Source organism: Poseidonibacter ostreae (assembly GCF_009208075.1).
Classification (GTDB): Bacteria; Campylobacterota; Campylobacteria; order Campylobacterales; family Arcobacteraceae; genus Poseidonibacter; species Poseidonibacter ostreae.
This window is the reverse complement of the sequence record NZ_WFKJ01000003.1, coordinates 1-57,671: the sequence shown is the minus strand read 5'-3', so window position 1 is coordinate 57,671 and position 57,671 is coordinate 1. Positions and strand designations below refer to the sequence as shown.

The window sequence follows — 57,671 nt, the reverse complement described above, 5'->3', positions numbered from 1 at the left end:
AAAAAAACTGTTAAACAAAAACTTATAAACAGTAGTTTTTGTAACTCTTCTTTATTTGTTTTAGATAAGTTTTCTTTTTTCTTTTCTATTTCAGTATAGAAATCATCCATATAAAAGCCTGTTCCAATAACCCACTTCCAATCTTTTATCCCATCAATATAAGTGATTTTTTCAATGCTTCCTATTTTTTCTGGTTTATTCAAGTGTTTATATTGTATGAAATCTGCTTTACTTTTTACTATACTTATCATATTTTCTCTAACTTTATCAACATCTTCACTTATTGGAAAATCTTTTAAATTCATTCCTATATAGTTTTTATCATAATAAGCAAGAAAGTTTCCATCATAATCTAAGGTAAAAATATATCCATTTTTTTTATATCTATATTCACTAATTCTATTAGCTAATTTTTCTTTTAACTCTGCCTCAAAATCTTTTAGATATTCTCCTGTTCCTATAAACCAATTAAAAGGTTCAAACAGCTTGAAATATCCAAGCTTTTCTAACTCTTCATTATCTCCTTTTGGTTTTGTCCAATACCATGTATAATATGTTGAGTTAGTTTTTTTTAATATTTCATTCATCTCTTGAATTAAGTAAGTACCTTTTTTATCTTGATACTTCCATAAATCATTATCTTCTAAATTAGGCTCAATAGGATGTAATATATTTTTTCCATTCCTAGAAAATATGAATAAATAACCTCTATCATCATTAAAACGTATCTGTCTTAAAGCATCTTTTATAAGTTTTTTTATTTCTTCTTTACTTTTATCCAAATTATTTTCATAAATAGAAAAAGCAATTTTATAGCCATTTTCTACTTGTTCTTTTAACTTCTCTTTTAATTTAATATTTTGATTGTTTTTTTCATTTATAATATTTTCTTTTGTTCTTTCAATTTGAAATTTTATTAATTCTTTATTGATATTTATATATTTGTTCTCTAAGTTTTTTGACTCTTTTTCAAATTTATTTATATTCTCAAAATATAAATAAAACGTCAGAATTCCTGAGATTAGGAGAGTAAGTAATACTGGTAAATATTTAATTATATTAAGTATTTCTTTTTCATTTGTTTTCATATTTACTCTTTAATTAAAGCATAGGGTTAAACTTAATTATATCATTTTAAATATATTTATTCCTTAATCCTAGCTTTAATAATTATGACAAGTTAACTATTACCTCATCATTTATTACATCAAATTCTACTTTTGACCCCTCACTTATTTTATCTTCTAAAATCAAGTCAGCAAGTCTATCTTCAACTATTTCATAAATTGCTCGTTTAAGTGGTCTTGCACCATATACTGGGTCAAAACCAGCTTTTGCTATATAAGCTTTTGCATTTTGTGTTAATGAAATACTTATATCTTTTTGCTCTACTTTTACTTTAATAGTATTAAACATAATATCAACAATATTTGTAATAGCATCAAGTCTTAATTGTTCAAAAATAATGATATCATCAAGTCTATTTAAAAACTCAGGTTTAAAGTATGCTTTTAAATCATTTAACACTTCTTTTCTTCTATTTTCTTTATCATCTATTTCAATAATCTTAGCACTACCTATATTTGAAGTTAAGATAATAATAGTATTTTTAAAATCAACTGTAACACCTTTATTATCAGTTAATCTTCCATCATCTAAAACTTGAAGTAATATATTAAATACATCAGGATGTGCTTTTTCTATTTCATCAAAGAGTATTACAGAATAAGGTTTTCTTCTAACTGCTTCAGTTAACTGTCCACCCTCATCATATCCCACATATCCTGGAGCTGCACCAATTAGTCTAGAAACTGCATGTTTCTCCATATACTCACTCATATCAAATCTAATTAGTGATTTTGCATCATCAAACAAAAATTTTGCTAATGTTTTTGCAGCTTCTGTTTTACCAACACCAGTAGGTCCTAAAAACATAAAAGAGCCAATAGGACGAGAGTCTTCACTTAATCCTGCTTTATTTCTTTTAATTGCTCTAGATATTGCTTTTAGTGCTTCATCTTGCCCTATTACATCTTCTTTCAATACAGATTCAACTTTTAAGACTTTTTGTTTTTCAGAATCCATCATCTTATTAACTGGAATTCCTGTCCATCTAGAAACAATATTTGCAATAGCATCTTCATCAACAGAGTTTCTTAAAAGTGTTCCTTGCTCTTGCATTCTATTCCATTTAGCTTCATTCTCTTTGATTTTTTCTTCTAAGCTTGGTATTTCACCATACTCAATAGAAGCTGCTTCTTCAAATTTTGATTCTCTTTTAGCTCTCTCTGCTTTTGTTTTAAGTTCATCAATTTTCGTTTTTAATGTACTTGTAGCATTAAAAGTCTCTTTTTCATTTTGAAATCTTGTTTCTAAGTTTTGTTTCTCTTCACTAAAATTTGCAAGCTCTTTTTCTATCTCTTCTAATCTTTGATCATTTTTCTTTGATTTTTCCATTTTAAGAGCTTCTTTCTCTACATTAATAGTTTGAATCTCTCTTTTTAATGTTGAAAGAACTGTTGGCTCTGACTCTATTTGCATTTTAAGTTCAGCTGCTGCTTCATCAATTAAATCAATTGCTTTATCAGGTAAAAATCTATCTGTTATATATCTATGTGATAATTTTGCAGCTGATATTAGTGCTGAGTCATTAATAGTTACATTATGATGAGTTTCAAGTTTCTCTTTTATACCTCTTAATATTTGTAAAGCTTCATTTACACTTGGTTCATCTACATTTACAGGTTGAAATCTTCTTTGCATTGCTGTATCTTTTTCAAAATACTTTCTATACTCTTTTAATGTCGTTGCACCAATAGTATGAAGTTCACCTCGAGCTAAACTTGGTTTTAAAATATTTGCTGCATCCATAGACCCCTCAGATGCACCTGCACCTATAATTGTATGAATTTCATCAATAAATAGAATTATATTTCCTGCTTTTTTTACTTCATCAATTACAGATTTTAATCTATCTTCAAATTCACCTCTATATTTTGCACCAGCTATTAATGCACTCATATCAAGAGTAATTACTTTTTTATTTAATAAAGAAGTAGGAACATCTTTGTTTACTATTCTTTGTGCTAAACCTTCTGCAATTGCAGTTTTACCAGTTCCAGGCTCCCCTAATAGTATTGGATTATTTTTTGTTTTTCTAATAAGAATTTGCATCATTCTATTAATTTGCTCATCTCTTCCAATTACTGGATCAAGTTCTCCATCAATAGCCATTTTATTTAAATCAATTCCATATTTACCTAAAGCTTCTAAGTTTTCATCAGCACTTGCAGAATCAATTGTACTTCCAGCTCTCATGGCTTCAAGCTCTTTTGCTGCTTCTCTTAAATCTATATACTTTCCTAATACTTCTTTTAACTCTATTGAGTCAAAATTTGCAATAAGCCAAGAATCAATTGCAATAAACTTATCTCCTAGTTTTGCTGCAACACCTTCTGCTTTTTCTAAACTTTGAGCTAAGTTTCTTGATAATTTTATATTCTCTTTTGTTACAGATGATACTGCTGGAAGTTTTTGAGCATATGACTTTGCTTCTAAAACTATAGCTGCTTTATCTATATTCATTTTATTTAATAGTTGGTTTAATACTGAATTTGTATTTGTTAATAAAGCCCATAAAAGATGTATAACTTCTACTTCTTGATTTTTATTATGTAATGATAATGCAACAGACGAATCTATTGTCTCACTTAGTTGATTTGTTAATTTTTCAAAAATTTTATTCATTTAGCACTCCTTATATTTAACTGCTAATAAAATTATAGCACCTTGAGTGGATGTTTGTCAAGTACTTTTTATATAAATTCAAATGTTATAATAAAAAAAATCAAAAGGCATTGTATGTTATGTGGTATAGATGAAGCTGGAAGAGGTCCAATTGCAGGTCCTTTAGTAGTTGCTGGAGTTGTAATTAAAAATGAAATTAAAGGCTTGAATGACTCAAAAGTTTTAAGTGAAAAGAAAAGAGAAGCTTTATTTCCAGAAATTATTGAGAATTCTTCTTATCACATAGTCTTTACAGATGCAAAAACTATAGATGAAAAAGGATTAAGTACTTGTTTGAAAGATTCAATTAATGAAATTATGTCCAAACTTAAAAAAGAAGCAGACGAATTTTTAATGGATGGAAACACTTCTTTTGGAATACAAACACTAAATCATAAAATAAAAGCAGATGCAACCGTTCAAGAAGTAAGTGCTGCTTCAATACTTGCAAAAGTTAGCCGAGATAAATATATGTGTGAAATAGCAGCAAACTATCCTTTATACAATTTTCATAAACATAAAGGATATGGAACAAAAGCTCATGTTGAACTTATAAAAGAGCATGGAAGATGTGATGAACATAGACACACTTTTAGATTAAAAGCTTTAGGTGAAGATATTGAAGTTATAAAAAAAGGTACTCAAAAAAGTTTATTTTAAATCTAAACTTTTAAGGAATACTCTTTGGTAAAACAAGCTTAAAGCATGCACCTTTTGAGATTTCTCCTAAATACTTAAACTTTACATTACGTACTTCAATTTGTCCAAGTAGATGTTTTGTAATGATTTCATGACTCATATATAAACCAATACCCGTACCTTGAGCTTTATGCTTAGTAGTAAAATAAGGCTCAAATATTTTTAATAAGTTTTCTTCTTTTATTCCTAAAGCATTATCTTTAATAGAAATTATACACTTATCATTTTCTTCATACACATCTATTATTATGCATTTCTTCCTATTATCAAAAGTACTTAAAGCATCTACACTATTGCTTACTATATTAAGTAAACATTGTAGAAGTTCATTTTCATAACTATCAATATTACAATTATCAATATTTAATACTAAGTTTATATCTTCTTTTTTTATTTGTGCTTGATAAAAATAAATTGCATTTTCAAGTACTTTTTTAATATTTACCTTTGCTCTGACTTTATCTTTTGATAAAAAGCCACTAAAGTCATCAATTGTTTGAGATAAATACATCCCACTTTTTATAATATTGTCCATTGCATAATCTATATCTTCATCTTTAATAGGCACAATATTTTTTGAAACTTTTAAACCACTTGCAACTGTTGTTATAATAGATAAAGGCTGTCGCCATTGATGTGCAATATTTTCTAACATTTCACCCATTGCAGCTTGTCTTGATTGTTGAATAAATAAATCTTTTTGTTTTAAAACTTCTAGCTCTAGTAATTTACGCTCATTTATATCTTGATGAATTCCAACTATCAAAGATGGATTTCCCTCTTTATCTCTTGATACAATAGCTCCATTACTATAAATCCATTTATAAGTGCCATCTTTAGTGAGCATTCTAAATTCAGTCTCATATCTAATACTTTCATCTTTATTATGTTTTTGTAATGCTTCATTTATTAAGATGATATCTTCTTCATGTATTAATGTAAAAATATCTGATATTTGGTTTATTTCTTCTTTTGTATATCCAATTATTGAAGCCCAAACATCATTTATACTATTTTTATTAGTTTTAGGATTCCAACTCCAAACTCCTACATTTGCACTTGAAATAGTAAGATTTAAAAGATTTTCAGCCTCTTTTCTTCTTTTTATCTCCATGCTTAGTTTCTTGTTTATTAAAAGTATTATCAAAATAACTAATATTGAAACTGTCAAAACACCTATTAAAGAATCAAAATAGCTTTTTTCATATTTTATTGAAAGCCATTTATTTAAAATAGTTTGCTTTCTATCTTTTGGAATTGAGAGTATTGCTTTATTAAAAATAGACTTTAATAAAGGTTCATCATTTCTACTTGCAATTCCAAGTTGCCACTTTTCATCAAATTTTCCTGCAATTTTAAGTTTCCCTGCAAAATCTCTTTGTATTTGATAATCCATAATATATAAAGTACCTATAAAACCAAAATACTTACCATCTTCTAAATTTTTAAGTCCATTTACTATATTGTCTTCATGAAAAAGATTTATTTTTGGATACTTTTTTTTAATTATTTCAGCATAAGCATAATCTTTTACAATACCAATCTTTTTACCATTAAGAAAGTTAATATCTTCAATAAATAATTCTTGAATTTGTGTAGTTAAGACTAAAGGAATATCAAAATAAGGTTTTGTAAAATCTAAATATTCAAGTCTTGAGGCTGTTGGCATTATTAAAGAGAAAATATCACATTTTCTTTGTTTTCCAAACTCTAAAGATTCACTCCAAGAATCAGTTTTAACCAATTTTATTTCTGTTTTTATATACTCTTCTAAAAGTTTGATATAGTCAGCTGTCATTCCTATATGCTTTCCATCTTCAATTTTTTCATAAGGCATCCAAGAAGGGTCAATACAAAGATTTAATGATTTTTTATTTATTAAATACTCTTTTTCTACTTGTGTTAATGAAATATTATCTGAAAATAAAAAAGCAGGAAAAATAAAAAGCAGCAAAAAGAAAGTTTTAATCATTATTCTCCAAAATCATATTATTAGTTTTATTCTTATTTTATCAATAGTTATATAAAAAAGTGTATATATTATATTCTATACATTCAACTATTTCTTAAAAAAAATTTGATAAAATCAATTATCAATAAAAAAGGAAAAAAAATGCAAATTAATGTATCACCTGAAGTAATATTATCTCAACTTGGTTATTCAAAAAGTGATTCTTCATTACAACAAGCAGAAAAAATGATTTCATCTACAAACAATTTTGATAAATTTTCAAAACACATTTTTTCACTAAATGATCATTTAAAAAAAATGAACGCATATGTAGGATTATCAAATAAAACAGACTATTTAAAAATTAAATGTGATGAAAATGATGCTGATGAAGTATTAGAAGGATTTCATGATGAAGTATCACACTGGGCTGATAAGTACAATGTAAAACTTCAACAATTAGATAAAAAACCTATTTACTATATTTTAGGAACTGTTTAAAATATTTTTTTATAACTATGACAATAAGGCACCTTTTGGTGTCTTTCATAGTAATCTTGATGGTAATCTTCGGCTTCATAAAAAGGAACCATCTCATATAGAGATGTAGCTACTTTATATCCTTTAGTTTTTAACTCTTCAACAATTTTTTCACACTCTTGTTTTTCACTATTATTTCCATAAAAAACTGCAGATAAATATTGACTTCCAATATCTGGACCTTGACCATTTACTTGTGTAAAATCATGTATTTCAAAGAAAAGTTTTAAAAGTGTTTCATAAGAAACAATTGACTCATCATACTCGATTTTTACTACTTCTAAATGACCTGTTTGTCCTGTACATATTTGCTCGTAACTAGGATTTAAAGTCTCACCTCCCATATAACCAGAAATTGCTGAAATAACACCTTTTAATTTCTCAAAGTGGTATTCCACACCCCAAAAACATCCTGCTGCAAAATATGCTTGTTTAATTGCCATAAATTCGACCTTTATTAACTTTCTAATTTGGAAAAGATTGTTTTTATTAAAAAATATAAACCCCTTAATATAGGAATTTAAAAAATTTAAAACTAGTGTTGTGACCCAATCTGTGACCCATTTTATTCTTGAAATCATTATAGGATATATACACTTAACATTCTAATACATAATATTTCTTAACAGTTTTTCTATTTAGATTACAAACTCTACTTATAGATGCAATTGTAACTTTCACATTTCGGTTTTTCAATTCAATAATTGTATCTAACACTTTTCTTTGATTATCTTCTTGAATTTTAATTTGATAGATTTTTTTTGCTTCTAATAATTGATTCTTGTTTTTTTCTTTATCCCTATTTTCTACTGTTCTAAAAGCTGATTGTCTTTGTCTTAATTTAGTTTCATTATCATAATTTTCTTTTGACAAATTTTTCATCTTTGGAAAATTCATAATACCCTCATCAATATCTTTTTTGTTAATCTTTGTACCAAATCTAATTTTCCCACTTTGCCAGTATTTAAATACAGACTTTGATATTTGATTAATCTCACTATTTTCTAATCCGACTTCATGTGTTTGATTTATATCATTTAAATATCTAACAATGTCAATTTGTGTTAATGCTTTCTGACCTTTAGCAAATCTCATTCCATATTCAAATAGTTTAAAATTTCTTTGCCCTTGAATTAGGTCTTCTTCTTTTACTTTAACAGTAGTTCTAGAAACTTTATTTCTATACTCAATTTTTGGAATAAGCTCCTTAAAATCTGATAACTCATAGTTTATTTGTTTTGAATAATAGTAAGGATGTAAAAGTGGATTTCTCCAAACACCATGAAGTCTATGTGATGCTATTTCATCGCACTTTAAAAGCTTAGTTATAGCTCTTTTTATATCAAGTAGATATTTTAAAGCTTTTGCTTGATGTGTGTATATATGATTCTTTAAATGATATCCAAAATGAAAACCTTTTTGAGTTTCCAAAATATAGGTTGGTTCTAATCCTATCTTTTCTGATATAAATTCAAAGAAGCCATCAATATTTTTAAAATATTCCTTTGCAGTTTTATCTTTCATATTATCGATATCGAAAATCATTAATGAGATTCTTTCGCTTGTATTAAAATTAATAAACTTACATTTATCAAGTGCTATAACTGTTTGATACTCAAAAACATTTGATAAATGCTTTTCATTACCACCTTTTATTTTTGGAGGTAAGTTCTTAATTAAAAGCTCTTTTAGCTCTTCTCGTTCAGTTTTATGTTGTTGTAGTGTTGTCATTTTGGTTACTCCTTGTGACTTTGGAGTAACCCTTGAAGGATTAGAAAAGATTTATTTCATATATTGTTTATATGTAATAAGAACAAGATTTCAAAAAAGTTTAATTATGAAAAAGAATTTTGAAATTTGTCCATTGTAGATGGTCTAACTGTATTACTTCCTCCTAACCTTTTAATATTGAAGAAAATATTAGTAATACATGAGATATTTATAGATATAAATAGAAATTGTGAATTTTGGATATAAAATCCAAAAAAAGGAATATTGAATTGATAAATCAATAATTAAAAATTCTTCTTAACTTTTTAAATTTATATTTCATAACAGAAGAAAAACTTTTATATCTTTCTCTTTTCAAGTTACCTTTCTCATTAGTTCAGCTTTTTTTCTCACTTCATTTTATTAGATTGATTTCCTGACACAAAAATAAAATATTCATACTTCTCATTTCTATTTTTTTCTAAGTAAAAACCTAAACATTACAATCTATAAAAAGCCCGATGAACTAACGAGAGTGAAAAATTTTTGAAAAGAAAAAGAGATAAGTTTTTTAACTTCTTCAAATTAAAAAAAGAAGAAAAAAGACAAACCCTCAAAATCTTCAAAAATGAAATTATTTTTTAAAGGATACAAGATGACAAGAGAAGAGATTTTAAATGAGTTTAAAAATGTAGAGGGGATTAATGAAGCTAAAAAGATTTATAAATCATTAGCTAAAAGATTACACCCTGATATGGTTGGAGGAGATACAGAGAGTTTTAAAATATTAAATTCTGTTTATACAGATTTAATTGAACATAAAATTTATTTTTCTAGTGATATTAAAATTGATATAGAGCTTGAAAAGATTATAAGTTTAATATTACATTTTGAAAATATTGTTATTGAGCTTGTGGGGTCTTGGATATGGGTTTCAGGAGATACTAAAGAAATAAAAGAAAAATTAAAAGAGCTTGGTTTCAAATGGGCTTCTAAAAAAAAGATGTGGTACTTTGGAGAAATGAAAGGTAGAAATCATAAAGAAAAAAGTTTAGATGAAATTAAGTCTAAGTACGGCTGTGAAACTTTGAAGAAAAATCAAAAAAGAAATATAGCTAGTTAATTACTAGCTATTTAATAAAGGGGATAAAATGGAATTAGTAATTGTATTTATAGTAGTATTTTTTTTAATAGCATTTATGCTAAGTTTTTTGATAAGTATAAATAGTTCTGATGACGATTTATACTTTTGGTTGGTTTGGTTATTATTTTTTGATGATGACGATGACAAGTAGCTAATTATTGCTACTTGAAAAAACATCTTTATTTAAAATATAGAAAAAGTCATTTCTTTTAGTAAGTAGTTTTTTACTATTTTGAAGAGATAAAATAGATTTAGTTAAACCATTCCTACTTATATCTAAATTTTCAGCAATGACTTCTCTTTCATTATTGTTAAAGAAAATATTATTCTCTTGGTCACTTATTTTTAATAGTTCTAATAATACATTTAGTTCATTTTTTGTTAAATTTTTTAGTTTATCTAAGTCTTTAATTTGTGTCATAATTTACTCCTTTTTTGTTGATTTAAATTATTATACTTATATATAAAAATTAATCTACTGCTTTTTTAATAATCTTGAATTCTTTTTTAATTTGTACGACTTAAATAATAATCAGTTATCGATTCTCTTTTGTGATTTAGTTCTGAACTAACTTGAAGTTTTGCTTCTTTTTCTGATATACCGTTTCTAATTTTTTCTTCAAACTTGTCACGAGCCGAAGTAAAACGGAAGTCATGTGAACTAATACTATATTTCTGTAAATCTTTATAATAGGTACTTTTATCAATTAAATTTTCACTATTATTTAAAATTTTTTGTTCAAGCTCAAAACTTATATGCTTAGCTTCATATATATGATTACCTTTTCCAACTAAATTACTAACAATTCCATCATCTATATATGAAGATGGATTTTTAAGTAATTCATAGGCTTCTGCTTGACGAATACTAAGTTCATATTGGGTTTGTGCAAGTAGTCCTGATATTTGTCTATCTTCATATAAATTTGATATTACAGAATCTACATTATCTATATATCTATTTTCAATTATAATTTCTACTTGGTCTTTGATAATAGATACTCTATTATCAAAGTAGTTTTTATCTTCTAGATTTAAAGGAATATGTATATTTTTTTGCTCTAAGCCTTTTAACATACTTGAAAAACCACGAAGATAATTCTCTTGTGTTTTTATAGCTAAGTCTTCAAGTCTGTTTTCAAAGAACTTATCTAAATTATCTTTTGTGAATAAATTATTTAATTTTCCATCAAGATTTTCAGATTCAAAATAATTGCTTACATCTTTTAAATACATTTCTCTTTTCTCAGCAAGCTTATCACTATGGGTAAGGTTATCATTTTTACCAATTCTTCCAACACCAAATGCTTCCAATCTATGAAAGCCATCTTTACATTGTTTGGCAAAATTTCCACCCTTTAAATTAGCCATCATTTAAGTCCATTTTGTTTATAAAATTTTTCAATTGTTCCTCTTGAAACTTTTACTCTATGATTTGTATAGAGATAATTAACAATTGATAAACTTCCTGAACCATTTTTTTTTAATTCTAAAATAGTATTAGCATACTTTTTGATATGTTGGTTTTTGATATTTTCAAAATTGATAAGACTTTTATTTTTTAGTGATTCTTTTTGTATCTCTACTAAAATAAAAAATCCATTCATAATTTGATTTTTTGACAATGTTTGATTTTCTAAATATTTCAAATATCTTTTTGCAAAGTTTTCAAAATCATCTATATTTTTAAATCCTAATATTTTTGAATAATAAGCTTTTTTCTTTTGACTAAACATTTTATAACTCCTGTACTGGTTTAAATATGAAACCCTTAAAGAGTATGTGTTTTTTATTTTATTTCTTAACTGAGGTTTAGACCTGTAATTTATTTAAGAGACAATATTACGAAATGTCGAAAAGCAATGACGAGTGTCATAAGGCAAGTAATGAGTAGAAATAAGTGAACTTGATATTAACTGTAGCAGTAAGTTTGGCAAGTAGTTAAATTTTCAAGTGTTGTCAGTTTTTAGAGTGTTTTTATACAAAATTTATCAAAAATAGACACCGCTAAGTGCCTATTCATTGATATATCTTTTCATATATGCGATTTCCGCATCGCTTCCTATCTCTATTGTCAAAAATAGACAATAGAGATAAGGAAGCTCCCTCTCGTGTTAATCATAAAAACAAAAAATATAGTGCCACCTATATTTCTTTTAATAATGTGTTAGCTTAACATTAGTAAAAAGCTTTTTGTATTTATGATTGCAGTAGTAATCGAATCTACTATCACAATAATTGTAAGTATGATTGATTTTTTATCCATTGTAGCTCCTAGTAAAAATAATTATAGCCCTTAAGGCTTATACTATTGTTATAGGATTACACATCATTAGCTATAAGTTTTCTTAGCTAAGATGCTTTAATTAATGACATATTTTAATATTTCATAATAATTTAACTTAATTCTTATTGTAATTACTTTTTAGTTCTAATAAATGAATTATTGATTCTATTTTTGGCAGGATCAATTCCATTTATGGAATTGTTAGTGCAAAAAATAGTTAATCAAGTATTTTATTGTCGATACATATCAATTTGTTTCATTGAGCCATCTAAGTTACATCTATATTTACTCAAGTATTTTATTTTTACTCCAAAATCATTTTCAACAGAAAAACTAATTTGTTCAACTATTGTATTATCATCAATCATAATAGTTTTATTATCTCCAAAACTATTAAAACTATAAGAACTTTTATTTAAAGCATACTCCCTATTTATTAATGTACCTTTATCAAAACATTCTGATGAAAGCTTTTCTAAATCATTATACTTTTTATAATTTTCTTTATATTCAATATTTTCTTTATAATATTTTGATAAAGCTTTATAAGCTTTATAATTCTTATATATATCATTTTTAGGGATAGTCATAATCGATTCTTCAATTTCTAAAATTTTTTTATCTTCATTATTACTTGTTAAAAGTAAAAGTATGAATACTAGGACAACTGATAATATTGAAGATATAACTATTGTTCTCTTAAAAGTCATTCCAACTTTATTCTCATCTACTTCTAAATTTATCTGATTAATTTCTTGTTCTTTAATAACACCATCATTAATGATTTTATTGTTACCTAAACAATCATCACAGATTTGTTTGTCCTTAATTAAATGAGTTGTTTTAACTACATTACATTTACTACATAATCCCACATTTACTCCTTTATTTACAGATTTTGTAATTGAATTTATTACATTAATTAAAACAAGGTTTTAAAATCTGTTTGCAAATGACTATTCTTATCATTCAGATGGAATATATTATTATCTAACTACTAATATTTTCATCATCTTTTTTAATTATTACCTTAAATAAATTATGCCAATGAGTTGCTTGTCCCATCATATTTGAATACATAAAACTATCTTTTTTAATACCTTCACCACTTGTATTATTGAAAAAATCTATTTCAAATAAAGGATTAGTTGTATTATTAACAACTATTCGCAGTGATATTCTTTTCATATTTTCAAATTCACTCCTATCTGCAGTAAATCCTCCAATTACTGCTCCAACACCACCTAAAAGAAGGCCTCCTAATAATGCTCGACCTGCAACACTACTTTTTGACATTTTAGATATGCTTACACCATTTTCTATTATTTCTGACTCGAGAATATCTGAATATGTATATATATTTGTTAAATATTTCCCTTTAGTTAGAGAATCTTCATGTAGTAAACATATTTTGTGATTTTTTTCATCTAATGCAATATATTTCATTGTGTTATTATCTAGATATTCTTGTGTTATCTGAAAATCTTTATTTTTCAATACTTCTTCTCTTAATATTATTAAACTACCTGAGGCTGAAGAATCATTTGCATTCATTGAAACAATGAAGAAAAGAACACCTATCCCTATAAATATCGCTATTAATTCCATAAAATTCCTTTTTTCTTAAAATCTAAAAAATCTAATAATCTACATCTTCATTAACATACTTCTTAAATAATATTTATAATGATTAGATATAATATCTAGTTATTATTTAAACAATACTTTTATTATTTTAATATAAACTAATATTTCAGAAGGCAAAAGGAATTTTATGGAAATAGAAAATATTACTAATAAAAAAAAATGTAAAATATGTGGTAGGGAGAAGCCTTTTAAAGATTTTTATCCTATAAAAAGCGGAAAATATGGGATTGATTCAAAATGTAAAAAGTGTGATAATTTAAGAGGACAAGATAGAAGACAAAGTGTAGATGGCTTAATAAAAGAAATATATAAAAGTCAAAGAAACTATGCTGAAAAAAACAATACTGCATTATCTTATTCTCGAGAAGACTTTATTGAATGGATTGAAAAGCAAGAAGAGTTTGAATTTCTTTATAAAGATTGGCAAAATAATAACTATGAGAAAATGTTTACCCCCTCTTGTTATCGAATTGATTCAGAAATTAAAAATTCTTATTCCTTAGAAAATCTTGGTATAGCAATATGGAAAGACATTCAAATAAAAAGAGGTCAAGATATTAAAGAGGGTAGAGATAATCGTATCAATAAGTCAGTTCTTCAATATACAAAAGAGGGGAAATTTATAAAAAGGTATCATTCTTCGGCAGAAGCAGAACGGTATTTACAAGAGCAAAATAATGATTCAAAAAGATATAGTATAGGAATAATAAATTGTAAGAATGGTAAAGCAAAATCTGCATATGGTTTTAAATGGAGAGAAGACTCAATACCAACAAAAAAAATACTCTATGGAAAAAAAATTAAGTTAAAGCACTTAAATAATTATTTAATTAAAGATATTGAAAATATTTTAAGTAAAGAGATTCCTATATCTACAGAAAAAGAAGAAACAATTAAATGTAGAATAGGACAAGGTAAATTTAGAGATGAATTAATTAAATATTGGGGTGCTTGTGCGGTTTCCTTATTTGATAAAATTGAATTATTAATGGCTTCTCATATCAAACCGTGGAGAGATTCTACAAATAAAGAAAGATTAGATATTTATAACGGATTACTATTAACTCCTAATTTAGATAAAGTTTTTGATAAAGGACTTATTTCCTTTGATATTAAGGGAAATATACTTATTTCAGAAAGTTTTAAAAATTATAACTTATTTGGAATAAATGAAAATATGAAAATTAAAATAGAAGAAGAACACAAGAAATATTTAAAATATCATCAAAAAAATATTTTTAAATAGAATTCAGAGCACAATTTATTGCACTCTAGGATTCCATTTAAAGAATTATATTTATATCTAAATCTAGATTTGGCTCACCATATTTTTCTGTATACAATCTTTTAATTTCCTCAAAACCCTCTTCTATATGAAAATCAATTTCATTTATTCTTCTTTTTGCATTTAATAGTTCTAAATCTTCTTTAAAGTATGTATTAACCGTTATATCGTCTTTGAATTTTTTGGCTGTATGACCTATTAGTTTTTTTAGATAAATAAGTTCTTTCAATGATGCTTTTTCTTCCATTTCATCATCACTCTCTACTATAATAGATTTAATAAATTTTGCTATAAAATGGCTTCGTAATCCATGAAAACTGAATCTATAATTAGGCAAGTCTTTATAGTTTTCTTTTATATACTCTTTTATTTCATCATTAAAGGACCTTTGAAAATCTTTCCGCTTAGAGTCTTTATTCCTATTTAAATCAAATAAATCATCGGTATTTATACTTTTTCTATTTTTTACATAAGTTAAAAATCCGAGTTCAATTAAATTATTATGAATTGGAGTTCGTCTTATTGATGATGAGTTTTTAATAGATTGGTTCTCATAGTCTGTAATACAGAAATCAATAAAATAAACTGATTCATCTTTTATAATCTTTTTTTGAATATCTTTTATTTGTAGTTGTGCAAGTTCTTCTGCTCTTGCTCCTGTATATATTCCAAGAAGAACAGACCAATAAATATGAGGACGAGAATTTGTATGTTTTGTAAAGTTTCTCGAAGCTGTACCAGTCCTAATTCCTTTTTTATCCTTGTATCTATTAAGTAAAAATCCATTTATATATTCAGACTGTAAAGGTATCAATACTTGTTTATCATTAAAAGATAAATCATCTGAATTTAAATTTGATTTTGTAATAGTTAATATTTTACTCCATCTCTCACAATTTAAATCTTTATATTTATCTTCTGAAATTTTTAAGAACTTTAAAAAATCTTTAATAACATCTGCTTTAGAATTTATGCCTGAAAGTAAATTTTTCTCTACTCCTAATTTTTTAGCTGTAAAAATAGTATAAATAACACCTTGAACTCTCCATTTTTTCATAAAAGGATAATCTTTAGTAAGTGTCATTTTTGGTAAATCAATAAGTAAAGCCTTAACAGCTTTAATATCACTTACGGATGCAGTTAATATTGTTTTTTCTGTTAGATAATGTTTTTTATCATTAATTTCTACATAAAAAGCTTTATCTCCTAACATCATCTGTTTAAATTGTATTAGAGCAATCTCTTTGCTTCTATATGTACTTGGATTATTAATATAGTCAGATAAAAAAGTTTCAATTAGATAATCCCAATTATCAGTTTTATCTTCATTTTGATGTTTTATATTATCAATTAAAGTTTTTAGTTGAGGATGATTACTTAATAAATCTAAGATATTATCTTCGGATTTAGAATTAGAAATTTTAGTATCTTCAAATTTGTTAAGATAATTTCTTTTATCTTGAAGTAGAATTTCTCTTTCTTTTTTTATTAGTGCTTCTTCAAAATCACTCTTCTCTTTTATATCAAGATAATCTATTTTTAATATTTCTTCTTTTGTAATAATATTTTGCCTATTCAATATCTCTCTTGCCTTTTGGGAAATTAAAGGTTTATTATTAGAATCATAAGCATCTTTTAAAATGTTAATCTCTCTATCTAATGCTTCAACAGTATGACCTGCCCATGTTCTACTATTTTCATCAACATAACTAAGAGCATTAAATCTCATATCTTCAACTTCTCTAATTCTTGTATTTAATTGATTTGAATAATCGTTAGATATATTATTAGCTTCATTTTCATATCTACTGATAAGTTCACTTGTAAATTGTATTAATTCTTTCAAAGTTAGATTTTCCTTGTTAAAACAATAAATTTCTAAATTGTTATTTATGTAGTTAGTAATAGTAAAAAGATTACTTTGTAGTATAGTATTATAGTAAACTTGTTTTCCAAGTAATTTTTTCAATGATATTTTAAAGTAAATATCCTTATTGTTCTTAGTGTATTGAGCATTTATCCTTTTTCTAAAGTACCAAGAGTTACCTCTTTTAAAACAATAACTTATTATATCTTGCATTTTTTATCCTAATTATAAATTAGAATAAAATGAGAAGTTGTAACCCAATCTGTGACCCAAAAAAGAATACCTTTTTCAAAAAGGTTGTTTTTATTTAATTAAAAAAAGCCTAAGTTATGGGCTTTAATGCTTTAAAGGTTGAAAGCACCCCAAAAACATCCTGCTGCAAAATATGCATTTTTTATATTATTTGTCATTTTCTTCCTTTAATAAAATATTATATATTTAATATTCTATTATAGGAGAATCTATTTAAATTTAACTTTTACCATCGAACTCTTTTGCGTTTACATTTGCAACAATAATATTCGAAATCTCTTTTGTTTTTTGTGCAATTCTATCCGCACTTGATGCATTTTGAGCATTTTGTTGAGTAATTTGATCTAGATTATTAATAGCATCATTAATTTGTACAATACCTGTAGTTTGCTCTTTACTTGAAGCGTTAACATCGTTAATTAACTCTAAAGTATATGTAATATTTTCATTTAGTTGTTTATATCCATCTATCATTTTATCAGCTATATTTTTTCCATCATTTGCTTTTTCTTGAGCATTTTCAACTAATTGTTTAATCTCTTTAGCAGCTTCAGCAGATCTTCTTGCAAGATTTCTTACTTCTTGTGCAACAACTGCGAAACCTTTTCCAGCTTCCCCTGCAGTTGCAGCTTCAACTGCTGCATTAAGTGATAAAATATTTGTTTGGAATGCTATTTGGTCTATTACTGTAATTGCGTCACTAATTGATGTAGTTTCATTATTTATGGCAATCATAGAAGATGATGTATTATTTGCAAGCTCTTCTCCTAAACCTACAGATTCTTTAACTCTCTTTCCATACTCTGCCATTTTTTGAACTGTTTGTGTACTATTTGTCATATTTGAAGTAATCTCTTCAAGTGATGCTGCTGTCTCTTCAAGTGATGCTGCTTGTGTATTTGCAGCATTTGAAATATCTCTCATATTCGTACTTAAAATTTCTGAGTTCTCATTTAAAACAAGACCATCATTTTTATTTTCTACTAACATTTTCGTAATAGAGTCTCTTAAAATATTTACATTGCTTTCAAGTTTTTTTATTGTTCCCTCAAAATTAGAAGTTTCAAGTTTTGCTCTATAATCTAAGTTTGAATAAGAATCAAGTACTTTGATAATATTGTTTAAATTTATATTTAAAGTTGATATCATTTGATTGATAATTTCTTTTAATTCATTTAAAGCTGGATTATTTGAATTTACTGAAATCTTATTATCAAGATTTCCTTTATTTATCTCATTAGTAACTGACATTGTATTTAAAATTAGCTCTTTATCCAAAGCAAAATTCTCTTTTGTTTTAATTATATTTTTATCAATTTGTTTAGCCATTAACCCTAATTCATCATTTGAATCAATATTAATCTCTTTAATATCAGTTTTTTCAAAATTTATAAAAGAGAAGAAATTATCTAAACCAACTTTTAAAGACTCTACATCTTTTATAATCTTATTTAAAATTACTCTTGCAAATAAAATTGTAATAAATATTCCTAAAAGTCCCATACTTCCAAAAATAATCATATTAGTTTTTGCGCTATTGTATTGTTTAGTTATTGTTTTAATTAAACTATCAGAAAGAAAGTTTTCTACTTTTTTTAATAGGTTAATTTTTGAAGTAATTTGAGAAAACCAATAAGAAGCATCTATTCCAAAAGTATCATTTTTTTCAGCCGCTATTCTTCTCATTTTACTTACTTCTATAACAGCTTCACCTTGTAAAGTCTTTTTATAAAATGAAGCAGCATTATCTCTTGCAACCTTTAAAAAAGAGTCCATATAAGCATTTTGCTGAGCAACTAAGGTAAAAAACTTCTCTTTCATTCCATTAGAAAAGTTATCTCTTGCAAATGTATTTGTTAAAACAGCTCTCTCAACTCCAGCTCGCTCTTTTGATAATAAAAAATTCATATATGAAACTAAGTCTTGTGAAACTTCTGCATCATTTGATAATTTTGTAATACTACTTATTGCATTTAAAGATAAGGCATTAAAGTTTGTATAAAAGGCAATTGCATCAGAACCTTTTATATCTAAACTAGATACTTTATTTCTTAAAGCATCAAGTTTATCCAACTTATTTATCATCAAATCCATATTAGAAGCAAACTCTTTAGAATAACTATTTATATCAACAATTTTTAATTCATTAAAAAAATCTTTTCTTTTTGAATCTACTAGTTTTCTCTGTTTTGGTAATTTTTCTACAAATTTTTTACCCTTACTTCCAACAAAACCAGCAGTCATTCCACGCTCTTTTTGTGTTTCATGAACTAATGCACCGATTTTAGTTGATAAAATAACAATTTTATCTAATGCATTAAGTTCAGTAACTCTAGAATAAGAACTATGTAGTAATTTTGCTGTTGATAATACTACAATTATTAAAGGAATAATTACTAAAAGCATAAGCTTATTTTTAATTGACAAATTAGATATCATATGATAATCCTTTTATGAAATTTGAATATTGTATCAAATAACAATTATTAAATGTTTGATTATTATCAAGTCTATCTATAATCTAGTAAGTTATAGTAATTATTTTTTAAAAGATAAAGAAACCGAATTTACACAATGTCTTGTATTTTTTGAAGTAAATCCCTCTCCTTGGAATACATGTCCTAAATGACCTCCACAGTTTGAACAAACGATTTCAATTCTTCTTCCATCTGCATCAGGTACTCTTTTTACAGCATCTTCTAAGTTATCATCAAAACTTGGCCAACCACATCCTGATGAAAATTTACTTTTTGAAGTATATAAAGGAGTGTTACATTTTTTACATATAAAAGTCCCCTCTTCATAAAAATCATTATATTCTCCAGAAAAAGGTCTTTCTGTACCCTTATTTTCAATTACTCTTTTTTCTTCATCCGTTAATTTATTAAAATCCATTATTTAGCCTTTTTATGAAACTATAAACTCTTTTTGAATTAATACTTCATTTTTATATAAAATTTTTCCTAGAAATTTATCTCCAACAACAAATTCACCTACACCTTTTGGAGTTCCAGACATTAAGACATCACCATTTTCAAAACTTAAAAAAGTATTTGCTTCTTTAATAATTTCATATGGTTTATTTATCATCATTGAAACATTTCCATCTTGTTTTAATTCATCATTTATAAATAATTGTATTGAAAGCTCATTTATATCACCATCAAAAGATTTAAACTCTGAAAAAACTGATGCTTTATCAAAAGACTTTGCTCTCTCCCATGGTAAACCTTTTGCTTTTAATTTAGATTGAACTTCTCTTAATGTTAAATCAAGACCAAAGCCAACTGCAGTAATTTTATTGTCATTGATTACAAAAGAGATTTCAGCTTCATAATGACAAGATTCATTTCCTTTTGGAAAAACTAAAGAATCAGAAATTGATGAATTTGGTTTTATAAAAAACACCATTTCATCTGGAGTTTCATTATTTAACTCAGCTATATGTTCTGTATAATTTCTACCAATACAAAAAACTTTTGATGGATATATCTCTTTATTGTCTATTAATATTTTATTCATTTATTTTATTAACCTTTTTTTTCTCATTAATTCAAGTCTACTCTTTGAGTAATCACTTCCTGATTTTTCATATAAAGCTTTTGCTTTTGCATAATTTTTATCTAAGCCATATCCCATTTCATACTGATAACCAAGCCAAGACATAGCATATTTACTACCTTTTAATGCAGATTTTTTGAACCATTTAAAAGATTCTTTATAGTTTTTTTCTACGCCATATCCTTTTGCATTAAAGTAACCCATTTTATCTAGACCATAAATATTCTCATTTTTTGCTGTTTTTATATACCATTGCAATGCTTCTTTATAATTTTGTTTAACAGCCCAGCCTTTTTCATAATAATATCCAACTTCATTTTGAGCTATCATATCTCCTTGAAGTCCTGCTTTTCTAAATAATTCAAAAGCTTTTTTCTTATCTTTTTTTACTGCAAAACCTTGATCATAAAGATATGCAAGCTCTCTTGTAGAAACCATATCATTCTTACTTGATAACTTTTCTAACCAAGGTAAGGCATTTTTATAATCTTTTTTTTCTATATAATCGTATGCTAATTCTTTTTGAGACAGAATATCCCCACTATTTGCTTTTTTTGTATAACAAGCTAGTTTTTCTTTTTCATTTTTTAATACTTTACATTCAATAACTTTATTTTCTTTTTGTAAAGATTTGGCTTTTTCATTTGAAATATGTTGAGAACAACCTGTAAAAACAAGTGACGAGAGAAGTAATATATTTAGAAGTTTCAAGTTTAACCCTTTTATTAATATTTTAACTATTTTATCAAAATTGTTATAATTAATAAGAGTTAAACTCAAAAATAAGTTTATTTTTTAGAAAAATAATTGTCTAGTGAAAATTTTCCTGCTCCAAATGAAGCAAAAATTCCTAAGAATAGTAAGAAATATAATGGAATTTCAAAACCATTATCACCTGAACTAAAACCGTTTCCTATATGTACTGTTAAAATTGCAACTATCATTGTACCAATTAGAGGTAAGCTAATTACTCTTGTAAATAAACCAAGAGTTAATAGAACTACTCCAAGAGATTCTACTGAAGCAGAAATATATACATTTAATAAAGGAAAAGGTATTCCTAAGCTTTCAAACCATGCAGCAGTATCATTTATACTGTTCCATTTGTTTAAAGCTGGATCTAAAAAGCCATAAGCAATTGTTAATCTTGTAAGTAGCAAGAAAAGACTTTGGAAATTTTGAAGAATTTTTTCTGAGAAATTATTGATTTTATTAATCATAATATGTCCTTTGTGTTTTTTAATTATTATGAAGTATAGAAGAACAATATTTAGTTATTGTGTAGTTTATAATAATAGTAAATGAAATATTAATATTTTTCTAATAAATCATTAATAATAACAGATGTAATCCCCCAAATAATCTCATTTTCATATTTATAAACCCAGATTTTATGTCTTTTATTTCCCCAAGGTTTTTTATACATATCAGGTAAATCTAATTCTTCGACAGGAAATAAAATCTCTTTTTCACCTTTTTCATTTATTCTATAAGGTTGTATTTCATGTGCAAGAGTATATTCAAGAGGTTTTGTATTTTTAAAAAATGAAACAGGAATCAAAAGAGTTTTTTCAACTTCATCTTTATCAATAACCATTGTCTTTAAAACACTTTTTTTTATTTTTCCTACAAAAGGCTCAATAATAGCACCTATTGGAGCAACATACGTATCAAGTTGTCCAATTATTTTTATATCTTCAGCTTTAATTCCTAATTCTTCATATGTTTCTCTTAAAGCTGTATCTTTAAAATCTTTATCAATTCCCTCTTCAAAACCACCACCTGGAAAACAAATATCTCCACCTTGTCTTATTGTTGCAGCTCTTTTTTGAAAAAGAAGAAAATATTCACCCTTTATTTTAATAAGAGGTATTAACACAGCTGAGTTAAAAAACCTTCCTCTTCCTAATACACCTGGAATATCTGGTAAATTTTTTGATAGTTTTTTTAAATTTTCTTTTTTCATTATCTTGTCTCTATTGATTTAATTGCGTCAATCATTGTTTTTATAATTCTTCGTAAGTCTTCATCTTTTATTGTGTATGCAACAATTGAATAAATAAGTTTACCAAAAGGTCTAATCCAAACACCATGTTCAACACAATAGTCTTGGATTTCTTGAGCTTTTGATTCATCTTTTAGCTCAATTACACCAATTGCTCCAATATTTCTTATATCTTTTACTATATTTAACTCTTTTGCATAAGATAATTCTTCTTTAAATATTTTTTCAATATTTAAAACATTTTTTTGCCATGACCCCTCTTCTAATAAATTTAAACTCTCAATAGCAACACTACAAGCTAAAGGATTCCCCATGAAAGTTGGTCCATGCATTAAAATTCCAAGATTTGAATTAGATATAGTATCTGAGACTTCTTTTGATGTAATCATAGCAGCCATTGTCATATAACCACCAGTTAAACCTTTTCCAAGTGTCATAATATCAGGTTTTATATCAGCCCAATCACATGCAAACATTTTACCTGTATGTCCAAAACCAGTTGCAATTTCATCTGCAATTAATAAAATATCATATTTACTACAAAGTTCTCTAGCTTTTCTTAAAAACTCTGGGTTATAAATCCTCATACCTCCAGCACCTTGAACAACAGGCTCTAAAATAAATCCAGCAACTTCTTTTTCATGTTTTAAAAATGTATCTTCTAAGGCTTTTATTGAAGAAGAACAATCAGCAGTAAATCCTAATTCAGGAGCTTGTGTAAAAATATGCTTTGGCAAATAAGAACCATAAATACTATGCATAGAATTATTAGGATCACATACACTCATGGCTGCAAGTGTATCACCATGGTAAGCATGCTCTAAAGAGATAAATTTATATTTTTTTAAACCTTTTGCTTCTTGATATTGAATTGCTGTTTTTAAAGCAACTTCAACTGAAACAGAGCCTGAATCACACAAAAACACACTATTTAAACCTGTTAATTTTGCAAGCTTTGAAGCTAAAATAGAAGCTTTTTCATGTGCAATTCCACCAAACATAATATGTGGCATAATATCAGCTTGGTCTTTAATTGCTTTAATCAATCTTGGATGATTATACCCATGAATACAACTCCACCAAGAACTCATACCATCAATTAATTCTCTACCGTCTTCTAAAAATATTGATGTTTTATCTGTACTTTTAACACTTAATAAATCACTTTTTGAAGGTAAAGAGTTGTATGGGTGCCAAACGTGTTGTCTATCTAATTCAATCCAATTCAAAGATATTCCTATGTATTTAAATATACATAATTATATCTAAAATTGGTTTTACAAAACTTTTAATTTTCAGGATATAAAGTAATTGTTGTTTCTAAACCTTTATATTCAATATCATCATAAATATATTTTTTATTTATTGACTCTATTTTACCATTCATATGTTTTGTAATAATTTTTTCACACATATAAAGACCTATTCCTGTTCCATTAGATCTATGTTTTGTTGTAAAATATGGCTCATATATTTTTTCTAAAAGCTCTTTTTTAACTCCACCGGCATTATCTTTGATTTTAATTATAATATCTTTTTCATCAATTGAAACATCAATAAAGATTAATCGTTCTTGATTTTTTACAGTATTAAATGCATCTCTAGAGTTATTTAATACACTCATTATTACTTGAATTAACTCGCTCTCATATGCTTCAATTTCAATACTCTCAATATTCTTAATAACTCTAATATTTTTATTTTTTAATTTTGAATGTAATAGGTCTAAAGTTTTATTACAACACTCAGATAAAGAAAATTTACTTTGCTCTCTTGTTGGCTTAAAGAAGTCTCTAAAATCATCAATTGTAGTTGATAGATTAGTTGCTGATGCAATAATTGAATCTAAAGTATCTATTAAAAACTTGTCTTCTAAAATACCTAGTTCTTTTTTGATTTTCAAACCACTAGAACCTGTAGTAATTAAAGATAAAGGTTGTCTCCATTGGTGTGCAATATTTTCCATCATTTCACCAATAGCTGCCATTTTAGATTGCTGAGACATTATTCTATCTTTTTTTAGATTTTCATCAACAGCTACTTTTATTCTATTTTCTAATCCTTCATTAATCTCTATTAATTCTTTTGTTTTCTCTTCTACTTTTAAACTTAGTGACTTATTCATTTTCTTTAAAAGTTTTTGTCTATATAAAACTCCTAATAAAAGAACAAGAACAACTAATAAAATTTTCCATAAAATTGTATAGTCAAACTCTTTTTTATGTTGTATAAATAGCCATTTATTTAAAATATTTTGTTTTATGTCTTCATCAATATTTATAACTACCTTATTTAAAATATTTAATAAATTGACATCTTCTTTTTCTATTCCCATATGAACACTTGTGACTTCGTCAATCTTACCAGATATTTTTAAGTCATTAATAAATTCACTTTGTAATTTAAACCAAACAGTAGCATTTGTTCCTATAAAAGCAAAAACTTCTTTATTCTTAACTTTTAAAAGTCCTTCATCTAAATTTTTAACTTCTACAAAATCAATATTTCTATACCTATTTTTTAGTATGCTTGAAATTGTGTGACCTTGTGTAACTGCAATTTTTTTGTTTTTTATTTCTTTCATATTAGAGATAAAAGGAACATCATTTTGAGTAACAATTACATAATTCATTTCATTGTAAGCTTGTGTAAAGTTTAAAAGTTTTTCTCTTTCATTACTATGTGATAAAGATGGAATCAAATTACATTTTTTTTCTTTTATATATTGTAAACTCTGAGAAAAAGAGTCTGTTTCAACAGGAAAAATTGCTACAGCTAATTTTTTTTCAACCATATTAATAAAGTCTGCAATTGCTCCAACAAATTTACCATCTTTAATATCACTAAAAGGCATGTAATTATTAACAATACAAACTTTTATCTCTTTTTTATTTTTTAAATACTCTTTTTCTTTTTTTGTGAATTTTAAATTTTCTATTTTTCTGTCATAGTAGATAAAATCATCAATATTAACCTTTTCACTTGTTAAACCCATAACATTATATAAATCATAGATTCTTTGCATTTTATCTTTTTTTATTTCACCTAATTTACTTGTTTTAAAATATGATAGTTCTTTTAACTCATTTGCTTCATAAATAAGAGCTTCTTTTGATAATTTTGAACTATTATATTTTTCAATGATTAAAGCAGCTGTTTCTTCAATATTTGAATAAGCATATTCCCAACCTTCTAAAGAAGCTTTTTTAAATGCATCAACTGTTTTAATATCACTATTTATTAATTTTTCACTAGTAAATAAGAAATCACTATACATATCAAAGCCATACATCTTAGGGTCAAAAACATTATATTCAACACCTTTTTGCTGTAATTTAAATGGTGATTTTGATAAATATGCAGAGATTACATCTGTTTTTTTATCAAGTAAATCATTAATATTATGTGTATGTTTTATAAATTTTAAATCTTTTGTTTTTATATTATGTGAGCTTATCATTGATTTTAAAGAGACTTCACTAGCATCATCAATTGTAGTCATTATAGTTTTACCTATAAAGTCATTTATTTTACTAATTCCTGATTCTTTTGTTGTTAATAAAACTAAAGGTGTAGCTTGAAATAAAGCATAAAGCGCAACAATTTTTTGTTCTTTTGTTCTTTGAAGAAGAAGTGTTTCTCTTCCAACTGCAAAGTCTAAATTTCCAAGACTTACTTCTTTTGGAATATCAATTCCAAATTCAAAAGGTTTTATAGTTACATCTAAACCATATGCTTCATATAAACCTTTTTCTTTTGCTATATAATATCCAGCAAATTGAAATTGATCAAACCAAGATAATTGAATAGTTACAGGCTTTAGCTCTTTTGAATATAAAGAAGATGAAAAAAATATTAGAATAAAAAATAAAGATTTAAGATGCGCAGAAAACAAAGAGGTCCTTTTAAAATAATAATTATATCAAATATAATACTTTATCATTTATTTGATTATATTAAATTAAAACTTTTGTATTAATTTTATAATTTTTTATAAAAAGATAATTTATAGAAAAACTATAAATTATCTTTTAAATTAGATAGTTTTAGTGTAAAAAATGTCTTTTTCCTGAGAAGTATAATGCCATACCAAACTCATTAGCAGCTTCAATAATCTCATCATCTCTAATACTTCCACCTGGTTCAATTACACACTTAACACCAGCTTCTTGTGCAGCATCAATTGAGTCTCTAAAGGGGAAGAATGCTTCAGATGCTAAAACAGAACCTGATACATCAATACCTAAATCTTCTGCTTTTCTTAAAGCTGCTTTTGCAGCATCAACTCTTGAAGTCATCCCCATACCAACAGCAACCATCGCAGAATCTTTTACATAAACAACACAGTTTGATTTAGTTAAAGATGCAACTTTGTAAGCAATTTCCATATCTTTTACTTCTTGTTCTGATGCAGCTCTGTCAGATTTAAGCTCTGAGTTTTTAACCTCATCATCTTCAACTTTATCTGCATCTTGGTATACAAAACCACCATCAACAATTTTAAAGTTAAATGCATCATTTGCCATTTCTAATTTTGCTGTACCTTGCTTGAATAATTTAATTCTTTTTTTCTTATTTAATTCCTCTTCAGCTTCTTTTGTAAAGTCAGCCGCAAATACAACTTCTAAGAAAATTTCATTCATTTTAATAGCTAAGGGTAAATCAACTACACCATTTACAGCAACAACTCCACCAAAAGCAGAAATTGGATCACATCTTAATGCTTGCTCGTAAGATTCTAATAATGTATCTTTAATAGCAAAACCACATGGATTACCATGTTTTACAATACAAACAGCATTATCATCACCAAAAGCAGATGCAATTTTAGCAGCTCCACTAATATCACCCATATTGTTAAATGACGCTTCACCTTTAAGCGTGATAAATTTATTTGATAAGTGATTATCAAATTCGTATAAAGCACCTTTTTGATGTGGGTTTTCACCATATCTAGTGTCAAATACTTTAACACCCGTGATAAATTGTTTAGCACCCATACCGTTATTAAATCTTTTGTTCATATAGTTTGCAATCATTGAATCATATGCAGCAGTATGCTCATATGCTTTAATCATCATATCACGTCTGAATTCAAAAGTATTAGTATCATTTTTAAGATTGTTTAAAACTAAATCATAATCAACAACATCTGTTACAATAATTACAGAATCATGATTCTTAGCAGCTGATCTAACCATTGCTGGACCACCAATATCAATGTTTTCAATAATCACTTCATAATCATCAGTAGATTCAATAGCAGCTTTAAATGGATATAGATTTACACATACTAAATCAATACCCTCAACACCTAATTCTTTTGCTTGGTCTAAGTGTGATTGCTTATCACGTCTGTGTAAAATTCCACCATGAATATATGGATTTAAAGTTTTAACTCTTCCTTCAAAACACTCAGGAAACTTTGTAACTTCATTCGCTTCAATTACAGCAATTCCTGCTTCTTGTAACTTTTTGTATGTTCCACCAGTAGAAATGATCTCATAACCTAAACTAACTAACTCTTTTGCAAAGTTTTCAACACCGCTTTTATCACTTACGCTAATTAATGCTCTCATATACATTATCCCTTTGATATTCTTTATTGATGGGATTATATAAAATAATTAGTTAGTACTAGCTTTTACAATAAACTATTACTATTGATATATGTCAACATTATTAAATAATGTTCTATGTTAAAATTCATTTTAATAAAAAAGGTCATTATGAAAAATTTAACACTAATTGCATATTTAGATTTAAAAGAGTCCTTACGAGCTAAATGGTTTGTTGTTTATTCACTTGTTTTTGGTGGAATGATTGCACTATTTTTTATTGCAGGAGTTACGCAATCTCAAGTTATGGGGTTTTCGGGATTAAGTAGATTATTACTTATGTATATACAAGTTACGATTGTAATACTACCAATATTTATACTTATTACTACTGTTCGTTCCATTTCAGGAGATAGAGATAATCATATTTTAGAATATATGTTATCTTTTCCAATATCTTTAAAACAATATTATTGGGGAAAGATTTTAGGTAGATTTATAACTGTATTTTTGCCAGTATTCTTTGCTATGCTTATTGCTATTATTTACGGTGCGTTAATAGGTGCTTCAATTCCTTGGGAAATATTCTTTTTATATACAGGATTGTTATTTGCTCTTTGTTCAGCATTTTTAGGAATAGCATTTTTTATCTCATCATTTGTAAAATCAAGTGAAGTAGCTCTTGGTATTTCATTTTTTATCTGGATATTTTTATTAGCTTTTATTGATATTGCTTTAATATCTTTAATGATGCAAAATAGATTTGAAGAATCAATGATAATAGCAATTGCACTAGCAAATCCTATGGAAATATTTAGAGTTGCAGCAATTTCACTTTTTGATCCAGAACTTACTGTTATGGGACCTGTTGCTTTTTATATATTAGATACATTTAAGCAATCAACATTTGTTTTATTCTCAATTATATACCCTATAATACTTGGTATTGTTTTTGCAATGTTAGGCTTTAGAATATTTTCAAAAAAAGATTTAGTTTAAAAGGAACACATAAAAATGCTAAAAAAATTACTTAATACACTTATAATTACAAGTACACTATTTACTGTTTCAGTTACTGCAAACAGTGATAAAAAAATAATGGACTTCAATAAAGAAACTGTAACGGAACTACGAAAACTTAAAGTATATAAAAATCCTGCATGGGCTACAAAAGTTGAGTTTTCAAATAAAAAGTCTGCATACTTTTCATCACCAAAATCTATGTTTGAATTTTATTTTACTCCTTTTAAGTGGAAAGCATTTGATGCTAAAACTGTTGATGATTTAGAAAACATTTATGTTACTGATTTTAAAACACATAAAATTATTGATGCAAAAAAAGCATATTATGTTTATGGTTCTCGTAAAATTTCACCAGCAGGTGATGACTTACCCTCTTTTGAGACAAAAGAAGATGCATTAAACTTTAAAAACAATGAAAATGGAAAAAGAATATTTAGATTCTCAGAAGTAAGTAATGGACTAATTAAATTACTTAATGGCAGAATGTAATAAATAAAAGGGAATTTGAAACTCTTCAAATCCCCTTTATTTAGGCAGTGTAACTTTTATACACAAAATAATTCTATAAAATACTCTTAAGTTAATTAGATTTAACACTAAATTAACACTTTCTTGATATGTGTCATTTTTATGCATACTCCTTACTAGTAAAATTAGAGATTGTTTTTAATAAATACATTATTAAAAAAAACTAATACACAAGGAAAGGAGTTTTAAGATGAAACCAGTACTTAGTAAAATCTCTTCTTTACTTTTAGGAACTACTCTAGCTGTAACTGCAATTCATGCAGCAGATGGTGAATTATCAAAAGTAATGAAAGAAAGAGGTTTGTCTGAAATTGATGTAATTCGAGCTGCAAAAACATATAATCCTACAGGGGTTAAAGATAAATATGTTGTTTTCTCTTCAGGTGGACAATCTGGACAAGTAATTGTTTATGGTGTTCCTTCAATGAGAATATTAAAATATATTGCTGTATTTACACCAGAGCCATGGCAAGGATATGGTTATGATAAAGATTCATTAGCTATTTTAAGACAAGGTAATGTAAGAGGAAAAGAGATAAACTGGGGAGATACACATCACCCTGCACTTTCTGAGATTGATGGTAAATATGATGGTAAATGGTTAGCAATTAATGACAAAGCTAATCCAAGAATTGCTGTTCTTGATTTAGAAGATTTTGAAACTAAACAAATTGTTCCAAACCCAGTATTTAAATCAAATCATGGTGGAGCTTTCTTCACACCAAACTCAGAGTATATTATTGAAGCATCTCAATATGCAGCACCATATGATAATAACTATCACTCAATAGATGATTATAAAGAGTCTTATAGAGGTGGAGTTACAATGTGGAAATTTGATCATAAAATTGGTCGAATTAAGCCAAAAGATTCTTATACAATAGAAATGCCTCCATATCATCAAGATTTATCAGATGCTGGTAAAGGTGCAAGTTATGGTTGGGGATTTACAAACTCATTTAATACAGAGATGTATACAGGTGGGATTGAAATTGGTAATCCACCAAATGAAGCAGGAATGTCTAGAAATGATACTGACTTTTTACATGTATATAACTGGAAAAAACTTGCAGAAGTTGCAAAAGATCCAAAGAATGTAAAAATTGTAAATGGTCACCCTATTATTCCAATGGAAGTTGCTGTTAAAAATAACGCTTTATTCTTAATTCCTGAACCAAAATCACCTCATGGTGTTGATGTTTCTCCTGATGGAAAATATATGATTGTTTGTGGTAAATTAGATACGCATGCATCTGTTTACTCTTTTGAAAAAATAAAAAAACAAATTGATAATAAAGAATTTATTGGGAAAGATCCATACGGTATTCCAATTTTAGATATGAAAAAATCTTTACATGGTCAAGCTGAATTAGGACTTGGGCCTTTACATACTCAATATTCAAATGTAGATGGAGAAGTTTATACTTCTTTATACGTTGATTCACAAGTTGTAAAATGGAACTATAAAGACTTAAAAGTTTTAGATAAAGAGAATGTTCACTATAACATTGGTCACTTAGCTGGTATGGAAGGTAAAACTTCAGATCCTCAAGGTGATTATATTATTGCTTTAAATAAATTAGCAATTGATAGATTCCAAAATGTTGGTCCTTTACATCCACAAAATCACCAGTTAATTGATATTTCTGGTAAAACAATGGATTTACTTGTTGATATGCCTTTACCTTTAGGTGAACCACATCAAGCAGTTGCAATTAGAGCTGAAAAATTACACCCACATGTAAGATATAAAATGGGGACAAACTCTAAAACTGGTAAACAACATATTGGTAAAACACTTGCTGGTCAAGAAAGAATTGAAAGAGATGGAAATCATGTAACTATTTATGCTACATTTGTAAGATCTCATATTAATCCTGAAAGAATCACAGTTAATAAAGGTGATTTAGTAACTATGCATATGACAAACTTAGAGCGTGCTCAAGATGAAACACATGGATTTACTATTGGTGGATTTGATCAACATGCTTCATTAGAACCAGGTGAAACTACTACTATGGAATTTGTTGCTGATATCGAGGGTGTTTTCCCTTACTATTGTACAGAATTCTGTTCAGCTCTTCACCTAGAGATGATGGGATATATGATGGTAAAAGATCCTAATAAGAAATATGTTTCTGCTACAAAAATGAAAATGAAAACAATGAGTCCTGAAGAGTTAAAAGCTGAATATGACAAAGCAGTTGCAGTTAATGCAGCTACAGATTCTGTTATTCAATCAGTTGTTGCCTTCTTAAAAGCTAATGGTTTTGATAAACATGAAACAGTTGCTAACTTAGTTACTGATGCTTTTGACCAATATGGACAAATCCCAGCTGAAAAGAAAAAAGCTGATGAAGCACTTAAAAGTGGTGATGTTGAAAAAGCTATTCTTCACGAAGGTATGATTTGGCAATTAATGGTTAAAACAGCTGATGTTGGAATTAGAGCAAAAGATACATTAGTTACAAAAATTGCTACTAAACAAAGTCCAGCTGCAGCACGAGGTGCTACTGCATTTGCTGAGGGTGGTTGTAATGGTTGTCACGTAATAGGAAAAGTTTCATCAGGTCCTGATTTAACAGGTGTATTACAAAGACATGAAAATGGTGAGAAATGGGTAAGTAAATTTATTATGCATCCAGAAACTATGTATGATGATGCTTATGTTAAAGGTATGATTGATTACTTTAACTTAAAAATGCCTGATCAAAACATGAGTGAAAAAGAGACTAAAGATATTATTGAATATTTAAAATGGATTGACGAAAACGCCAACCTATTCTAAAATAAATATTATTATGAATTAAAAAAATAAAAAGGAAGAAGTAAAACTCTTCCTTTTTTTATTGACAAGTATCAACACTAAAATCTAAGCTTTTAGATAAGCTATCTTTATAATTAGTATTAAGCTATTAGTTATAAGTTTAACTTATAACTTAGTACTTTAAAATAGAAAGGATAATCAAATGCATCCAAGTTTTATCAAAGCAAAGATATTTGCATCACTTGCATTAATTATTATGACACTGGCATTTACTTTCCCAATGATTAGTTTTCATGGGACATTAAATAAAATACATGATGAGAAGATAGATGAAATCTCACCAATGGCTGTTACAGTTTGGAATCTTTATAATCAAGGAAGATACAAAAGTACAACAACACCAAAAGAAGCACACAATGATTTAATGCAAATGATTGAAACATCTTCAGAAATTGGTGTGGCATCACTTCCAATTTGGTCTTGTTCATTAGAAGCTCCAAACTATCCTAAAGAAGCATTTCCTGAAGGGATTCCTGTGTATTTTCACTTTGATGGATTTTCAGGTGAAGTTCATGAGATGAATACTATTAACCACTATGTTGGAATGGATCCAATGTGGAGAGGTGGACAACTTGAAAGAGAAATTGGTATTTATGCACTATTAGGTTTATCACTATTTATGATATTTTTTATTATATATGATAAAAAGATATTAACAAAAGTTATGATAATACCAGCATCATTACCACTATTATTTATAGCAGATTACTCTTATTGGTTATATTGGTTTGGACATAATTTACATGACTGGGGTGCCTTTAAAATTAAACCTTTTATGCCAACAGTTTTTGGTGATGGAAAGATTGCACAGTTTACAACACACTCTTATCCAACAATTGGTTTTTATGCTTTATTAGCAATTGGACTATTTAGTCTTCTAGCAATATTAGCAAAAAACAAAGCTATGAAAGAATCAGGACAATAAGGTAATAAATGTTTAAAATAATCCTTACACTTTCTTTTATCTTTTTTAATGTTTTATCTGCAAACTTATTGCAAGATGCAATAGATAAAGCACCAAGTGGATCTATACTAAAACTTCCAAAAGGAGTTTATAAAGGTTCTATAAAAATAGATAAACCAATAACTATTATTGGAAAAGAAGATGGTGTTATTATTGATGGGGAACAAACTGGAACTGTAATTACAATTACAGGTCCTTATGTAACTCTTAGAAACCTTACAATTGTAGGAAGTGGAAATAGGCACGATAGTTTAGATGCTGCTATTAAAATATCAAACTCTAAACAATCTGAAATATCAGACTGTATTATCAAAGACTCTTTATTTGGAATTGATATTGCAATGACAAATAACTCACTTTTTTCAAATAACTATATTACTTCAAAAGATTTAGAATTAGGTCTTAGAGGTGATGGACTTAGACTTTGGTATTCAAATGACAATATTGTAAAAAACAATAAACTTATTAAATCAAGAGATATGGTTGTTTGGTATTCACATGGAAATCAAATTTTAAGTAATTATGGGGAACAAAATAGATACTCACTTCATTTTATGTATGCAGGTAAAAATATAGTTAAAGACAATAATTATAAATTAAATTCTGTAGGAATTTTCTTTATGTATAGTAAAGATACAATTGCTACAGGTAATACTATTACTAGCTCACAAGGAGCAACTGGAATGGGTATTGGATTAAAAGATGTTTCAAACTTTACACTTGAGGATAATACAATAATTTATTGTGCACAAGGAATTTATATAGATAGATCTCCTTTTGAACCTGATACAAAAAACTGGATAAATAATAATAAGATTTTATATAACTCAGAAGCATTACATTTTCATTCGCTTAGTGAAAATAATGTAATCAAAAAAAATACAATTCTAGGAAATATTGAAGATATTGTAAATGATAGTAGAGGTGCTAAAACAAATGAGAATGAAATTCTTGGAAATTACTGGGATAATTATGAAGGATTTGATAAAGATGGTGACAATATTGGAGATACTTCGCATAAAGTATTCCAATACGCTGACCAATTATGGATGTACAATAAAGATGTAAAATTCTTTTATGGTTCACCTGTAATTTCACTTCTTAATTTTCTTTCAAAATTAGCACCTTTTTCACAACCTGTATTTCTTTTAGAAGATACAGAACCAAAATTAAAGATGTAAAGGCTTTATAATGGAAAAAATAAAAAATGAGAGAAGAAACTTTATAAAATTCTCAACTTTAGGAATGCTTGCTGTTGCACTTGGAGGAGGAATTGCTCTTAGTCCACATGCTTTAAAAGCACAAATGAAATTAAGACCACCAGGGGCAGTTAATGAAAAAGAGTTTCTTGCACTTTGTATTAAATGTGGACAATGTTTACAAGTTTGTCCATACCACTCTATAAAACTTGCAGACTTTGCAAAAGGTCATGGAATAGGAACTCCTTATATAGATGCAAGGGAGCGTGGATGTTATGCTTGTTCTGCAGTTCCTTGTGTGTTAGCCTGTCCAACAGGTGCACTTGATCACTCATGCGAAAAACCTGAAGATATAAAAATGGGAATAGCTGTATTAGAATTTCCAAATAAATGCCTTGCAATGACAAATACACTAGTTCCTAAAGGACATAGTAAAAGAATTCATGATTTCACAAATGATCAAAGAAATATTACTCAATTAGAAAGAGATGTTTTAGAAAAACTAGATACATTTGAAGAAAAACAATGTACGATTTGTGCAGATATGTGTCCAATTCCTAACTCTAATGGTGCAATTGCCATGGTTTCTAATGGAAATGGTGGTATGAAACCTGAAGTTTATGAGGGATGTATTGGTTGTGGTGTTTGTGAAGAGTTATGTCCCGCAAACCAAGCTGCAATTGTTGTAAAACCTAAATTATCATTTAAACAATATTATGAAGAAGGAATTAGATTATGATTAAAAAAATTATATTAAGTACAGCAATTATTATATCAATTATTGGATGTTCAGATAAAAAAGAAGAGAAAACTGAGGTAAAACAAAAAGTTGAAGTAGCATCTAAACAAGAAGCACTTGTAATTGAAGTTGAAAAAAATGAAAATGCACAAGAAGTAAAAGTTGCAGAAAAAGATATTAAAAACAATAAAAATGAGACTTATTATTTCAATTATAATGGTGTAAAAACACAATATGATCCAAATACTGAACCTGCTAATAAAGATGCAAAAATAAGAGTTGCTCAAAGAAGTGCTATTGATGCAAATATGCATATAAGAAGTCCATATGAAAAAGTTAAGATTTCAATGCTTGTAAAAAAACTTAGTAAAGATTTTATTGTTAAGTGTTCAGCTTGTCATAATGATTATGCAAATGGAATAATTGGTCCTTCATTATTAGACAAAAATTCTGATTTTATTTTTAATAAAATAAAAACATTTAAAGAAGATCCAAAAGCAAATGTTTTAATGACAGAATTAGTAAAACAAATGAGCGATGAAGAGATTAGAAAAATAGCAAATGAAATTTTTGAATTTAATAAAGAGATTAAGGAGTTATAATGAAAAATATAATTGCATTAGTATCAACAATCGTAGTTTTAGGACTTATGGCATTAACTTTTATAACTGGACGTGCTTTCCAAGGTGGAGAAGCAGGAAAAGTTATTGAAGATATGAAATATATTGATACACCTAAAACACAAATTACAAAAGTTGAAGAAAAAAATATAGAAGAAGATAAGTTAAGAGCATTAAGAGATAAAGCTGGTAATACAGCATCGTTTAAAGTAAGTAACGAATATAAAAGTAAATGTTCATCTTGTCATGGTGGAAATGGGTCTGGTATGCAAAATGGTAAAAAACTTATGGGTCCAAAATTAATTGGGCAAAGTGAAGAAAAACTATTAAAAGATTTAATTGACTTTAAAGCTGGTAGAAAAGAGAACCTTATTATGAAAGGTTTACTAATTAATACAAGCGAAGAACAATTAAAAGCCTTTGCAAAAGAGATTGGTCAATTTCAAGCAAAAAAAGATGCCTTAGCAAAATAAGACAAAAAAGCTTTAGGAAAATATTATGGATAAATGGAATACAAGAGCGACAATAAAAAATACAAGTTTTTTATCAACATTTTTTGATAAAACTAAAGAAGGTAAATCATTCTTTTCATATAGAATGAAAAGATGGATTGTAGTTATTTCAATTCATTTACTTTTCTTTTTATCATTTGCAATAGATATACAAACACTAGAGGGAACTCTTAATGGTTCAAGAATATTGGGCTTTCATTTAATTGATCCTTTTACAACAATACAAGTTTTTTTAGCAACTTATCATCTTCCAATAAATGTAATAATTGGAACTTCAACAATTATAATATTTTATTTATTTGTTGGAGGAAAGAGTTATTGTTCGTGGGTTTGTCCTTACGGAATTATTAGCGAGATTGGAGAAAAACTTCATAATACATTAGTAACTAAGAAGATAATAAAAGAGAGGAAATTTGATCATAGAGTTAGACATATATTTTGGTTTATGTTTATAATCATGGCATTTACAAGTGGCTATTTAGTTTTTGAAACTTTTAATGTTGTAGGAATATTAAGTAGATTTATTGCTTATGGTTGGTCTTTAGCACTTGGATGGGTTTTAATCGTCTTTTTACTTGAAGTATTCTTTTCAAGACGAGCTTGGTGTACATACCTTTGTCCAATTGGAACAACTTATGGGTATATTGGAAAAGTAAGTGCTTTAAGAGTTCAGTGGAATGATAATTGTGACCATTGTATGGTTTGTCATGATGTATGTTTTGAAAATCAAGTATTAGATTTAACAAAAGCAAAATATGATAAACAAAGAGAAGAAAAAGGGATAAAAACTCAGTATGTAACAGGTGCAGATTGTACTCTTTGTGGTAGATGTATTGATGTATGCCATGCTGATGCATTAAAATTTGACTTTAGATTAAAAGGTTTAGTATAAAATGATACAGGTTTCAAATTTAACAAAAAAATTCGGCTCACATGTTTCTTTAGATAATGTAAGTGTGCAGTTTGAAAAAAACAATTATATAGCTTTAATGGGACCAAATGGTGCTGGAAAGACTACTTTAATTAGGTCTATCTTAGGATACTATCATCCAAATTCTGGAAATGTATTAATAAATGGGAAAGACCCAATTAAACAAAGAGTTGAAGTATTAGATAGTATCTCTTTTGTACCACAACTTCCACCTCCTATTAAATTAAATTTAGACGAGCTTATTCAATATATTGAAGCTAGTTCAAATGTAGATAGTGAGCTTATAATGCATTATGCAAATGAGATGAAACTTGATTTAAAAGCAAATTTAAATAAATCTTTTTTTAAACTCTCTGGTGGAATGAAACAAAAAATGCTTATTGCTATTTCACTTGCTAAAAAAAGTGATATCATAATATATGATGAACCAACAGCAAATCTAGATCCTGTTGCACGTGATGATTTCTATAGACTTTTAAAACAAAATGAAGATGATAAAATTCTTTTATTTGTTACACATAGACTTGATGAAGTAAAAGAAATAGTTAATAGGCAAATATATATGGATTTAGGGAAAATTGTCTCTGATGAGTTAGTATAGGATTTTATATGTATAAAAAATTAACTTCTTTAATATTAATTATATCACTTAGCTTTTTATTCACAGCTTGTGAAAAAAAAGTTAAAACAGGTGCACATGATATTCACTGGGATAGAGATATGTGTAAAAGATGTATTATGGTTGTAAGCGATAGAAATCAAACAGTACAAGTTATTAATCCAAAAGATGGAGAGAAATATGTATTTGATGATATTGGTTGTACTATTTTATGGTTTAAAGACCAAGATATTAAATGGAAAGATGATGCAATAATTTGGATAAATGACTTTAACACTGCAAAATGGATAGATGCAAGAACCGCATTTTATGATACTATGAATGTAACACCAATGGCTTATGGTTTTGGGGCACATAAGAAAAAAGATTCAATTCAAGCTGGATTAGAAATAATAGATTTTAAAGAAGTAAGTAAACGAATTTTAGAAATAGGAAGATAGTAAAAAGGAAGCAGTAGATTTTATCTACTACTTCTGAAGATTCTTATAAATCTTGTTCAATAACACTTTTGAATTTATTAAAGTAAACATCAGATGCAGCATCTAACTCTTTATAAATATCATTAATAGAAATTTTATCACCTTGTACTAAACCTAATTTAGAACAATGAATATCTTTACTATCAGCTAACTTTTCAAAAGCAGCACAATTTTCAGGTTTAACTTCTACAATTGCTCTACTTAATGATTCAGAGAAGATATCTCTAGATTCATTTAATGAAATACCAGCTTCAACTCCAATCTTACCAACAACTGCCATTTTTGCTAATGCTATTGCAATACCACCAACATTAACATCTTTAGCAGCTTCTAATAATGAAGATTTATTTGCTTCAATTACTGTATCCCATAATTTTAATTCATTAGAATAATTTACTTCAGGATGAGAACCAGCAACTACAGAATACATTTTTTTCATATATAAAGATCCACCAAATTCACTTTGAGTGTCTCCTAAAATATATAATACATTCCCCTCTTTTTGAACGCATGATGGTAAAACTTTATTTGCATCATCATTAATACCAACCATTGCAATTGAAGGAGTTGGGAAAACACCAACACCATTTGTTTCATTATATAAAGAAACATTTCCACCAATTACAGGAGTATCTAACTCTTTACAAGCAGTTTTAATTCCCTCACATGATTGTGCAAATTGCCACATTACTTCTGGATTCTCTGGATTACCAAAGTTTAAACAATCAGTAATTGCTTTTGGTCTTGCACCACTCATTGCTACATTTCTTCCTGATTCCATAACAGCTGCGGCAGCTCCTAGTTCTGGATTAATATAACAAAGTCTTGTGTTACAATCAGCAGACATAGATAAAGCTTTTCCTGTCTCTTTAATTCTAATTGAAGAACCATCTAGCGAACCTGGTCCTTTAATTGTATTTGTTTGTACCATTGAGTCATATTGAGAATAAACCCAAGACTTGTCAACTACTTCCATATCAGAGAATAAATCATCAAATGCTGATTGGTTTGAAATTTCTTTATCTAAGATAATATCTTCTAAACCATCTAAATATGTAGGTTTTGCAACTGGTCTATCTAAAATAGGAGCTTGCTCTGATACTGGTTGAACAGGAACTTCAGCACATTTTTCACCATGCCAGAATAATTCCATATTTCCAGTATCAGTTACTTCACCAATAACAGCTACATCTAATTCCCATTTTTCAAAAATATCAATAATTTTTTGCTCATGTCCTTTTTTAGCACAAATAAGCATTCTTTCTTGAGACTCTGAAAGCATAAAGTCATAAGGAGTCATTCCCTCTTCACGTGCAGGAACTTTATCTAAGTGCATAATCATTCCAGATTCACTTCTTCCTGCCATTTCAAATGAAGATGATGTAAGTCCAGCAGCACCCATATCTTGAATACCAATAATTGCATCTTCTTTAAATAATTCTAAACAAGCTTCTAAAAGTAATTTTTCAGTAAAAGGATCTCCAACTTGAACAGTTGGTCTTTTTGATTCATTATCTTCTGTAAATGAAGCAGATGACATAACAGCACCACCTAATCCATCTCGTCCTGTTTTAGAACCAACATACATTACTGGATTTCCAACACCCTCAGCAAGTCCTAAGAAAATCTCATCAGACTTAGCAAGTCCAAGTGTAAATGCATTTACAAGATTATTTCCAGCATAACACTCTTCAAAAGTAGTTTCTCCACCAATAGTAGGAACACCCATACAGTTACCGTATCCACCAATACCTGCAACAACACCTCGTAAAAGGAATCTATGCTTTTGAGCAGTTTCACTATTACCTTCAATACCAGCAAATCTAATTGAATTCATATTTGCAATTGGTCTTGCACCCATTGTAAATACATCTCTTAAGATTCCACCAACACCAGTAGCAGCACCTTGGTAAGGTTCAATAAATGAAGGGTGGTTATGAGATTCCATTTTAAATACAGCAGCATATCCATCACCAATGTCAATAACACCAGCATTTTCACCTGGACCTTGGATTACCCAAGGAGCTTTTGTAGGGAAACCATTTAAGTATTTTTTACTTGATTTGTACGAACAGTGCTCGCTCCACATAGCAGAGAAGATACCAATTTCTACATAGTTTGGTTCTCTTCCTAAAATTTCTTTAATATTATCTAATTCTTCAAGTGTTAAAGAGTGAGCAAGTGCTAACTCTTCTAAGTTCATGTCTTTTTTTTGCATCTTTAGCCTTAAATATGGTTGTTATAGTTAAGGCGATTATATCTAAAAAAGAGTTAAATTTACTTTTAATCTTCAGTTAAAATTTTAACTTCATTATTAGCTATTTCTAAAAATAGTTCTTTTTTACCTTTAAAATCTACTGCTGGACTCTTATATTTTTGATCCATTATAACTTTAAACATTCTTTTATTTAGTGAGTTTGGATAAGGTGTTATATTAATATTTGAAAAATGTATTCTTTTTCTCTCTTTTTTTCTAAATATTCTTTTTTTATATTTAGAAAACTTTTCAAAATTGCTTCCATCAGATTTTTTAAAATCATTTGAATAATATGTTAAATACTTCTTGATATCTGATTTCTTCCAAGAATCTTTCCATTCAAAAATAGAAGAAAGAATTAAAGATATCTCTTCTTTTTTTGCTTTTTCAAACTCATCATTACTTGTTAATAAAATTGCATTCTCTAAATCTATTTTTTCTTCAAGCTTTTCTAATTCTGGATTATCTAAAGCAATACATCCTCTTGTATATTTTTCTCGCTCTTCATTTTCTAAAGGCATACCATGAATCCAAATTCCATGACCTTTTTTATCTAAAGCCTTATCAAATGTATTAGGATAAGAAGTTACTAATGCAAAAGGTCCATAAAACTGATCAAGTTCTGTCTTTTTTCCTGTTAACTCATAAACACCCTCAGGAGTTTTTTTATCACCCTCTAAATATTTATCACCCTCTTTTTCACCAACAATTACACTATTTCGTGCAATAAGATTTGTTTGATTATTATTGATTTCATATAAAGCTAATTCTGATTTCATTTTATGAGTTAATATTACAAATTTTTTTGTTTCGTAATATCCTAAGTCAACATTCTTATTTTCGTAAGTAATTATTCCAATACTCTTTATCTTTTAAACTCTCTTCAAGTTTTTTCTCTACTGCATTAAGTCCTTGAAGTCTATATAAATCTACTAAATCATTTGCAAATATATTTATGACCATGGCTAATAAAATTATGATTTTATTCAATTGCCTCTCCATATTATTTTTTAAGTTGCGCAATTGTATAATAGTTGTTCTAATTTTTTAATAAAAAGTGAATTTAACAGTGAAAAAAATCATCCTAAGTATTATTATATTTTTAAATCTTTTGCATTCAGCAGAAGTACAAGAACTCCCATGGCCTAAAGGTATGAGCTTTCTAACATTTTTAGAAAAGTATTCTATTCCTCAAAAATTATATTTCGATCTTGAAAAAGAAGATAAAGAACTATGTTCAGAAATTGTTGCGGATAAAAGGTTTTTCCTTTATACAGAAGATAATGGAGATTTTAATCAAGTTTTAATTCCAGTATCAGAAGATATACAAATTCATATGTATAAAGATAGTGATGGAACAGTTAAATTTCAGACACTACCTATAAATTATCAAGAGTATACTGAAGCAATTGCAATTCCTATTACCGTTTCTGTTTCACATGATATACAAAAAGCAACAGGGGATGTGACTTTAGCAATTCAATTAAAATCATTGTTCAAAGGCGTAGTTGATTTTAGAAAAATGCAAAAAGGCGATTTTATTGCATTAAAATATACAAAGAAGAGCTTACTTGGTCGTCCACATGGATTGCCTGAATTAAGTGCTGCAATGGTTGAAATTGCAGGAAAAGAATATTATAGAATTAAAAATAGTAAAGATGATAAATATTATGATGAAAAAGGAAAAGGTTTTTCAAAAACTTTTTTCTTTAAAATACCACTTACTTATAAAAGAATTTCAAGTAAATTTACAAAAAAAAGATGGCATCCTGTATTAAAAAGATATAGAGCACACCTAGGAACAGATTTTGCAGCTCCAAGAGGAAGAAAAATTTATGCAGCAGGTGATGGAAGAGTTGAATTTAAAGGTCGTAGAGGTGGTTATGGTAATACAATTATCATAAATCACCAAAATGGCTATAAAACATTATATGCTCACCAAAATGGTTTTAGAAAAGGTCTAAAAAGAGGTGCTAGAGTTAAAAAAGGTCAACATATTGGTTATGTTGGAAGTACAGGACTTAGCTCAGGTCCACATTTACACTTAGGACTTTATAAAAATGGAAAAGCAGTAGATCCATTAAAAGTTATTAGACGTCCAAAAACTTCAGGATTAGCAGGAAAGCATAAAGCAACTTTTTTAGCTAATTCAAAAAGTATTATAAAAACATTTGAAAATGAAATGAAAAGTGAAAATAGAACACAAGCTACAAAATTAGATAGACTTACATATAAAAGTGAAGTAAAAAAATTATAAGGAACATATCACATGCCTCAAGATGAAATTATAAAAGAACCTAATAAACTTTTAGAAGAACTTGAGAATTTACATCCAAGTGATATTGCAAATAGCCTTAAAAAAATAGAAAAAAAAAGTGAAGAAGATTTCTTCACTGTACTTAAAAAATTACCTGATGATATTTTAGGTGAAGTCTTACTTGAACTTCCTGAAAACCTAAGAGAAGATGCCTATTCAGAACTTACTATTAAACAATTAACTCATGCCGTTGATGAACTAGAATCAGATGATCAAACAGATATAATTCAAGAACTTGAAGAACATGATGAATTAAAAGCAAAAGAAGTTTATGATGGTTTAGAAGTTGAAGATCAAAAAGAGATTGATTGGCTTAAAACGTATGAAGAAGACCAAGCTGGCTCATATATGCAAACTGAGCTCTTTTCAGCAAACTTAAAAGAAACAATTAAACAATCGCTTGATAGATTAACTGAAGGTAAAGCATCTCATGAATTAGAAAATATTCATCAAGTTTTTATTGTAAATGATGATAAAAAATTAATTGCTTCTATTTTATTAGAAGATTTAATTATTATTGATTTTAAAAAAACTTATCAAGAAGTTTTAAATGAATATGAAAAAAATAGATTTGAACCTTTTGTTGTTCAAGATAAAGATGATATTGATGATGTAGCAAAGAAGTTTGAAAAATATGATTTAAATGTTGTAGCAGTTGTAGGCTATCAAGATATGCTTATGGGAAGAATTACATCTGATGATATTTTAGATGTAATTGAAGAGAATGCAACAGAACAGATGTATCAATTAGCTGGGGTTAATGATGACTTTGAGCATGAAGATAATCTATTTGCAACTGCAAAAAAAAGAGCTATGTGGTTGTTTTTAAATTTAGGAACTGCAATACTTGCTTCTTTAGTTATTGGAATTTTTGATGAAACTATTCAAGCTTATGTTGCACTTGCAATTTTAATGCCAATTGTAGCTTCAATGGGTGGAAATGCAGGAACTCAAACGCTAGCAGTAATGGTTAGACAGCTTGCACTTGGAGATATTGAGTTAGAGCACTCTAAGGATGCAGTTAAGAAAGAAGTTATAGTCTCATTATTTAATGGCTTCTTATTTGCTGTAATTATGGGAGTAATAGCATGGCTTTGGTTTGATGAAAAGCTTTTAGGTCTTGTAATTGGCTTATCAATGATTCTAAATTTATTTGCTGCTGGTTTCTTTGGAGCATCTATTCCATTACTACTTAAAAAGTTTGATATAGATCCTGCAATTGGAAGTACTGTATTATTAACAACAGTAACTGATATTGTAGGGTTCTTTAGTTTTTTAATGCTTGCAAAAGTTATACTTTTATAAAAAAAGATAAAAACTAAGAATAAATCTTAGTTTTTATTTATGTAAAGAAGAAGAAACTATTGATAAAAATTCATCTTTAGTTTTTTTGTTTGATTTAAATAAACCTCTAAGTGCTGAAGTCACTGTAGTTGAACAAATTTTTTGAACCCCTCTCATTTCCATACACATATGTCTTGCATCAATCATAACAGCAACACCTTTTGGTTGTAAATGCTCATTTAACGCATCACATATTTGCTCTGTTAATTGCTCTTGAATTTGTAAACGTCTTGCAAATACATCAATTACTCTAGGTATTTTAGAAAGTCCAACTACTTTTCCATTTGGAATATATGCAACATGAACTTTACCAATTATTGGTAGCATATGATGTTCACATTGTGAATAAAATTCTATATCTTTTACTACAACCATCTCATCATTAGTTGAAGTAAATAATGCTTTTTGTAAAATCTCTTTAGGGTCTTGATTATAACCACTACACATAAACTCAAATGCTTTTCTTACACGACTTGGAGTATCAACTAAACCTTCTCTATTTGAGTCTTCACCTACATGCTCAAGCATCTTTTTAATAGAATTTTCAAACTCTACATTCTTATCCATTAAGTATTTCCTTTAAACTTTTATGATATTTCCCATATCCCAAATTGGCATAAATACAGCAAGTACAATCCAAAGAATTAAACTCATAATACCAATTAAAAAAAATGGCTCTATTAAGGCTGTTAATAAATTAATTTTATCATTAAATCTATTTTTATATATTTTCTTTATTTCACTAACTGTTACATCTAATGAATTTGATACCTCACCTGTATTAATCAGATTTAATGTAATATCATCAAATATTTTTGCTTGTGAAAAAGAAGAACTAATACCCTTACCATTTTGTAGTAAATTATCAATAATTGACATTTTATCTAAAAGGTATTTATTTTTAATTAAAACTTTTGAACAGACTAGTGACTTATGAAATTCATATTTAGATTTAAGCATTATATCTAAGAATAAAAACAGCTTATAAAGCTGCATATTTAAATAAATATCTCTAATCAAATATATATTATTGATAGAAACTTTATGAATAAAGTATTGGAATTTTTCATCTTTTTTATAAAAAAATATAAAACAAGAAAATAATAATAGTAAAAAAATTAGAATTATTACTAAATAATTTTCAAATAAATATTGTACATTCAAAAGGATTTTTGTTGCAAGTGGAAGTTCTGCATCTGTTTGTTCAAAAATAGTTTTAAACTTTGGTATTACAAAGTAAAAAATTGAAATAAGAGAAAGAAAAAAACTAATAAATAGTATTATAGGATAGCTTATTGATTTTATAAAACTCTTTTTTATTTCATGAGATTCAATTAATAGTTCAGATAAAGCTTTTACATTTGCAACAATGTTTCCAGAATCTTGAGAAATATCTAAAAAAGAACCTACAAGATAATTAATTTTAAATATAGCTAATTCTTCTGATACTTTTTTTGAAGTAGAAAATGCATATTTTAAAGTTTCTAAAAACTCTAAAACTATTTTATTTTTTCTATTTTTAATCAAGATATTTAAAGCATCACTTAGTGTAACATTTGATTCTAGCATTAAGTTTAGTTCATAAAAAATATTAATTAAAACTTTCTCTTTTATAACTTTCTTTTGTTGAAATAAACTTGTGGTATCAAACTTTTTAATTTCTTTTATATTTGTAATATTTGAAGGTAAATTCTCTTTTGAAATATCATTTGTTTCAAGTAAAATAGTTTTAGTTCCATTATTGCTTTGGAACTTTATTTTATATTTTTTCATTAGAAGTTTACTACTTTTAAAACTTCTTTAATAGATGTAACTTTTAAAGCTACTTTCTCTTTCCCATCATCAAGTATTGTCTTAAAATTAGTACTTTTTAAATATTTTTTAACTTCATTAATATCTTCTTTTTTAAATATCATAGAAGATATTTTTTCATCTATATTCATAGCTTCTGCTATACATGATCTATCATAATATTTTGTATAGTTACACTTTTCACATCCCTTTGCTTCACAAAACTTACAATAATTTAAAATAAGTCTTTGAGAAAGAATCAATTTTAAACTTGAGGAGATTAAAAAAGGATCAGCATCTAAATCCATAAGCCTAGAAATAGTCTCAACACTATTATTTGAGTGAATGCTAGCAAGAACTAAATGTCCTGTAAGTGATGCTTGAAGTGCAATATCTAAAGAGAGTTTATCTCTAATTTCACCTATAAATATGATATCAGGGTCTTGTCTTAAAATATTTCTTAAAATTACTTCAAAACTCAAACCTATTTTATTGTTTACAGCAATTTGTGAAATTGAATCTATTTTATATTCAACTGGATCTTCAACTGTAACAATCTTCTTTTCACTTGAATTTAACTCCTTTAAAATAGAGTATAAAGTTGTCGTTTTTCCAGCACCTGTTGGTCCTGTAACTAAAATCAAACCTTGAGTTAAAGTTAAGGCTTTTTTTAAAATTGTATATATATCTAAAGATAAACCCAAATCTTCAATACTTTTGTTTATATTCTTTTTATCTAATATTCTAATTACTATAGATTCAGACTCAATTGTTGGCATTGTTGAAACTCTAAAATCATAAGTTTCGCTATTTATTAAAACTGAGAATCTCGAATCTTGTGGAATTCGCGTCTGCGTGATATCTATATTTGAAATAAGCTTTATATATGAAGAAAGAATTTTTAGTAACTTATTAGAAAAAGAAAAAAACGTCTTTAATTTTCCATCAACTCTAAATCTAAATAAAACTTGACTATTATATTGTTCAATATGAATATCACTAGTTCTTGTAAGAATTGAAAAACTTATTAGTTTATACAAAAAGTTTTCTACAGATTTCTCTTCATCTTTTTCTTCAAAAACTATAGATTTGGCTATATTAAACAACTCTATTTTTATATCTAGAAAACTCAAATAAAAAAGTAATTCATTTGTATCAACTTGCGTGAATTTTAATACTTTTGTAAAATCATTATTTACACTATTTAAGTTTGAATCTTTACAAACTAATAAATCTAAAGAGATATCATCTTCTTTAATTGGAACAATTTTATTTTTAAAAAAATACTCTTTTTCATAAAGAGAAAACAAATCATAATCTACATGTATACTATTCATTTTTATTAAGCCTTATTTTTATATTCTTCTGTTTATAATTTAAAACTACAAGGTTTTTTTCTATTTTAAGAACTTTATATTTGCCTATGAAATCATTCTTTGTATACCATTTATTATTTAATAAAATATGATTTGAAATAATAGCTTTTAGATGAAAATTGTCTAAGTTTTGTTTTGCTACTTTTAGTTTTTCTTCTACTTTTTGGATTTTTTCTTTTATATAATACTTTTTAAACTCACTATTTATTTCAAAGTTATATAGATTATGCTTTGCTGTTTTTTCAAGATTTAAAGAAGTGATTTTAGAAAAGTTATTAATATATTCTATTTTTACAATTAGTTTATTTATTTTATTTAGGGAAGTTCTTCCTTTTATTAACAGATTATTTTTATTATAATCAATTGCATTTATATTTATCTTTTTTGATAAACAAAAGGTTTCTATATCTTTATTTAGTTCTAAATAAGAACCTGTAAACTTTTTACTTATTAAACTATTTAGATTAGTACTTTTAAAAACTAAAGAGTCTTTTTTATAATCAAAAAAATAGAAATAAAAATAGATACATAAAAGAGGTAAAATAAAAAGTTGAATTTTTACTTTTATTTCACTTTTTAAAAAGCTATTTTCAATTTGGCTTAACATTTACTGTACTTATAAAAATATTTTTTGAAGCCAATCTTACAATACTATTACCTACTACACTATTTTTATACTCATTTAAAAAAGAGTATATATTTTCTTTGTTCTTAGAACTAAATTTTATTTTCATTATCTTTGGATTATAATCAAAGGAAAGAATCTTTAACTTATATTTATCTGCTGTATTTACAAGTTTTATATATTCATTTTTAAAAGGTTTAAACTTTAGCATTTTAGATATTTTTAAATACTCTTCTTTATGAGTATTTATTTTCTCTAATCTCTTATCTTTTAGTATATTACTTTCATGATTTTTGTATATTAATATAAAAAAGACACAAACAACTAAATATAAAAGATATAAAAGAAAACTTTTATTACTTTTTTTATTAAGATTGCAAAAAGAGGAGATTATTATTTGATTATGCTTATTTTCAATAATTTTGTTTAAACTAGATTCAGATATTTCATAGCTTTTTGAAATAGTGATATTAAAGCTTTTATTTATAAATGCTAATAGTTCATCATTTTTGTATTTATGATTTAAAACTTGATATACATAAAGTTCATCATTCTTATATATTACAAAAAAACTCTTCGTTATATATAGTTTAAAAACAAGTGAACTCATTAAGCTTTTTGTATCTTTAGTTTCATCATTATAATAATTTAGTAATTCAATTAGCATATATTTAAAAGTACTAGAAAAAACAAAAATCTGATATTGTTTTGAGTATTCTAAAAACTTACAATATATAATGTCATTTGAAGAGTATTTTATATTATTTATATCTAAAGAAGTTTGAGTAAAGTTTAAAAGATTTTTTTGATTAATCTCTTCAGAAACATCAACAATCAAATTTTGGATATCTGAAATATTTGCAATATCGCTCATAATAAACTACTTTAAATAATATTTTATATTACTTTATAATAATTATTTAAGATATTTATTAAGTTTTTATATTAGTTTTATTTTTTAAGTATTAAGACTAAAGAGAAAGTTCTCTTTAGAATGTTACATCATAACCAAGCTCTTTAAGACCTTGTTTATCTTTTGTCCAACCTTTTTTAATTGAAACAAAAAGTTCTAGAAAACATTTTCTTCCAGTAAGTTTTTCTATTTTAAGTCTTGCATCTCTACCAATTCTTTTAATAGCATCTGCATTTTTACCAATAATCATACCCTTTTGTGTTCCTTTTTGAACAATAATAGTAGCTTTAATTACATCAATTTTTGGTTTTTCTTCTACTTTATTTATTAAAACATCTGTTTCATAAGGAATCTCATCTGAAATATTTTCAAAAATTGATTCTCTAATAAACTCTTTAAAGATATCTCTCATATGCTCAGTTGTCATAATCTCAGGGTCAAATAAATAAGGATGCTCAGGTAAATGCTTAACAACACTATCTAAAATATCTGCATGAGTTGTAGCTTTTTTAATAGATACAGGAATAACTGACTCATACTTATCTGAATAAACTTCATACTCTTTCATTTTTGCTAAAACTTCTTCATTTGAAACATTATCAATTTTTGTAAGTAATAAAATATGATTTACATTTTTTTTATTTTTTACTAAAAAATCTTCATAATGTGTTAGTTTATCAGTAATAGGTGCTAAGAATAAAATTAAATCACAATCACCCATTGCTTTTAATGCTTCATCTAACATAAACTTATTTATAAGTTTTTCTGTTTCATGAATTCCTGGAGTATCGACAAATACAATTTGATCATCTTCATGCATTACAATTATATTTGATCTTTTTCTTGTAGCATTAGCTTTGTGTGAAACCATTGCAATCTTTTCACCAACTAACCAGTTTAATAACGAACTTTTTCCAGCATTAGGTCGTCCTACTACTGATACATAACCACATTTAGTCATTAATTCTCCTCAAGCTTTAAAGCTTATTTAATTATTTGGATAATAGCATGATTGTGATTATAAAGGGTTAAATTGAATTTACCTACGTCTAAAACTCAAACTTTTTAATAAATCATTTTTTGTAATTGATTTATTATCATTTAAATCAGCAATAGTTCGTGCAACTTTTAAAACTTTGTTTATACTTCTAAAAGATAATTGATAATTTATTTTTGCACTTTCAAATAAAGCTTTTGCATCTTCATCTAAAAGACAATATTTTTTTATATCTGCATCTGATAATTTTCCATTTAACTCCTCTTGCCCTCTTTGCATTTGTTTTACAAATGCTTTAATTACATTTTCATGTAACTCTTTTGAACTTACAATATTTTTTGAGTCATTTAAAGTATCATTCATAACTACATATAAATCAATTCTGTCTAAAAATGGCTCTGATAATCTATTTTTATATCTTTGTATTTCAGCTTCATTACATCTACATTGCTTGATACTTGAAAGAAGATTTCCACAAGGACAAGGATTCATAGAAGAGATAAAAATAAATTTTGTTTCATATTCTGTTTTACTATTTACTCTTGAAATCAATATCTTATTATCTTCCAAAGGCTCTCGTAAAGCTTCAAGTATGGATTTTGAGAAGTGTGGCAATTCATCAAAAAATAAAATGCCAGGAGTTTTATATTGTAGTAATTAATATGTAATTAATATAAAAGGCCATTTAATGGTAGTTTTATTAATCACATATTCTAAAAATATGTAACTAATAATATGTAATTAATGATTTTGTATATTAAATTGCAGTAAAAGAATAAAAAGCGCCTCTCTACTTTTTTCTTATCTCTCTAAAATTTGAGTTTATTTAAAAGATAACAGACTTACTAGATATTTTAATCAAAGACTATCGATAAGTACTTTATAATTAGTTATAATAGGTATAGGAAAAAGGAATAAATGTAATTACTTAAATTTCATCAACTTAAATAATTCATAATATCGTATAAGGCATCTTGTTCTCCGCGACTTTTAGTTTTCCAATTTTTGTAAACTTTTAGATGATTATACAATTCAATATTTGTTAATCTATTTTTTCTTTTCTTCAAACTATTTGTTAATTTTTTACCATAGAGATAGCCACCATATAATCCACGATAGTATATTATTTCATTCTTATCTTCATTATGATGTTCAATAACAATCCTAACACATTTATTTTTACAGTAGATTTCAAGGTCTGTTAGGTGATAAGATTCAAGGTAATTCATAGAATATTATATAACGTATTGACATAAAATCTTATAAACATTACATAATGGAATTAAAGTTTGCAATAATCATAATTTTTCATTAATGTTTTCTATGTATAATGTTTTCAATTATTAAAGGAAAAGTATGAAAACTGTTGAACTTGATTTATCAAAACAAGTAGATGATAAACTTACTTTAAATCTTAAGAGAGAAAAGCTAACACTTCCCCAATACCTACAGCAATTAATAGAATATGACTTAAGCTCACGAGTAGATTTAGGAGAGGGTTTTTATTATCATAGATATTTAGAGAAGCTATAAGATAAAGATAAAAAAGAAATTCATCTAAGAAAATTAGAAAGAGAAATTATAATGACACTTCTTGAGTATAAAGGAAAAGTTGTACCTGTTGATGTACTCACATTAAGAGCATGGGGAAAAGATAATGTATCAATTTTTACCTTTCGAAATATGATTAATCAAATACGAGTAAAGACCTATTATGGAATAATTACCAATCATTCAAATTTGGGATACACAATAAATATCAATAATATGGAAATAGATTAGAGCATGAAAAGAATACTACTTGTAATTTTAATACTTATAAATTTACTACACGCAGAAAAAAACTATGGAAGTGTGTCAATAGATGAAGTTACAAGCATCTATGATGGAGATACATTCAGAGTTAATATAAAGAGCTACCCAGAGATTATAGGCCATAAGATGGCTATACGATTAGCTAATGTTGATACTCCTGAAATTAGAGCTAAATGTACGCAAGAAAAAGTACTTGCACGTAAAGCAAAACAATTTACAGTTAACTTCATTAGAAAAGCTAAAAGCTTGGAGCTGCGTAACATGAAGAAAGATAAATACTTTAGAATTGTTGCTGATCTATTTAATGAACAAAATAGAAGTTTATCTGTAGAACTAATCAATAATAGTCTTGCAGTTTCATATCATGGTGGGAAGAAAGCTAAAGATTGGTGTAAATAAATACTCTTTTGTATAACAAAGTCTTATTTTTGTAACAGTTTTTACGAATGGAAAGATTGTTCCAAAAAAAGTTGAAATCTGGAGTATGTTAAATAAGGTACAGAAAATATTTAGAACAGCGATATATTAACAATCCCATTATGAGATATTGAAGAGAAAAAGAAAAAAGTGTCAAATTTGAAGTATAAAGTATGTTGTTCATCTTAAGGTTACTGGAGTTAGTGGGTGAATCCCCGAAGGGAGACAACCGTTTTGAAACTTATTTTTGTAACAATTTTTTTACTCATACTGAATTTTCTAATATATTTAACATTTTCATGTTTATCCCGATACTCATTAATATACATAGTCTATGTATCATCTAAATATTAATGTTAAACACATATAATAAGTTTATATTTTCATTAATTAAGGTTTTTATCGTTGTTTCAATAGGTAACATTTTTTGGTATGTTATCTGTTGCTTTTCAGGCTATCTTGTATATAATAATAAATAAATTTAAGGAAAACTTAAATATGATTAAAAATATAGTAATAAATAAACTGAAACAACTACTTTTCTATTTTGAAAATAAAGAGAAAAAAGAGCAACTTAAAGTATATAATAGTCTAATTCCTAGAGACGATATAAAGAATAAAGTATATTTTAATTCTTTATATAAAGTTCTAAATACTAAAGGTGTAAATAATATTGCACTCTCCGGTTCTTATGGTTCAGGTAAAAGTACTATAATTAAATCTTTTGAGAAAGAGAATAATTGGAGAAGTGACTATAAGTTTTTAAATATTTCACTTGCTACATTTAAAAGTAAAGAAAAAAAGTCTAATGATGATGAAAAAAAGATTCCTGACGATAAGCAAATTCCTAAGAAAAATAATACAAAAGATGATGAAAATGATTTATTAAATGTTGATATAAAAGAGATTGAAAAAGGTATTCTTCAACAAATGTTTTACAAAGTTGATTATGATGATATCCCAAATTCAAGATTTAAACGCATATTAACAATTAAGTACATGAAAATAAAAACATTAGGAGTCTTTTTATGGCTTCTTACAACTGTTAAGTTATTTAAATCAGATGAATTTAAAAAAATCTTTTCTTTCGTAGATATAAAAGAATTTGAAAATGAATTCTATTTAAATGAAGTATGTACAATTATATTTGTAGTCGGTATGTTATATTTTATTTTTTCTTTAATGAAGTTATCTCCAAGAATAAAGCTTCAAAAACTTAGTTTACAATCACCTGAGATAAATTTAGTTGATGAAAGTTCAAAGCATTCAATTATGAATAAACACTTAGATGAAATTATCTACTTTTTTGAATCAACAAAATACAATATTGTAGTAATTGAAGATTTGGATAGATTTGAAAACCCAGAAATTTTTATTAAGTTAAGAGAAATTAATGAGCTTCTTAATAAGTCTAAGCAAATTAATAAAGAAAGAGAAATTAAATTTATATATGCAATAAGAGATAATATATTTGAGGATAAAGAAAGAACAAAGTTTTTTGACTCTTTTATTCCAGTCATTCCCGTTATTAATTCATCTAATTCTTATACAAAAATAAAGGATTTAATTAGTGAAGTAGGTATTAATGTATTTAATGATGAAGAATTAAAAAAAGAAGAGAATAAATCAAAAGTATATCTATCTAAAAGATTTATACAAGATATTTCTATTTTTATTCATGATATGAGACTATTACAAAATATTTTCAATGAGTTTATAATATATAAAAACCTTCTTTGTAATTCTGATGATAAAAATAAAAAAATCAATTTAAATTATGACAAACTTTTTGCAATGTCTATTTATAAAAACTATAACCCTTCTGATTTTGCAGAACTTCTTGAAGACAATGGGCTAGTGTATAAAGTATTCAATAAAGATGATTTGAAAGTACGATTAAAAGAGGTTATAGATAAAACTGAACAAGAAATTACTGATTGCAAAAAGGATATAAAAGATTACGAAAAAAGAGTAAAAACTGAAATGCAATTAGATGTTAAAGAATTAAGAGCAGTTTATGTACAGCAATTTTTTAAATGTATAGATAACAATAATTATGGTATATCATATATATATGATAATGAAAATGGAAAGATTTATTTAAATGAATCTTTGGAAGATGATAGTTTTAATAAATTTAAAGAATTATCAAATATTAAATATTACAACTATAATCAAGGTCTGGTAAATAGTAGAAAATCATTCAAAGACTTGGAAAAAGAAGTAAATCCAGAACGGTCATATAATCAAAGAATTAATATTATTGAAAATAAATATAAAGATGAAATTGAAGCATGTAAGGTAAAAATAAGCGAATTAAAAGAAACTATTAATAATATTAATCAAAATACTTTACAGAAGTTAGTTTTAAAATATAATGAAAAATTAGTATTAGGTGAGAAGTTATACAATGATAAAGTTCTTTCATATCTTATAAGATATGGATATTTAGATGAAACTTATCATAACTATATTTCTTTTTATTATGAAGGTGGTAAATCTATTAATGATATAAACTTTATTGAAAATCTTAAAAGTATTAAACCTGCACTTTCATATAGTTTAAAATTAAAAGAGATTGAAGAAGTGATAGAGTATTTAAATGAAGAAGAGTTTAAAAAAGAGAGTATTTTAAACTTTGATTTATGTGCTGAACTTTTATCTAAAAAGACAGACTTAAATAAAAGATATTTAGATATTAAATTAGAATTCATAATAGATGAGTTTAGGTTTGATTTTATTGACAGCTTTATAGAGTACCTAAATACGAAATCAGATACCAACTTAGTAAAAGAATTCCTAAATAAAGTATGTGACATAAATACATCTTTTTGGAAGATAATCAATGATAAACTTGATGAAAAAAAGAAAGAACAATATTTTATATATCTTGTTAATAATATAGAATTTCAAAAAATAATAAATTTAAATATAGACAATTCCTTAACTACTTATCTTAATGAAAGAAAAGAACTGTCAAATATACTTGAGGGATTAACAATTGAGATAAGTATTTTTCATGAACTACTAAAAAGTCTTAATATTAAGTTTTCTGAGCTCAAGGATATTTCTAAAAATAAACATAGCGGAACTTTTAACACTATTGGAGTTTTTTGTCTTTACAAAATAAATATGTTCTGGATGCAAAATTTATTAGATGTTTCAGAAGATGCATTCTATGAACAAAACTATACATTAATAAAAAAACGTTCTCCCAATGTATTATCTACCTATATATTTAAAAATATAAATGAATATGTTCAGAATGTATATTCACATATACATAATGCCAATGAAGATGAAAAAGCTGTACTACACCTACTTGGTAATGAACAAATAACGTATGAAAGTATTCAAATATTTCTAAATGCAAATAGCACATTAATTTCAGACCTCAAACAAGTACATTGTAATTATTGGAGTCTTTTAACAGAAAAAAAGAGAATAACTCCTAACATAAGTAATTTAAACCTACTATTTATTGAAAAAGATTATATCAAGAGAGAAGCTTTTATAAAATTTTTAAAGGCTAATGATAATGTTGAAAAAATATTTTTTCAACATTATCCAAAAGGTTTTACAAAATTAGTTCAATTTTTAATCAACTCAAACGATATTGAATTTAAAGAATTTAAGCAAATAATAGATAATAGTTTAGAAGAATTTAGCTGTAAAGATTTAGGAGATATATCAGATGAGAGATTAGATTATATAATTAGGCATAAAATTAATGTTAACTCTGAAAACTACTCATATTTAATTGATGAAAGAACGCAGAAGCAGACTTTATTGTTATTGGAACAAGATACTGAAAATATATATTCAAATATAAAAGATTTTGAAATAGCAGATGATTATATATATCAAATAGTTAAAAACATAAAGTATAAAAAAGAAGATAGGTTTGAAATAGTAAATAATTATTGTAGTGATAAGTTTCCTAAAGATAAAGAATTCTTAGAGGTTGTAATGGATTTAATTAATGTAAATATTTTAGATTCTAATATAGAGGTATTAAGACTTATATTTAAAAATGAAGACATCGAATTAAATAAGAGATTAGAACTGCTAATAAGATACTTGCATTTAGAGTATTCTAAAAATGAAAAGAAAGAGAATTTTGGTGAGCAAATCACAGAGACATTAAATAATCTGATGTTTTTTAATGATATGACTGTTAAGGAAATTTTAAAAGACAAAATTTTTGATAATGCTGTTTTGGTTGATTTTATCAATATGGTGTTAGAACCTACATATTTTGGGGATATTGATGATTTTGAAGATAATTTATACGAAGTTATAAAGCACAATCCATATAATATAAATACAGATGCTTTAATTCCATTATTACAAAGTGATATAAGCTTATCTAAAAAAGTAACTCTTTTATTAAAATATTTAGATAGCTTTTTTATTAAACGCAAAGAAGAAGAAAAAGTTTTAACTAGTGAACTCATAATTAATGAAATAAGTGTTACATTAGATATAAATGATATTACATTAATTAAAGAGCTTATAAAGTTCGAAGAAATGAATAATTATGAAGTTGAGCTTATTAATCATTATGTTGATGAAACATATTTAAAAAATGATGATAGTTTTACAAAGAACATTGCAGAAAAAATTAAAAATAATATATCAAGAATTGAATATGAAAAATATTTATTGGTAATGGAATCAAGTATTGTAAAAAGTAAAAAAATTGAACTATTCTTATTATATAAATTTACAAATAGAGATGAATTATATGAAGTTTTAAATGCAATTGATAATCATAGCTTTAAAAATATCAATAATTTAAATAAAAAAAGATATATTAATATAAAAAATAGTCCTGAATATTTACGTATTTTAGAAAAACTTGAAAGTATTCAATATATATCTACTGTTACAAATAAGGAAAAATCTATGTTAAAATGTAACTTTAGTAAATCAGAAAAAACTATAATAGATAGGTATCTCTAATCTAATTCTTTTTGGTCCTTATGAATTTCGTTTCACAATTTCTTACTTTTGGAACAGTTTTTACTAATGGAAATCTTGTTCTAAAAAGAGTTGAATTGTTGAACATACTCCAAAAAGTACA

General features: G+C 26.4%; 52 protein-coding genes (1 of these 52 running past the window's edge). 21 read left to right on the top strand and 31 right to left on the bottom strand.

Annotation, left to right across the window (positions count from 1 at the left end):
* Together GBG18_RS01750 and GBG18_RS01745 are read right to left on the bottom strand one after the other, a co-directional pair.
* A protein-coding gene (locus GBG18_RS01750) for a sensor histidine kinase (protein WP_152187821.1) crosses the window boundary here: on the bottom strand, positions 1 to 1,088 show its 5' portion. Its footprint begins 823 nt before the window's first position; the window shows 1,088 of its 1,911 coding nt (coding positions 1-1,088); it begins with the start codon at positions 1,086 to 1,088; its stop codon lies beyond the left edge, outside the window.
* An 82-nt stretch (positions 1,089 to 1,170) separates the two neighbouring features.
* Positions 1,171 to 3,747: an ATP-dependent Clp protease ATP-binding subunit gene (locus GBG18_RS01745; RefSeq protein ID WP_152187819.1), complete on the bottom strand. Its 2,577-nt coding sequence runs from the start codon at positions 3,745 to 3,747 to the stop codon at positions 1,171 to 1,173.
* Positions 3,748 to 3,861: 114 nt separating this feature from the next.
* Between GBG18_RS01745 and rnhB the strand changes: the two genes are divergently transcribed.
* The gene (rnhB, locus tag GBG18_RS01740; protein WP_152187817.1) at positions 3,862 to 4,446 is read left to right on the top strand and encodes a ribonuclease HII; all 585 of its coding nucleotides are present in this window, start codon (positions 3,862 to 3,864) and stop codon (positions 4,444 to 4,446) included.
* Positions 4,447 to 4,456: 10 nt separating this feature from the next.
* Here rnhB and GBG18_RS01735 read toward each other — a convergent pair whose 3' ends face one another.
* A complete protein-coding gene (locus GBG18_RS01735; protein WP_152187815.1) occupies positions 4,457 to 6,457 on the bottom strand; it encodes a PAS domain-containing protein in 2,001 nt (666 codons plus the stop codon).
* A 141-nt stretch (positions 6,458 to 6,598) separates the two neighbouring features.
* On the opposite strand from GBG18_RS01735, the gene GBG18_RS01730 reads away from it, so the two are divergent.
* Entirely contained in the window at positions 6,599 to 6,937 is a 339-nt protein-coding gene (locus GBG18_RS01730; protein ID WP_152187813.1) for a hypothetical protein, read from the top strand.
* Here GBG18_RS01730 and msrA read toward each other — a convergent pair.
* Complete coding sequence (gene msrA / locus GBG18_RS01725; protein ID WP_152187811.1) at positions 6,934 to 7,419, bottom strand: peptide-methionine (S)-S-oxide reductase MsrA; 486 nt, start codon at positions 7,417 to 7,419, stop codon at positions 6,934 to 6,936. The genes GBG18_RS01730 and msrA overlap by 4 nt on opposite strands.
* Before the next feature lie 154 nt (positions 7,420 to 7,573).
* The gene (locus GBG18_RS01720) at positions 7,574 to 8,707 is read right to left on the bottom strand and encodes a replication initiation protein (RefSeq protein WP_152187809.1); all 1,134 of its coding nucleotides are present in this window, start codon (positions 8,705 to 8,707) and stop codon (positions 7,574 to 7,576) included.
* A 634-nt stretch (positions 8,708 to 9,341) separates the two neighbouring features.
* On the opposite strand from GBG18_RS01720, the gene GBG18_RS01715 reads away from it, so the two are divergent.
* Both GBG18_RS01715 and GBG18_RS15265 read left to right on the top strand, forming a co-directional pair.
* Entirely contained in the window at positions 9,342 to 9,809 is a 468-nt protein-coding gene (locus tag GBG18_RS01715; RefSeq protein ID WP_152187807.1) for a hypothetical protein, read from the top strand.
* Between the two features lie 28 nt (positions 9,810 to 9,837).
* Complete coding sequence (locus tag GBG18_RS15265; protein WP_193311048.1) at positions 9,838 to 9,981, top strand: hypothetical protein; 144 nt, start codon at positions 9,838 to 9,840, stop codon at positions 9,979 to 9,981.
* Here the strand turns inward: GBG18_RS15265 and GBG18_RS01710 are convergent, their stop codons facing one another.
* The 5 genes from GBG18_RS01710 to GBG18_RS01690 all read right to left on the bottom strand — a co-directional run bounded on the left by GBG18_RS01710 (position 9,982) and on the right by GBG18_RS01690 (position 13,725).
* Positions 9,982 to 10,251, bottom strand: coding sequence for a hypothetical protein (locus tag GBG18_RS01710; protein ID WP_152187806.1), 270 nt, complete (start codon positions 10,249 to 10,251; stop codon positions 9,982 to 9,984).
* A gap of 86 nt (positions 10,252 to 10,337) precedes the next feature.
* The gene (locus GBG18_RS01705) at positions 10,338 to 11,204 is read right to left on the bottom strand and encodes a hypothetical protein (RefSeq protein ID WP_152187804.1); all 867 of its coding nucleotides are present in this window, start codon (positions 11,202 to 11,204) and stop codon (positions 10,338 to 10,340) included.
* The gene (locus tag GBG18_RS01700) at positions 11,201 to 11,566 is read right to left on the bottom strand and encodes a hypothetical protein (protein ID WP_152187802.1); all 366 of its coding nucleotides are present in this window, start codon (positions 11,564 to 11,566) and stop codon (positions 11,201 to 11,203) included. Before GBG18_RS01700 ends, GBG18_RS01705 begins: the two co-directional genes overlap by 4 nt.
* 781 nt (positions 11,567 to 12,347) lie before the next feature.
* Entirely contained in the window at positions 12,348 to 12,992 is a 645-nt protein-coding gene (locus GBG18_RS01695; protein ID WP_152187801.1) for a hypothetical protein, read from the bottom strand.
* A gap of 115 nt (positions 12,993 to 13,107) precedes the next feature.
* On the bottom strand, positions 13,108 to 13,725 hold the full coding sequence (locus GBG18_RS01690; protein WP_152187799.1) for a hypothetical protein: 618 nt from the start codon (positions 13,723 to 13,725) through the stop codon (positions 13,108 to 13,110).
* Between the two features lie 166 nt (positions 13,726 to 13,891).
* Between GBG18_RS01690 and GBG18_RS01685 the strand changes: the two genes are divergently transcribed.
* On the top strand, positions 13,892 to 15,010 hold the full coding sequence (locus tag GBG18_RS01685) for an HNH endonuclease (protein WP_152187797.1): 1,119 nt from the start codon (positions 13,892 to 13,894) through the stop codon (positions 15,008 to 15,010).
* Positions 15,011 to 15,047: 37 nt separating this feature from the next.
* Here the strand turns inward: GBG18_RS01685 and GBG18_RS01680 are convergent, their stop codons facing one another.
* The 10 genes from GBG18_RS01680 to purH form a co-directional block, all read right to left on the bottom strand.
* Entirely contained in the window at positions 15,048 to 16,895 is a 1,848-nt protein-coding gene (locus GBG18_RS01680; protein ID WP_193311047.1) for a site-specific integrase, read from the bottom strand.
* 492 nt (positions 16,896 to 17,387) lie between these two features.
* Positions 17,388 to 19,607, bottom strand: coding sequence for a methyl-accepting chemotaxis protein (locus tag GBG18_RS01675; protein WP_152187793.1), 2,220 nt, complete (start codon positions 19,605 to 19,607; stop codon positions 17,388 to 17,390).
* Between the two features lie 99 nt (positions 19,608 to 19,706).
* Positions 19,707 to 20,063 carry a methionine-R-sulfoxide reductase gene (locus tag GBG18_RS01670; RefSeq protein WP_152187791.1) on the bottom strand — a complete coding sequence of 119 codons (357 nt, stop codon included), beginning with the start codon at positions 20,061 to 20,063 and terminating at the stop codon, positions 19,707 to 19,709.
* A gap of 12 nt (positions 20,064 to 20,075) precedes the next feature.
* A complete protein-coding gene (locus tag GBG18_RS01665; RefSeq protein WP_152187789.1) occupies positions 20,076 to 20,690 on the bottom strand; it encodes a fumarylacetoacetate hydrolase family protein in 615 nt (204 codons plus the stop codon).
* A complete protein-coding gene (locus GBG18_RS01660; RefSeq protein ID WP_152187787.1) occupies positions 20,691 to 21,440 on the bottom strand; it encodes a tetratricopeptide repeat protein in 750 nt (249 codons plus the stop codon).
* 77 nt (positions 21,441 to 21,517) lie between these two features.
* Positions 21,518 to 21,949, bottom strand: coding sequence for an HvfX family Cu-binding RiPP maturation protein (locus tag GBG18_RS01655; RefSeq protein WP_152187785.1), 432 nt, complete (start codon positions 21,947 to 21,949; stop codon positions 21,518 to 21,520).
* Between the two features lie 89 nt (positions 21,950 to 22,038).
* Positions 22,039 to 22,695, bottom strand: a complete 657-nt coding sequence (locus tag GBG18_RS01650) for an NUDIX hydrolase (RefSeq protein WP_152187783.1) — start codon at positions 22,693 to 22,695, stop codon at positions 22,039 to 22,041.
* Positions 22,695 to 23,963: an adenosylmethionine--8-amino-7-oxononanoate transaminase gene (gene bioA, locus GBG18_RS01645; protein ID WP_152187781.1), complete on the bottom strand. Its 1,269-nt coding sequence runs from the start codon at positions 23,961 to 23,963 to the stop codon at positions 22,695 to 22,697. Before bioA ends, GBG18_RS01650 begins: the two co-directional genes overlap by 1 nt.
* 59 nt (positions 23,964 to 24,022) lie before the next feature.
* Positions 24,023 to 26,629, bottom strand: coding sequence for an ABC transporter substrate-binding protein (locus GBG18_RS01640; RefSeq protein WP_193311046.1), 2,607 nt, complete (start codon positions 26,627 to 26,629; stop codon positions 24,023 to 24,025).
* A gap of 151 nt (positions 26,630 to 26,780) precedes the next feature.
* Entirely contained in the window at positions 26,781 to 28,313 is a 1,533-nt protein-coding gene (gene purH, locus GBG18_RS01635) for a bifunctional phosphoribosylaminoimidazolecarboxamide formyltransferase/IMP cyclohydrolase (protein ID WP_152187779.1), read from the bottom strand.
* Between the two features lie 150 nt (positions 28,314 to 28,463).
* Between purH and GBG18_RS01630 the strand changes: the two genes are divergently transcribed.
* From GBG18_RS01630 to GBG18_RS01580, 11 genes are all read left to right on the top strand, one after another.
* Entirely contained in the window at positions 28,464 to 29,291 is an 828-nt protein-coding gene (locus GBG18_RS01630; RefSeq protein ID WP_152187778.1) for an ABC transporter permease, read from the top strand.
* A 15-nt stretch (positions 29,292 to 29,306) separates the two neighbouring features.
* Entirely contained in the window at positions 29,307 to 29,804 is a 498-nt protein-coding gene (locus GBG18_RS01625; protein WP_152187776.1) for a nitrous oxide reductase accessory protein NosL, read from the top strand.
* Between the two features lie 229 nt (positions 29,805 to 30,033).
* Positions 30,034 to 32,631: a Sec-dependent nitrous-oxide reductase gene (nosZ, locus tag GBG18_RS01620; protein WP_152187774.1), complete on the top strand. Its 2,598-nt coding sequence runs from the start codon at positions 30,034 to 30,036 to the stop codon at positions 32,629 to 32,631.
* A gap of 181 nt (positions 32,632 to 32,812) precedes the next feature.
* Entirely contained in the window at positions 32,813 to 33,595 is a 783-nt protein-coding gene (locus GBG18_RS01615) for a cytochrome C (RefSeq protein ID WP_152187772.1), read from the top strand.
* An 8-nt stretch (positions 33,596 to 33,603) separates the two neighbouring features.
* Complete coding sequence (locus GBG18_RS01610; protein ID WP_152187770.1) at positions 33,604 to 34,815, top strand: nitrous oxide reductase family maturation protein NosD; 1,212 nt, start codon at positions 33,604 to 33,606, stop codon at positions 34,813 to 34,815.
* 10 nt (positions 34,816 to 34,825) lie between these two features.
* Positions 34,826 to 35,572, top strand: coding sequence for a 4Fe-4S dicluster domain-containing protein (locus tag GBG18_RS01605; protein WP_152187768.1), 747 nt, complete (start codon positions 34,826 to 34,828; stop codon positions 35,570 to 35,572).
* Positions 35,569 to 36,174: a c-type cytochrome gene (locus GBG18_RS01600; RefSeq protein ID WP_152187766.1), complete on the top strand. Its 606-nt coding sequence runs from the start codon at positions 35,569 to 35,571 to the stop codon at positions 36,172 to 36,174. Before GBG18_RS01605 ends, GBG18_RS01600 begins: the two co-directional genes overlap by 4 nt.
* Positions 36,174 to 36,665 carry a c-type cytochrome gene (locus GBG18_RS01595; protein ID WP_152187764.1) on the top strand — a complete coding sequence of 164 codons (492 nt, stop codon included), beginning with the start codon at positions 36,174 to 36,176 and terminating at the stop codon, positions 36,663 to 36,665. Before GBG18_RS01600 ends, GBG18_RS01595 begins: the two co-directional genes overlap by 1 nt.
* Positions 36,666 to 36,690: 25 nt before the next feature.
* Positions 36,691 to 37,596, top strand: coding sequence for a NapH/MauN family ferredoxin-type protein (locus tag GBG18_RS01590; RefSeq protein ID WP_152187763.1), 906 nt, complete (start codon positions 36,691 to 36,693; stop codon positions 37,594 to 37,596).
* Between the two features lies 1 nt (position 37,597).
* Positions 37,598 to 38,236 carry an ABC transporter ATP-binding protein gene (locus GBG18_RS01585; RefSeq protein WP_152187761.1) on the top strand — a complete coding sequence of 213 codons (639 nt, stop codon included), beginning with the start codon at positions 37,598 to 37,600 and terminating at the stop codon, positions 38,234 to 38,236.
* Between the two features lie 8 nt (positions 38,237 to 38,244).
* Complete coding sequence (locus GBG18_RS01580; protein ID WP_152187759.1) at positions 38,245 to 38,694, top strand: hypothetical protein; 450 nt, start codon at positions 38,245 to 38,247, stop codon at positions 38,692 to 38,694.
* A 43-nt stretch (positions 38,695 to 38,737) separates the two neighbouring features.
* Here the strand turns inward: GBG18_RS01580 and purL are convergent, their stop codons facing one another.
* The 3 genes from purL to GBG18_RS15490 all read right to left on the bottom strand — a co-directional run bounded on the left by purL (position 38,738) and on the right by GBG18_RS15490 (position 41,980).
* The gene (purL, locus tag GBG18_RS01575; RefSeq protein ID WP_152187757.1) at positions 38,738 to 40,951 is read right to left on the bottom strand and encodes a phosphoribosylformylglycinamidine synthase subunit PurL; all 2,214 of its coding nucleotides are present in this window, start codon (positions 40,949 to 40,951) and stop codon (positions 38,738 to 38,740) included.
* Between the two features lie 65 nt (positions 40,952 to 41,016).
* The gene (locus GBG18_RS01570; protein WP_226898685.1) at positions 41,017 to 41,769 is read right to left on the bottom strand and encodes a L,D-transpeptidase family protein; all 753 of its coding nucleotides are present in this window, start codon (positions 41,767 to 41,769) and stop codon (positions 41,017 to 41,019) included.
* Between the two features lie 55 nt (positions 41,770 to 41,824).
* The gene (locus tag GBG18_RS15490; RefSeq protein ID WP_226898684.1) at positions 41,825 to 41,980 is read right to left on the bottom strand and encodes a hypothetical protein; all 156 of its coding nucleotides are present in this window, start codon (positions 41,978 to 41,980) and stop codon (positions 41,825 to 41,827) included.
* Positions 41,981 to 42,047: 67 nt separating this feature from the next.
* On the opposite strand from GBG18_RS15490, the gene GBG18_RS01565 reads away from it, so the two are divergent.
* Together GBG18_RS01565 and mgtE are read left to right on the top strand one after the other, a co-directional pair.
* Positions 42,048 to 43,247, top strand: a complete 1,200-nt coding sequence (locus GBG18_RS01565; protein WP_308418454.1) for a peptidoglycan DD-metalloendopeptidase family protein — start codon at positions 42,048 to 42,050, stop codon at positions 43,245 to 43,247.
* A 12-nt stretch (positions 43,248 to 43,259) separates the two neighbouring features.
* On the top strand, positions 43,260 to 44,612 hold the full coding sequence (gene mgtE, locus GBG18_RS01560; RefSeq protein WP_152187753.1) for a magnesium transporter: 1,353 nt from the start codon (positions 43,260 to 43,262) through the stop codon (positions 44,610 to 44,612).
* Between the two features lie 33 nt (positions 44,613 to 44,645).
* Here mgtE and folE read toward each other — a convergent pair whose 3' ends face one another.
* The 8 genes from folE to GBG18_RS01520 all read right to left on the bottom strand — a co-directional run bounded on the left by folE (position 44,646) and on the right by GBG18_RS01520 (position 51,582).
* The gene (gene folE / locus GBG18_RS01555) at positions 44,646 to 45,218 is read right to left on the bottom strand and encodes a GTP cyclohydrolase I FolE (RefSeq protein WP_152187751.1); all 573 of its coding nucleotides are present in this window, start codon (positions 45,216 to 45,218) and stop codon (positions 44,646 to 44,648) included.
* Between the two features lie 12 nt (positions 45,219 to 45,230).
* Positions 45,231 to 46,424, bottom strand: coding sequence for a type II secretion system F family protein (locus GBG18_RS01550; RefSeq protein ID WP_152187749.1), 1,194 nt, complete (start codon positions 46,422 to 46,424; stop codon positions 45,231 to 45,233).
* A complete protein-coding gene (locus GBG18_RS01545; RefSeq protein WP_152187747.1) occupies positions 46,424 to 47,779 on the bottom strand; it encodes a GspE/PulE family protein in 1,356 nt (451 codons plus the stop codon). Before GBG18_RS01545 ends, GBG18_RS01550 begins: the two co-directional genes overlap by 1 nt.
* The gene (locus GBG18_RS01540) at positions 47,772 to 48,425 is read right to left on the bottom strand and encodes a hypothetical protein (RefSeq protein WP_152187745.1); all 654 of its coding nucleotides are present in this window, start codon (positions 48,423 to 48,425) and stop codon (positions 47,772 to 47,774) included. The genes GBG18_RS01545 and GBG18_RS01540 overlap by 8 nt, the downstream gene beginning before the upstream one ends.
* Positions 48,409 to 49,317 (bottom strand): hypothetical protein, encoded by a 909-nt coding sequence (locus tag GBG18_RS01535; protein ID WP_152187743.1) that lies wholly within the window; start codon positions 49,315 to 49,317, stop codon positions 48,409 to 48,411. The genes GBG18_RS01540 and GBG18_RS01535 overlap by 17 nt, the downstream gene beginning before the upstream one ends.
* Positions 49,318 to 49,432: 115 nt before the next feature.
* On the bottom strand, positions 49,433 to 50,317 hold the full coding sequence (gene era, locus GBG18_RS01530) for a GTPase Era (RefSeq protein WP_152187741.1): 885 nt from the start codon (positions 50,315 to 50,317) through the stop codon (positions 49,433 to 49,435).
* A 78-nt stretch (positions 50,318 to 50,395) separates the two neighbouring features.
* On the bottom strand, positions 50,396 to 50,986 hold the full coding sequence (locus tag GBG18_RS01525; RefSeq protein ID WP_152187740.1) for an ATP-binding protein: 591 nt from the start codon (positions 50,984 to 50,986) through the stop codon (positions 50,396 to 50,398).
* 305 nt (positions 50,987 to 51,291) lie between these two features.
* Positions 51,292 to 51,582 (bottom strand): hypothetical protein, encoded by a 291-nt coding sequence (locus tag GBG18_RS01520; protein WP_152187739.1) that lies wholly within the window; start codon positions 51,580 to 51,582, stop codon positions 51,292 to 51,294.
* Positions 51,583 to 51,709: 127 nt separating this feature from the next.
* Here GBG18_RS01520 and GBG18_RS15260 point away from each other — a divergent pair, with 127 nt between their 5' ends.
* The 3 genes from GBG18_RS15260 to GBG18_RS01505 all read left to right on the top strand — a co-directional run bounded on the left by GBG18_RS15260 (position 51,710) and on the right by GBG18_RS01505 (position 57,550).
* A complete protein-coding gene (locus GBG18_RS15260) occupies positions 51,710 to 51,886 on the top strand; it encodes a hypothetical protein (RefSeq protein WP_193311044.1) in 177 nt (58 codons plus the stop codon).
* Between the two features lie 252 nt (positions 51,887 to 52,138).
* A complete protein-coding gene (locus tag GBG18_RS01510) occupies positions 52,139 to 52,567 on the top strand; it encodes a thermonuclease family protein (RefSeq protein WP_152187735.1) in 429 nt (142 codons plus the stop codon).
* A 516-nt stretch (positions 52,568 to 53,083) separates the two neighbouring features.
* A complete protein-coding gene (locus GBG18_RS01505; protein WP_152187733.1) occupies positions 53,084 to 57,550 on the top strand; it encodes a YobI family P-loop NTPase in 4,467 nt (1,488 codons plus the stop codon).
* Positions 57,551 to 57,671: the final 121 nt, after the last annotated feature.

Excerpts from the sequence above, each read along its gene's own strand:
- GBG18_RS01600 (WP_152187766.1), top strand. The coding sequence starts at position 35,569 with ATGATTAAAAAAATTATATTAAGTACAGCAATTATTATATCAATTATT.
- GBG18_RS01605 (WP_152187768.1), top strand. The coding sequence starts at position 34,826 with ATGGAAAAAATAAAAAATGAGAGAAGAAACTTTATAAAATTCTCAACT.
- GBG18_RS01535 (WP_152187743.1), bottom strand. The coding sequence starts at position 49,317 with ATGAGCGATATTGCAAATATTTCAGATATCCAAAATTTGATTGTTGAT.
- GBG18_RS01690 (WP_152187799.1), bottom strand. The coding sequence starts at position 13,725 with ATGGAATTAATAGCGATATTTATAGGGATAGGTGTTCTTTTCTTCATT.
- purH (WP_152187779.1), bottom strand. The coding sequence starts at position 28,313 with ATGAGAGCATTAATTAGCGTAAGTGATAAAAGCGGTGTTGAAAACTTT.
- nosZ (WP_152187774.1), top strand. The coding sequence starts at position 30,034 with ATGAAACCAGTACTTAGTAAAATCTCTTCTTTACTTTTAGGAACTACT.
- GBG18_RS01630 (WP_152187778.1), top strand. The coding sequence starts at position 28,464 with ATGAAAAATTTAACACTAATTGCATATTTAGATTTAAAAGAGTCCTTA.
- GBG18_RS01705 (WP_152187804.1), bottom strand. The coding sequence starts at position 11,204 with ATGATGGCTAATTTAAAGGGTGGAAATTTTGCCAAACAATGTAAAGAT.
- GBG18_RS01665 (WP_152187789.1), bottom strand. The coding sequence starts at position 20,690 with ATGAATAAAATATTAATAGACAATAAAGAGATATATCCATCAAAAGTT.
- GBG18_RS01520 (WP_152187739.1), bottom strand. The coding sequence starts at position 51,582 with ATGAATTACCTTGAATCTTATCACCTAACAGACCTTGAAATCTACTGT.
- GBG18_RS01505 (WP_152187733.1), top strand. The coding sequence starts at position 53,084 with ATGATTAAAAATATAGTAATAAATAAACTGAAACAACTACTTTTCTAT.
- mgtE (WP_152187753.1), top strand. The coding sequence starts at position 43,260 with ATGCCTCAAGATGAAATTATAAAAGAACCTAATAAACTTTTAGAAGAA.
- rnhB (WP_152187817.1), top strand. The coding sequence starts at position 3,862 with ATGTTATGTGGTATAGATGAAGCTGGAAGAGGTCCAATTGCAGGTCCT.
- GBG18_RS01685 (WP_152187797.1), top strand. The coding sequence starts at position 13,892 with ATGGAAATAGAAAATATTACTAATAAAAAAAAATGTAAAATATGTGGT.
- GBG18_RS01610 (WP_152187770.1), top strand. The coding sequence starts at position 33,604 with ATGTTTAAAATAATCCTTACACTTTCTTTTATCTTTTTTAATGTTTTA.
- GBG18_RS01715 (WP_152187807.1), top strand. The coding sequence starts at position 9,342 with ATGACAAGAGAAGAGATTTTAAATGAGTTTAAAAATGTAGAGGGGATT.
- GBG18_RS01735 (WP_152187815.1), bottom strand. The coding sequence starts at position 6,457 with ATGATTAAAACTTTCTTTTTGCTGCTTTTTATTTTTCCTGCTTTTTTA.
- GBG18_RS01670 (WP_152187791.1), bottom strand. The coding sequence starts at position 20,063 with ATGGATTTTAATAAATTAACGGATGAAGAAAAAAGAGTAATTGAAAAT.
- GBG18_RS01545 (WP_152187747.1), bottom strand. The coding sequence starts at position 47,779 with ATGAATAGTATACATGTAGATTATGATTTGTTTTCTCTTTATGAAAAA.
- GBG18_RS01730 (WP_152187813.1), top strand. The coding sequence starts at position 6,599 with ATGCAAATTAATGTATCACCTGAAGTAATATTATCTCAACTTGGTTAT.
- GBG18_RS01590 (WP_152187763.1), top strand. The coding sequence starts at position 36,691 with ATGGATAAATGGAATACAAGAGCGACAATAAAAAATACAAGTTTTTTA.
- GBG18_RS01720 (WP_152187809.1), bottom strand. The coding sequence starts at position 8,707 with ATGACAACACTACAACAACATAAAACTGAACGAGAAGAGCTAAAAGAG.
- GBG18_RS01700 (WP_152187802.1), bottom strand. The coding sequence starts at position 11,566 with ATGTTTAGTCAAAAGAAAAAAGCTTATTATTCAAAAATATTAGGATTT.
- GBG18_RS15265 (WP_193311048.1), top strand. The coding sequence starts at position 9,838 with ATGGAATTAGTAATTGTATTTATAGTAGTATTTTTTTTAATAGCATTT.
- GBG18_RS15260 (WP_193311044.1), top strand. The coding sequence starts at position 51,710 with ATGAAAACTGTTGAACTTGATTTATCAAAACAAGTAGATGATAAACTT.
- GBG18_RS01675 (WP_152187793.1), bottom strand. The coding sequence starts at position 19,607 with ATGATATCTAATTTGTCAATTAAAAATAAGCTTATGCTTTTAGTAATT.
- era (WP_152187741.1), bottom strand. The coding sequence starts at position 50,317 with ATGACTAAATGTGGTTATGTATCAGTAGTAGGACGACCTAATGCTGGA.
- GBG18_RS01615 (WP_152187772.1), top strand. The coding sequence starts at position 32,813 with ATGCATCCAAGTTTTATCAAAGCAAAGATATTTGCATCACTTGCATTA.
- msrA (WP_152187811.1), bottom strand. The coding sequence starts at position 7,419 with ATGGCAATTAAACAAGCATATTTTGCAGCAGGATGTTTTTGGGGTGTG.
- GBG18_RS01710 (WP_152187806.1), bottom strand. The coding sequence starts at position 10,251 with ATGACACAAATTAAAGACTTAGATAAACTAAAAAATTTAACAAAAAAT.
- GBG18_RS01650 (WP_152187783.1), bottom strand. The coding sequence starts at position 22,695 with ATGAAAAAAGAAAATTTAAAAAAACTATCAAAAAATTTACCAGATATT.
- GBG18_RS01550 (WP_152187749.1), bottom strand. The coding sequence starts at position 46,424 with ATGAAAAAATATAAAATAAAGTTCCAAAGCAATAATGGAACTAAAACT.
- GBG18_RS01510 (WP_152187735.1), top strand. The coding sequence starts at position 52,139 with ATGAAAAGAATACTACTTGTAATTTTAATACTTATAAATTTACTACAC.
- GBG18_RS01595 (WP_152187764.1), top strand. The coding sequence starts at position 36,174 with ATGAAAAATATAATTGCATTAGTATCAACAATCGTAGTTTTAGGACTT.
- GBG18_RS01540 (WP_152187745.1), bottom strand. The coding sequence starts at position 48,425 with ATGTTAAGCCAAATTGAAAATAGCTTTTTAAAAAGTGAAATAAAAGTA.
- GBG18_RS01655 (WP_152187785.1), bottom strand. The coding sequence starts at position 21,949 with ATGATTAATAAAATCAATAATTTCTCAGAAAAAATTCTTCAAAATTTC.
- GBG18_RS01585 (WP_152187761.1), top strand. The coding sequence starts at position 37,598 with ATGATACAGGTTTCAAATTTAACAAAAAAATTCGGCTCACATGTTTCT.
- purL (WP_152187757.1), bottom strand. The coding sequence starts at position 40,951 with ATGCAAAAAAAAGACATGAACTTAGAAGAGTTAGCACTTGCTCACTCT.
- GBG18_RS01570 (WP_226898685.1), bottom strand. The coding sequence starts at position 41,769 with ATGAAATCAGAATTAGCTTTATATGAAATCAATAATAATCAAACAAAT.
- GBG18_RS01580 (WP_152187759.1), top strand. The coding sequence starts at position 38,245 with ATGTATAAAAAATTAACTTCTTTAATATTAATTATATCACTTAGCTTT.
- GBG18_RS01625 (WP_152187776.1), top strand. The coding sequence starts at position 29,307 with ATGCTAAAAAAATTACTTAATACACTTATAATTACAAGTACACTATTT.
- GBG18_RS01745 (WP_152187819.1), bottom strand. The coding sequence starts at position 3,747 with ATGAATAAAATTTTTGAAAAATTAACAAATCAACTAAGTGAGACAATA.
- folE (WP_152187751.1), bottom strand. The coding sequence starts at position 45,218 with ATGGATAAGAATGTAGAGTTTGAAAATTCTATTAAAAAGATGCTTGAG.